Source organism: Janthinobacterium sp. SUN176 (assembly GCF_030587335.1).
Classification (GTDB): Bacteria; Pseudomonadota; Gammaproteobacteria; order Burkholderiales; family Burkholderiaceae_D; genus Janthinobacterium; species Janthinobacterium kumbetense.
This window is the reverse complement of record NZ_JAPWIA010000001.1, coordinates 1649870-1707540: the sequence shown is the minus strand read 5'-3', so window position 1 is coordinate 1707540 and position 57671 is coordinate 1649870. Positions and strand designations below refer to the sequence as shown.

Genomic DNA, 57671 nt, shown 5'->3' with positions numbered 1-57671 from the left:
TTCCTGCGCCGTGCGCAAACCCAGCTTGGCGCGCAGCAAGGCATTCATCTTGTCCGCAAACGCGGGTTGGTAGCCGTCCAGCGCCGCCTGCGCCAGTTCCACTTCGCCGATCAGCGGCAGCAGGGCCTGGCCCAGCGCATAGCAGTTCCAGTGGCCTACTTGCGGCTGGTTGGCGTAGGAATAGCGGCCCTGCTGGTCCGTATGGTTGCAGATGTGCTCGGCGTCAAACGCTTCCATGAAGCCGAAGGGGCCGTAATCGAGCGTCAGGCCCAGGATGGACATATTGTCCGTGTTCATGACGCCATGCATGAAGCCCACGGCTTGCCAGTGAGCAATCATGTGCGCCGTGCGCACGCACACTTCGGCCAGCAAGGCTTGATATGGATTTGATGCGGCGCGCAAATGGGGATAAAAACCGTCGATGACGTAATCGGCAAGGATTTTCAGCTCGTCCGGCTTCTTGCGGTAAAACCAGTGTTCGAACGAGCCGAAGCGCACGAAAGTGGGCGCCATGCGCGTCACGACGGCGGCCGTTTCCACCGTTTCGCGCATGATGCCTTGCTGCGAACCCATGATGGACAGCGCGCGCGAGGTAGGAATGCCCAGCGCCGCCATGGCTTCCGAGCACAGGAATTCGCGGATGGACGAGCGCAGCACGGCGCGCCCGTCGCCCATGCGCGAATACGGCGTGGCGCCAGCGCCTTTCAGCTGCAGCTCCATCGGGCCGTGTTCGGTGGCGATATCGCCCAGCAAGATGGCGCGGCCGTCGCCCAGCTGGCCGGCCCAGACGCCGAACTGGTGGCCCGAATACACGGCCGACAGGGGAATCGAGCGCTCGGCAACCGTGTTGCCGCTCAGCAGCTCCACGTAATCGGGCCCGGCCAGGCGCGCGGCATCGAGGCCGACCAGGCTGGCGGCCGGCGCGCTGGCGGCCACGAAATACGGGGCGGGCAGGGGCGTGGGCATCAAGCGCGTATAGAACGCGGGCGGCAAGGCCGCAAAGGCGTTATCCAGTGGTAAGGTATGAGCGGTGATGGCAATTCCAGTCAGATAAGAGGGACCGGCAAGGTGCGCCAGCCTGGAAGGCGATTTTACCGCACGGCGCCAAGCTGCGTGGCGGGCGCGGAAATGGGGGCCAAGGCGGCAAAAAACGGAATCAAAAATTCCATGCTGCAATGCAATATCGAAATGCGTTGACGATTTCCGCACGACCGTACGAAACTAAGGAAAATCTTTAAATTCCAACAATAACCGAGTATCCAACCCAGGAGACACGATGTCGGCATTTCCCTTGAGTCCAGTGATGGGCCAGATGATGAATCAGCCCCTGCTGATTTCCAGCATTATCGAGTTTGCAGCGCGTCATTATGGAGGCAGCGAAATCATTTCGCGGCGGGTGGAGGGCGATATGCACCGCTACACCTACCGCGATTGCCACCAGCGCGCGCGTCGGCTGGCGAACGCCTTGCATGGCCTCGGCGTCGGCATGGGCGACCGGGTCGCCACCCTGGCCTGGAACGGCTACCGCCACCTGGAAGCCTATTATGCCGTGTCCGGATCGGGCGCCGTGCTGCACACCATCAATCCGCGCCTGTTCCCCGACCAGATCGCCTACATCTCGAACCATGCCGAAGACCAGGTCTTGCTGTTCGATTTGACCTTCTTGCCCGTGGTGGAGAAAATCGCCGCCGACTGCACGTTTGTCCGTCACTTCGTGCTGATGTGCGACCGCGAGCGCATGCCGGCCAGCAGCACGATCCCCGACCTGCTGTGCTATGAAGACTTGATCGCCACGCATTCCGACGATTACGCCTGGCCCCTGTTCGACGAAAATGCAGCCGCCACCCTGTGCTACACGTCGGGTACGACGGGCAACCCCAAGGGCGCCCTGTATTCGCACCGCTCGACCGTGCTGCACGCGTACGCGTCGGCCATGCCCAGCGCCCTGAACGTGCGCGCCTCGGACACCGTGTTGCCCGTCGTGCCCATGTTCCACGTGAATGCGTGGGGCTTGCCGTATTCCGTGCCCCTGTCCGGCGCGCGCATGGTGTTTCCCGGCGCGGCGCTCGATGGCAAGTCGCTGTATGAACTGTTCGAGGCGGAAAAGGTGACGTTCTCGGCCGGCGTGCCCACCGTCTGGCTGGGTTTGCTCAATCACGCCTTGCAGAATAACTTGCAGTTTTCCACCTTCCGCCGCACGGTGATCGGGGGGGCCGCGTGCCCGCCCGCCATGATGGATACCCTGATCGACAAGTTCGACATCGAGGTCATCCACGCCTGGGGCATGACGGAAATGTCGCCGCTGGGCACGGCCGGCGGCTTGCAGACCAAGCACCTGGACTTGCCGAAGGAGGAACAGCGCAAGATCCTGCAAAAGCAGGGCCATGCGATTTATGGCGTGGACATGAAGATCGTCGACGACGATGGCAAGGAATTGCCGTGGGATGGCGTGGCCTACGGGCATTTGCTGGTGAAAGGGCCGTGGATCATTTCCTCGTACTACAAGAACGAGGGCGGCGAGGTGTTGCAGGATGGCTGGTTCCCCACGGGCGACGTGGCTACCATCGATGCGGACGGCTACATGCAGATCACGGACCGCAGCAAGGACGTGATCAAGTCGGGCGGCGAGTGGATCGGCACCATCGACCTGGAAAACCTGGCCATGGCGCACCCGGCCGTGCTGCAGGCGGCCTGCATCGGCGTGTTCCACCCGAAATGGGACGAGCGCCCCGTGCTCGTGGTGGTGTTGCGTCCCGGCATGACGGTCACGCGCGATGCCTTGCTGCAATTTTTCGAAGGCAAGATCGCCAAGTGGTGGACGCCCGACGACGTGCTGTTCATCGACGCCTTGCCCATGGGCGCCACGGGCAAGATCCAGAAAAACAAGCTGCGCGAGCAGTTCAAGGGGCACAAGCTGCCGGGCATGTAAAGCAGCCTAGGCTGCCTGCGGCAGCGCCGACCCCAGCTTTTCCAGCAAATGATCGCACTGGAAGACGGACAGGGTCTGGCGCTGCTTATCCGTGCCGATATCGATCATTTCATCCATTTCGCTGCGCAAGTCGTCATGCTCTCCCGTGCGGATGATTTGCGGCGCCGCAAAGCGCTGGCTGTCGGAAATCGTCATGATGTTATCGACATGGTCGACGAGAAAACCGTAGCGCTCGGCGCCCCGTTCCACGATCAGGATCTTGCCCGCGCTGGCGTCCGGCAAGGCCGGCATCGCATACAGCTGGCGCAAGTCGATGATGCTGATCATTTGCTGGCGTAAATTCAGCATGCCGCGCATGCAGGCCGGCATGCCCGGCGGGGTGGTGATGGCGCCGCTGAAATCGATGATTTCGCGTACTTGTCCGATTTCCACGGCGAAGCGGGTTTCCACCGTAAACGTGATGTAGACGCGGCGCTGCGCCTTGCGCGTGGCGGCGGTGGCCGTTTCCGGGTCGCTGGGGTACAGGCGCGCGTGGCCGTCGCGCATTTCGACGATCTCCGCCTGCGACAAGATGCCCTTGTGGTCGAGGAAAATGATGTCGCCCAGGCCTTCTTTCGTGATGCAGCCGGCAAACATGGCGGCGCGCGCCTTGCTCAGCAGGGGAATCGGCAGCACCTCGTCGCCAAAGAAATGCACGATGCTGTCGACGGAGTCGACGAGGAAGCCCACGGTCGTATCATCGAGGCGCACGACGATGATGCGCTGGTCGCTGGTCGCCGCCGTGCCGGACCCGGCCGCCTGCAGCAGGGCGCCGAAGTCGACGACGGCCACCTGGCTGCCGCGAAAATGCATGCGCCCGAGGCACAGTTCGCTGTTCAGCAGGGAGCTGTGCAGTTCCGGCACGCGGATGATTTCCTGGATGGCCAGCATTTCGAAGGCAAACGTGGCGCCGGCCGCATGGAAGCTGACGCACTGCCGGCGTTCGCTTTGCGCATGGTAGCGGGCCGAACTCAGCTTGGCGCCCGTGGCCTGCAGGGCCAGCACATGGGGTACGTTTTCGATGCGCAGCAGGGCGTGCGGGTCGAGTACCTGCAGCAGGCGCGCGCCGCCGTCCTGCAGGATCGTGCCGGCGATGACGGCGTGGCTGTCGCCGGCCGCATACTGCAGGGCGCTGCGGGCGCTGGCGGGCACGCGCAGGATTTCGCCCGTATCCTGGAAGACGATGCCGATCAGCACCTGCTGGAAGTCGAGGATGGCGATCTTGTCCGTGGCCACGGCGCGCGGCGCGTCGGCGCGGAACAAGCGGCCCAGGTTGACCACCGGAATGACGCTGCCGCGCAAGGTGAACATGCCTTCCAGGTACGCGGGCGACAGGGGCAGGGCGGTGACTTTGGCGGGGTAGTTCACCACTTCGCGGATGCAGCTGGCGGGCAGGGCGAATTCATCGTCGCCCAGGTGGAAGGAGCCGAACAGTTCGGTGGCCGTGTCGCTGGCGCCCTGCGCTTGCAAGCCCGTTGCTTCATGCATATCCATATGCGCCTTCCTTGCGTGGAATCAATTCGGGTTGTGCCACCACATCGGTGACGGCATAGCTGTGCCGGGCGCAATCGATCAGCAACTGGCGCCCATGGCGGCCGCCCAGCGCGCAAAAACTGACGTGCAAGCCGCACTGGTCCAGGTATTTTTGCGCCGCTTCCGCGTTTTGCCGGCCCACTTGCAAGCGCCCGTTGCGCGGGCCAAACATGCTGGCGCCGCCCGCCAGCACCACTTCGATATCGGCGTAATCGGCCTGGCGCACGCCCATCAGGCGCAGCAGCGAGGGCACGGCCTGGCTCACATAGCGTGCATTCGGAGCGCCAGGGGCGCCGGCGGTACCGGGCGCTTCCGGCAGCAGGCAGTGGGCCAGGCCGCAGCACGGGCCATTCTTCCAGATGAAACCGATGCCGATGCAGGAGCCGAGCAAGGCTTGCAGCTGCTCGCCCTGCGTGCCCACGCTGAGTTGCCCCATGCCAACATGGTGCAGCGGCAAGCTAGGGTCGATGATGATGTTCATGCGCTACCCGCCTTATAAATCATGGGAAACTCGAATTGATAGCCGGTGCCGAGGCGGGCGATGGTTTCCGACTCGCCCAGGATCAGCCGGCCCTCGTCCTTCAGGCTCAGGCGCGCCTGGCGCAGCACGGTTTCCTGGTGCTCGGCGTCGAAATAGATCAGCACGTTGCGCAGGAAGACCAGGTCGAAGCGCTGGGCCGGGCGCAGCGCTTCCAGCAGATTATGCTGGGCAAAGCTGACGTGCTGGCGCAACTCCTCGTTCACCTTGACGCCGTACGGCGCGGGCGTGAAATATTTGCGCAGCAAGTCCGGATGCGACAGGCGGATGCGCTCGACGGAGCGGCCGCTGTACTGGCCGGCCCGCGCCGCGCCCAGGATCTGCTGCGAAATGTCGCTGGCCAGGATCTGGTAGCGGAAGGCGGGCGCCTGCTGCTTGAATTGCTCGCACAGCATGGCGATCGAATACAGTTCTTCGCCGCTGGCGGCGGCCGCCGACCAGATGGCGAGGCAGCCGTCCGGATGCGCGCGGGCCCAGGCGGGCAGGTAGCGGTCGCGGAAGTAATCCCAGATGGATGGCGTGCGGAAGAACAGGGTGTCGTTGGTGGTCACCAGGTCGATGAAATGGGCCACCTCGTCGCGGTCGCTGGCCACGCGGTCCAGGTAGGCCTGGTAGCTGTGCAGGGACAGCGCCTGCAGCCGTGGCTGCAAGCGCCGTTCCAGCAAGACGCTCTTGCGCGCCGTCATGGCGATGCCCGTATGCTGGCGCACCAGCGCGATCAGGGTCGTCAGCACCTCGGGCGTCAAGGTGGCCGCGTGGCTCATGGCCTACACCACGAAGCCGGAGACAGTCTGGTTCAGGCTGCCCGCGCGCTCGTTCAAGCCATCCGTCGAGCGGGCGATGCTGTCGCAGTTGGCGGCCGACTTTTCCGTTTCCTCGGCAATGTACTGGATCGCCGTGGAGACTTCGCGCGCCGTCAGCAGCTGCTCGTTGGCCGCCTTCGAGATGTCCGAGATGGCCAGGGTGGTCTTCGCCACGCCCGAGACGATCTTGTCGAAGGCGTCGCTGGCCTGGCGGGAGATTTCGCTGCCCGTCGAGACGCGCTTGACGGATTCGTTGATCAGCTTGGAAATTTCCTTGGTCGCCTGCGAAGAGCGCTCGGCCAGCTTGCGCACCTCGTCGGCGACGACGGAAAAGCCCAGGCCGTGCTCGCCCGCGCGGGCCGCCTCGATGGCCGCATTGAAGGCCAGCATGTTCGTCTGGTTGGCGATTTCGCTGATCACCTTGACGATTTCGCCGATGTCTTCCGACGAGCGGTTGATCAAGTCCATCGCTTCGATCGACTTGGCGACGGCGCGCGCGCCCGCTTCCGCTTCCTGCTGCGTGGCTTTCGCCAGGTAATCGGCGTTCGAAGTGTTTTCCGCGATGGAATTGATGGAAAAGGTCAGGCCGTCGATGGAGGCGTTCATTTCTTCCACCGTGGCGCCCAGCGCCTGCGTGCCCACGGCCACGCCCGTGGCCCGTTCCGCGATCGCGTGCGAGGCGTCGGCAAAGCCGTTCGCCGCCGACACCACGTTGCCGATCACGCCGCGCAAGTCGATGATCATCTTGCTGATGCCGCCGGCCAGCAGGTCGATCGGCTCGTCGCCCTCGGGCACGATATTGCAGGTCAGGTCGCCTTGCGCCGCGCGCGCCACCGATTCGAGCAGGGCATTGACCTTGCGGCTGTCGTTGGCGGCCTTGGACTGGATGCTGTTTTCCAGGTTCACCTGTTCGCTGATGTCGATGGCGAACTTGACCACCTTATACGGCTTGCCGTTGAGGTCCAGGATGGGGTTGTAGGTGGCTTGTATCCACACCACCTTGCCATGGTTGCCCAGGCGCTTGTAGCGGCCCGCGTCGAATTCGCCGCGGTTGAGCTTTTGCCAGAATTTCTTGTACTCGGCGCTGCTCGCATACTCGGGTTCGCAAAACATGCGGTGGTGCTCGCCCTTGATATCGCTCAAGTCATAGTCCATGACGGCGAGGAAATTGTCGTTCGCGTCCAGCACATTGCCCTGCATGTCGAATTCGATTACGGCCTGCGCCTTGCCGATGGCGCTGACCTTGCCTTCGTACTCGGCGTTGCGCTTTTTCAGGGCCGTGACGTCGCTGGCGAACTTGACCACCTTGAAGGGCCGGCCTTCCGTATCGAAAATGGGGTTGTACGAGGCGTTGAGCCAGATTTCGCGGCCGTCCTTGGTGACGCGCTTGTATTCGCCCGCGTCGAACTGGCCTTGCCCCAGCTTGTGCCAGAACTGCGCATAGTCGTCGCTGTTGGCGTAGTCGGGCAGGCAAAACATGCGGTGGTGCTTGCCCTTGATCTCGTCGAGCGTGTAGCCGACGGACTTGAGGAAATTGTCGTTGGCGTCGAGGATGGTGCCGTCGAGCCGGAATTCGATCACGGCCTGGGCCTTGCTGATGGCGTCGATCTTGCCTTCGTAATCGGCGTTGCGGCGCTTGGTGGCCGTGATGTCGGTGGCAAACTTGATGACTTTATATGGTTTGCCGTCCGCGTCGAGGATGGGGTTGTAGGATGCGTTGATCCACACTTCGCGCCCATCCTTGGCGCGGCGCTTGTATTCGCCATGGTCGAACTCGCCGCGTCCCAGCTTGGCCCAGAAGTTGCTGTATTCATCCGTCTTGACATATTCGGGGTCGCAGAAGATGGCATGGTGCTTGCCTTGCACTTCCGCCAGGGTATAGCCGACGACGCGCAGGAAATTGTCGTTCGCATGCAGGATGGTGCCGTCGAGTTCGAATTCGATCACGGCCTGGACACGGTTCAATGCAGTATTTATCGCTTGTAAGTCCAGATCCTGGGAGTGGCTGACATGGCTGGCTGCGTCCATAGTATTTCCTTCGGGGTGAGAAGAGGAATGGGAACGATAATGCCGCTGCTATTACTTTTACTGCTATCCATAAAAGGCAGCAATGTTATTGCCGCGGTCGACATCTGGTGATAATCGGTGAGAATGTGCGCGCAGAGCGGCCGCCAGTGTTTTTCCTGCGGTATGCCTTATTGTAGATAAATTGTAGAGTATTGATTTGTATCAACAATTTTATTATTCCTCAGCATCTGGCGAAAAACAAGGGGCGGGAATAAATAATGTAAAAACTGTCGTAATTGGCCCATGCCGGCATATAACAAACGCATTTCCTTGCATAATAAAACGGCGTTATTATTATTGTGCTTTTATTATTTAAATGAATATTCAAGTGATAGCTTCTACTGGACCTTGCTGCATGCAGCAGAATCTTTCCGCAAATGATGTTGTACCATGGCGTACCATGCTGGCGCCGGCGCGCGCACGACAAAAATAATACGAGCGTTCTTTTATGCGGTATAGTGCAGCTTCATCCCTTGCAACCACCTCATCGCCAAGCAAAAACCTATAGACCAACAAGGAAGAGACATGAGTGCTGAATATCAAGTGAACGGCGCCGTTGCCGTCATTACCCTGGCCAACCCGCCCGTCAACGGCCTGGGCCTGGCGACGCGCACGGCCGCCGTGGCCGGCATCCGCCAGGCGCTGGCGGACGAGTCCGTCAAAGCCATCGTCATCACGGGCGCCGGCAAGGCCTTTTCGGGCGGCGCCGATATCAAGGAATTCAATTCGCCCAAGGCGCTCACGGAACCAACGCTGCACACCTTGATCAATGTCGTCGAGCAATCGACCAAGCCCGTGGTGGCAGCCATCCACAGCGTCTGCATGGGTGGCGGCCTGGAGCTGGCGCTGGGCTGCAACTACCGCGTGGCCGCGCCTGGCGCGCAGATGGCCTTGCCGGAAGTCAAACTCGGCATCTTGCCGGGCGCGGGCGGCACGCAGCGCCTGCCGCGCGTGCTGGGCCTGGAAATGGCCTTGAACATGATCGTCTCGGGCACGCCCGTGGCGTCCGAAAAACTGGCCGGCACGGCCCTGTTCGATGAAGTCATCGCGCCCGGCGCGGACTTGCTGGCCGCCGCCGTGGCCTTCGCCACGAAAGTGGGCGACGTGCGTCCGCTGCCGAAAGTGCGCGAGCGCAAGGTTGACTACCCGAACCACGAAGCGTTCCTGCAATTTTCGCGCAATACCGTGAAAGCCATGTCCGGCCCGTTCCCCGCACCGCTGAAATGCGTCGATGCCGTGGCGGCCGCAGTGACGATGAAATTCGACGAGGGCTTGAAGTACGAGCGCGAACTGTTCATGCAGCTGGTGCAGTCGCCGGAATCGAAAGCCCTGCGCCACGCCTTCTTTGCCGAGCGCGTCGCCAGCAAGGTGCCCGACGTGCCGGCCGACACGCCCGTGCGCACCATCGCCAGCGCGGCCATCGTCGGCGCCGGCACCATGGGCGGCGGCATCGCCATGAATTTCGCCAACGCGGGCATCCCCGTGACCTTGCTGGAAACGAAGCAGGAAGCGCTGGACAAGGGCCTGGCCACCATCCGCAAGAATTATGAAAACACGGTCAAGAAGGGCAAATTGACGCAGGAGAAGGCCGAGCAGCGCATCTCGCTCGTTTCCGGCACGTTGGCGTATGCGGACATCGCGCAGGCGGACATCGTCATCGAAGCCGTCTTCGAAGAGCTGGGCGTGAAGGAAACTGTCTTCAAGCAGCTGGACGCCGTCATGAAGCCGGGCGCCATCCTCGCCTCGAACACCTCGACCCTGGACCTGGACAAGATCGCCGCGTTCACCCAGCGCCCGCAGGACGTGGTCGGCACGCATTTCTTCAGCCCGGCGAACGTCATGAAACTGCTGGAAATCGTCCGCGGCAAGGAAACGGGCAAGGATGTGCTGGCCACGGCGCTGGCGCTGTCGAAAAAGCTGAAAAAGACGGGCGTCGTTTCCGGCGTGTGCGACGGTTTCATCGGCAACCGCATGATCGAGCAATACAGCCGCCAAGCCGGTTTCCTGCTGGAAGAAGGCTGCCTGCCCGAGCAGGTCGACAAGGCCGTCGAGAAATTCGGTTTTGCCATGGGCCCGTTCCGCATGGGCGACCTGGCCGGCAACGACATCGGCTGGGCCATCCGCAAGCGCCGCTACGTGGAAAAACCGGAAGTGACGTATTCGAAGACGGCCGACCTGCTGTGCGAACTGGGGCGCTATGGCCAGAAGACGGGCGCCGGCTGGTACGACTACAAGCCGGGCGACCGCAAGGCTTACGCCTCGGAACAGGTCAACGCCATGATAGTCCAGCATTCCGCCGACATCGGCGTGGCGCGGCGCAAGATCAGCGACCAGGAAATCGTCGAGCGGCTCGTGTATGCGCTGGTCAACGAAGGCGCGCGCATCCTGGAGGAGGGCATCGCCCTGCGCGCCTCGGACATCGACATGGTGTATCTGACGGGCTACGGCTTCCCGCTGTTCCGCGGTGGCCCCATGTTCTACGCGGACACGGTCGGCTTGCCGAACGTGCAGGGCGCGATCGCTGGCTACGCGAAAGGCCGCCACGGCGAAGCGTGGACGCCGGCGCCCCTGCTGGTGAAGCTGGCGGGCGAAGGCAAGGGTTTCAATAGCTGATGTTGGGCTGTTGACTGACAAAGGGCAGATTTCTCTGCCCTTTTTTTATTTCTTCTTCGCTACCATCTTGACCGCTTCGTTGACGATGACGGGGTTGTCCTTCTGGATGTAGTAGCCGGCGCCCGTGATGCGCTCGATGGCCGGCGCGCCGGACAGGCGCTGCCAATCCTTTTCCTGGGCCCGTACCACGTTTTCAAACGAGCCCATTTCCTCGATGCCGAACTTGTCGCGCACCAGCAGCATGGCGGGCACGCGCAGCGGGCTGCCCATGTCGACGTGCTGCAGACATTGCGTCTGGGCATCAAATTCGGCCGATTCCGTACTGTTGAACATCAGCTTGCGCCGCGTCTTGACGAGCATGGCGTAGGTGGATGCGTCCGTCTGCAGGCGGTTCCATTGCTGCGGGTGCGTGGGATCGAGCAAGACCAGGCCGGCCACGTCCTGCGGGTACAGCCTCGCATACACATACTGGTACAGCCCGCCCAAGCCATGGCCGACCAGCACATACGGCGGTTTCAAGCCCGCTTGCGCCAGCAGGGCGCGCTGCTGGGCAGCGATGGTGCACGGGTCGCGCGGCGTGGTGGTTTTCTTGCTGTCGCCGTAGCCGGGGCGGTCGTACACGAGCACGCGGTGCTGCTTGGACACTTCGGGCGCCACCTTGGCCCACACATCCTTGCCGTCGCCCATGCCAGACTGGAACACGACGGGCACGCCGCCCTGGCCGCTCACGGTGTAGGCGATGCTGGCGTCGGGCAGGGCGGCGGTAGCCGGCACGCCGGGCATGACCGGGGGCGATGGCAACAGAGAGCAGCCGGAAAAACAGCCTGCCAGCAGCAAGCCGGCGCTGGAGAGGAGCATGGTGCGCGCGGGGCGGCCGACGAATAGATGATGCATGAATCTCCTTCTTGGTGCAGGGACCGGGGACCGGTATGGCGTGCCAGCCATTATAGGCAAATCGTCACGAAGTGGAAATGCCGAACAGAGGCGGATTTCCCGTCCTGTCAGCCGGCGTCGGCGCGGTGGCAGACGGCTTCGATGCGGTTGCCGTCCGGATCGAACAAAAAGGCCGCGTAATAGCTGGCGTGATAGTGGCGCAAGCCGGGCGCGCCCAGGTCGATGCCGCCCTGCGCCAGTCCCGCGTGCCAGAACGCTTCCACTGCCGCGCGCGAGGGGGCCTTGAAGCAGCAATGGCGGCGCGGCGCGTCGTCGGGCGCGGGGCCCAGGCGCACGGAAAAATAGCTGCGTTCGGGGTGTTCGGCATCGCTGCGTTCGCCATAGCCTATCCACGCATTGGCATGGTCGCTGCCCACCTTGGGCACGCCGAGCGCGGCGAAGATGGCGTCGTAGAAGCGCTCGGCGCGTTCCAGGTCGCTGACGGTGAGGGAAACGTGGTCGAGCATGGTCACTCCGCAGTAAAAACAAGGACGGCCATAGCATAGCCCGGATCAGGGCGGCCGTGGGCGGGAGTGACCGAGTGATACTGCCGGTGGCCGACTGCCGGTTAAGGGCGGCGGACGCACGCACATGGCGCATCGGCCGGGCAGGCGGGGCAGCGTGGCGCCGGACGCGCCAGGCGGGCCACAATCGTGCGGCTGAACAGCTGCACGCGGGGCGCGAACAGCATCACGGCGCAGAAGGCCACGGGCCAGGCGGCAAAGAACGCGTGGCGCCAGCGGGGCAGGAAGTCGGCCTGCAGGCCGATATTCAGCCAGGTGACCCAGGCGCTCATCAGCAGGGTCATGACCAGCGACATCAGGAAGGCAAATACACAACGCAAACGCAGGGCTTCGGACATGGGACACTTTCAAAATGGTAAGGAAAGGGCAGCGTAACAACTTGCAGCAATCTATACTAGAGCCATATTTTTAATTTCAAATTCCGAAAATGCAATCATGCTCGATGATTTAGCCCTGTTTGTTTCCATTGTCGAGGCGGGCAGCCTGCATGCGGCGGCTGTCAAGGAAGACTTGCCCGCCGCGACCGTCACGCGCCGGCTGCAAAAGCTGGAAAGCCAGCTCGGTTACCGCTTGCTCAACCGCAGCGCGCGCCGCTTGCAGCCGACGGCGGAAGGCTGGCAATACTACGAGCAGTGCCGTCCTTTGGTCCATGCCCTGCGGCAAGCCACGCAGCAGCTCGACGCCAGCCTGTCGGCCGTCTCGGGCAGCATCCGCGTGCTGGCGCCCGTCAACTTCGCCAGCGGCTTGCTGACGCCGGCCTGGGTCAGCTTCATGCAGAAGTATCCTGACATCCGCCTGGAGCTGGAACTGTCGAACCTGCTGCAAGACCTGGTGGGCAGCGGCGCCGACCTGGCCATCCGCGTGGGCGCGCTCGACGATTCTTCGCTGATGCAGCGCCGGCTGGGCAGCGCCGCGCTGGTGATGGTGGCCGCGCCCGGCTACCTGGCGCGCGCCGGCGTGCCGCGCGACTTGCAGGAGCTGGAAAAGCACGAGCTGATCGTGGCCGAACCGCTGCGCACCTGGCGCTTGCGGCGGCCCGGCGACGGCGCCGAAATGGTGATCGAACCGCAGGCGCGCCTGCGCGTGAACGAGATGCGCCTGGCCGTGGAGATGGCCGACGCGGGCATCGGCATCCTGCTGTGTCCGCTTCTGCAATGCCGCGACGAAGTGGCCAGCGGCAGCCTGGTGCGCGTGCTGCCCGACTGGATGCCGCAGCCGCGCCACGTGTACGCCGTGTGGACACAGCGGCGCTACCTGCCGGCCCGCGTGCGCGTGCTGCTCGAGCACCTGGCGGCGTTTGCGGCCGGCAATCCGCTGTTGAACGAGGAGCCGGGCGTTTAGCTTGTCTGTTGCTGCGCCAGCCACAGCGTGAACTGGCGCAGCGCTGGCGTAAAACCGCTGGCTGGCGCGGCACCGGGCCTGGCCTGGGCCAGGAAATACGCGATGGGCGCCTGCATGGCGGGATAGCGGCGCAGCAACAGCGCGACATGCTCGTCCAGGCTGGCGGGCCAGCCGGGATCGCCATCCTGGCGCAGCAGGTTGCAGGAACGGATCAGCTTGCGCGACGCTTCGCGCTGCAGGCGGGCGATGGCGGCAGGGTCGCGCTCGTCATCGAGGCGCCGCGCATAATCGTCCAGCACGCGGGCAAAGTCGCCATTCACGGCCAGGGCGATGGCGCGCGAGGGTGCGAACGGCGCAAAGTGCGGCGCCAGGTCCTCGCCCCACAGGCAGCGGCACTGGTGCTTGAGCCAGTAGCCCCAGCTGTACAGGTGCTCCGGCGCCAGCACCTGGGCCCGGTGGCCGATATCGAAATCGATTTTCAGTACTTCCCGGTGGCGTGCCTGCAGGGCCAGGCGCAGCGCTTCCAGCGTTTCCAGTTGCGGCGGCGTGGGCGGCTGGCGCAGCACCAGGGTCAGGTCGAGGTCGGACACCCCCGGCGTGGCATCGCCGCGGGCGATGCTGCCGTACAGGTAGATGCCGTCCAGCAAGTGACCGGCGTGCGCAGCCAGGCTGGCGCAGACGTCTTGCAGCAAGGCGTCGAATTGGTGCTGCAGCGGGCCGCAGGGGGCGGGGGCGATGGTCGGCATGCCTGGAGATGGGTCCGGTAAGAGAAACTTCCACCATAGCATGCAGTGGCGCGCGCGCAGGTAATCCTTTCTAATAAGTAATACCGAGCGCTTGTACTTTTCGTCAAGATCGCGTTAAGATAAAGCTGCCCGCTTATCCAGTGGGCAATCTGGTGTTTTTCGCGCAATCCCGTCCCTATCCATGAGAGTAGCAATGAAATATCTGATCATTCCCTTCTTGCTGGCCATTACTGGCTGTGAAGTACTGTATGACGCAAACCGGGACAAGATCGGCGAGTATTGCAACAGCCTCAATAATTTTGACGACCGCAACGCCTGCCGCAAGCGCAACCAGACCAGCTACCAGGAATACGTGCAGCAGCGCGACCAGCTGAAAAAGAAAAACGACAAGTAAGCCTGCCGCCATAGACGCCACATAAAAAAACGCCGCTGACCAGTCAGCGGCGTTTTGCTTTGCGGACCCCGGTCTTGCGGCCGGGGCTGGCATCCATTTAATCGTCGGCGTAGATATTGTTGTCCTTGGTTTCCTTGACGAACAGGGTGCCGATCACGACAGTCGCCAGGGCGACGACGATCGGATACCACAGGCCATAATAAATGTCGCCCTTGAAGGCCACCAGCGCGAAGGCCGTGGTCGGCAGCAAGCCGCCGAACCAGCCGTTACCGATATGGTAGGGCAGGGACATCGAGGTGTAGCGGATACGCGTCGGGAACATTTCCACCAGCATGGCGGCGATCGGGCCATACACCATGGTCACGTACAGCACCAGGATGAAGAGCAGCAAGACGACCATCGGCTTGTTGATCTGGTCCGGATCGGCTTTCGCAGGGTAGCCCGCTTCCTTGATGCCGGCGCCCAGTTCTTTCTTCAGCGCCGCTTCGTGGGCCTTGCTGTCCGCATCGAAGTTCAGGCCGTCCGGCGTCATGACGGCGTTGAACGAGCTAAATTCCTTCGTACCGATGCGCACCTTGGCGATGCTGCCGGCCGGCGCGTCTTCCTTCGTGTAGTTCACCGAGCTGTTCGACAGGAAGCCCGTGGCGATGTCGCACGACGATGGGAACTTCTTGGTACCCGTCATGTTGAACTGGAAGTGGCAGGAAGCCGGATCGGCCACGACCACCACTGGCGAGTTCTTCAGTGCCGCTTCCAGCTGCGGGTTGGCGAAGTGGGTCAGGCCGTTGAAGATCGGGAAGTAGGTGGCCGCGGCGATCAGGCAGCCGCCGAGGATGATGTACTTGCGGCCGATGCGGTCGGACAGGCTGCCGAAGAACAGGAAGAACGGCGTGGCCAGCAGCAGGGCGACGGCGACGAGCACGTTGGCCGTTGCCAGGTCCACCTTCAGGGTCTGGATCATGAAGAACAGGGCGTAGAACTGGCCCGTGTACCACACGACTGCCTGGCCGGCGGTCAGGCCGATCAGGGCCAGGATGACGATCTTCAGGTTTTTCCACTTGCCGAACGCTTCCGTCAGCGGGGCTTTCGAGGTCTTGCCCTCGGCCTTCATCTTGGCAAACGCCGGCGATTCATTCATGGCCAGGCGGATCCACACGGAAATACCCAGCAGGATGACGGAGACGAGGAAGGGAATGCGCCAGCCCCACGCCTCGAAATCCTTCTCGCCGGTGGCCAGGCGGGTGCCCAGGATGACCATCAGCGACAGGAAGAAGCCCAGGGTTGCCGTCGTCTGTATCCACGCCGTGAACGCGCCGCGCTTGCCTTCAGGCGCATGCTCGGCCACATACGTGGCTGCGCCGCCGTATTCGCCGCCCAGCGCCAGGCCTTGCAGGATGCGCAGGATGACGAGGATGATCGGTGCGGCGATGCCGATGGACGCATGGCCCGGCAGCAAGCCGACGATGAAGGTGGAGCCGCCCATGATCAGAATGGTGATCAGGAAAGTGTACTTGCGGCCGATCATGTCGCCCAGGCGGCCGAAGACCAGCGCGCCGAACGGACGCACGATGAAGCCGGCGGCAAAGGCCAGCAGCGCGAAGATGAAGGTGGTGGTGGGGTCGCCGATGAAGAATTGCTTGGCGATGATCGATGCCAGCGAACCGTACAGGTAAAAATCGTACCATTCAAAGACGGTGCCCAAGGAGGATGCAAAGATGACCTTGCGTTCCTCTGGCGTAATCGGCGTTCCTTTGGTGGAAATTTTCCGTACGTCGGCAGAGCCGGATGGTGATGCCATGGTTTGTCTCCCTATGTTTTATAGTGAACCGTTGCCGCGGTCTTTTTGACCATTCTTGCAACAGCTGGAGGCGAGTGTGTTCTCCGAACCTTACGTCATGCTTGCTTGAAACTTACACCAAGCTTACAGTGCGCGTCATTTGCGCGGGGTAAAAAGACGGCGCAACTTTGCGAACGACCGTACTTAAATGTGCTATTCTGATTCCGTAGATATACCACCCGACCATATAACATTCCCACAAGGAGACACAGCATGAATGAAGCCGTCATCGTATCGACCGCCCGCACGGGCCTGGCCAAGTCCTGGAAGGGCGCGTTCAACATGACGCATGGCGCCACCCTGGGCGGCCATGTGCTGGCGGCCGCCGTCGAGCGCGCGCGCATCGAGGCGGAGGAAGTGGAAGACGTGCTGGTCGGCTGCGCCTTTCCCGAAGGCGCCACGGGCGGCAACATCGCGCGCCAGGTGGCCTTGCGCGGCGGCTGCCCCGTCACGACGGCCGGCATGACCGTCAACCGGTTTTGTTCCTCGGGCTTGCAAGCCATCGCCCTGGCGGCGCAGCGCATCATCGCCGGCGAAGGCGACATCTATGCGGCGGGCGGCGTGGAATCGATTTCCTGTGTGCAAAACGAGATGAATACGCATATGTACCGCGACGTCTGGCTGCAGCAGCACAAGCCGGAAGTGTATTGGCCCATGCTGCAGACGGCTGAAACCGTGGCCAAGCGCTACCAGATCTCGCGCGAACGCCAGGATGCCTACGGCGCGCAAAGTCAGCAGCGCGCCGCCGCGGCCCTGGCTGCCGGCCTGTTCGATGCGGAAATCGTGCCGATGACCACCGTCATGGGCGTGGCCGACAAGTCCAGCGGCATGCTGGTGTCGCGCGAAGTGACGATCTCGGCAGACGAAGGCATCCGCGCGGACACGACGTATGACGGCGTGGCGAAGATCCGCCCGGCCATTCCGGGCGGCGTCATCAGCGCCGGCAACGCCAGCCAGTTTTCCGATGGCGCTTCGATGGCCATCGTCATGAATGCGAAAGTGGCCGAAGCGAAAGGTCTGCAGCCGCTGGGCATCTTCCGCGGCTTCGCCGTGGCCGGTTGCGAACCCGATGAAATGGGCATCGGCCCCGTGTTTGCCATCCCGAAACTGCTGAAAAAGGCGGGCTTGACTGTAGCCGACATCGGTTTGTGGGAACTCAATGAAGCGTTCGCCGTGCAAGTGCTGTACTGCGCCGACACCCTGGGCATCCCCATGGACCGCCTGAACGTCAACGGCGGCGCGATCGCCGTCGGCCACCCGTACGGCGTGTCGGGCGCCCGCCTGACGGGCCACGCCTTGATCGAAGGCAAGCGCCGCGGCGTCAAATACGTGGTGGTGACCATGTGCATAGGCGGCGGGCAGGGCGCGGCCGGGCTGTTCGAAGTGCTGTGATATAGGTAAACCTAGTCTGTGGGCGGCTTCCAGGGCCGCCCGTTTGCATTTCGCACCCTGTTCCTGCAAGACGCGCCGATAGCGGTTACAGTAATGCTTCATTAATAAACAAGCAGCCTGCCGCCATGATCAAGCACATCGTTTTCTGGAAACTCAAAGACCACGCCGAAGGCGCCGACCGCGCCACCAATGCATTGAAACTGAAAGCCCTGCTCGATTCCTGCTCGGACCTGGTGCCGGGCATATTGAAATTCGAGGCAGCCGTGGCCCAGCCTGGCCTGGAAGCGACCTACGACATCGTGCTGTACAGCGAATTTGCCAGCCGCGAGGCGCTCGACGCTTACCAGAACCACCCCGAGCACGTGAAAATCAAGCCATTCTTTGGCGCCGTGCGGGAAGCCAGACAGTGTATGGACTACGAAGTGTAAATCCGGGGTCAGTCGCTTCGCGATCGGAATGCGTCCCATTGGGACGTATTCCCCCGCGGGGTCTGACCCCAGCTCTTGCGTTACGGGCTAAATTCTGAACTTCCCCCCACAAACAGGATCCCATATGACCACATACCAACGCATCGTCCTCGCCTCGCGCCCCGCCTCCAACGAGGAAGTGCAGCCGGCACATTTCCGCCTGGAAACCAAAGAGATTCCCGCCATCCAGGATGGCGAATTGCTGGTGCGCAACCAGTACCTGTCGCTCGACCCCTATATGCGCGGGCGCATGAGCGCCAATAAAAGCTATGCGGCGCCGCAGGCGCTCGATGAAACCATGATAGGCGGCACGGTGGGTGTGGTGCTGGAATCGAAGCATCCGAAGTTTGCCGTGGGCGATACCGTCGTGGGCACTTTGGGCTGGACGGAAGTGGCCATATCGGACGGCACCATGCTGCGCAAGGTCGACACGACGCACATTCCCGCTTCCGCCTACCTGGGTTCCGTCGGCATGCCGGGCATGACGGCGTGGTATGGCTTGAACCAGATCATGGCGCCGAAAGCGGGCGAAACGGTGGTCGTGTCGGCCGCCAGCGGCGCCGTGGGCAGCGTCGTGGGTCAGTTGGCGAAATTGAAAGGTTGCAGAGTCGTCGGTATCGCCGGCGGCGCGGACAAGTGCGCGTATGTGGTGAATGAACTGGGTTTCGACGCCTGCGTCGATTACAAGGCGGGCAACTTGGCGTCCGACCTGGCGGCGGCCACGCCGGACGGCATCGACGCCATCTTTGAAAACGTGGGCGGCGCCATCTTCGATGCGGCCCTGGCGCGCACCAACGCGTTTGGCCGGATCGCCGTGTGCGGCTGGATCGCCGGCTACAACGGCGAACCGACGCCGCTCGACAATGCGCGCCTGATCCTCACCAACCGCCTCACCGTGCGCGGCTTCATCGTTTCCGAACAGCCGGAATTCTGGCCGCAAGGCTTGAGTGAGCTGGGCGCGCTGGTGGCGACGGGCAAGCTGACATTCCGCGAATCCGTCGCTGACGGCCTGGCCAGCGCGCCGGAAGCGTTCATCGGCCTCTTAAAAGGGCGCAACTTCGGCAAGCAACTGGTCAAGCTCAGCTGATCTCTCTGTGGAAAGGCAGGTCATGCGACAATTGCGGCCTGTCTCTTTCTACATTACACCATGACCAAGCACACCATCCGCCTCGGCGACTGGGCCACCCTGGGCCCTGACGCCACCGCCATCCGTTTTGAAGTTTTCGTCGATGAACAAAAAGTGCCGGCCGAGATCGAACTCGACGACATGGACGCCGTCTGCCTGCACGCCGTGGCCTATGACGATGCCAGCAACGCCATCGGCACGGGCCGGCTATTGCCTGACGGCCACATCGGCCGCATGGCCGTGCGCCAGCCGGGCCGGGGCACGGGCGTGGGCGGCGCCATTTTGACCTTGCTGATGGACAAAGCCCGCGAACGGGGCGATGCCGCCGTGGTGCTGAACGCGCAAACCGTGGCCGCGCCGTTCTATGCGCGCCACGGTTTTGTGCAGCAGGGGGAAGTATTCGAAGAGGCGGGGATTGCGCATGTGGAAATGCGCCTGCAGTTTGCTTGATTAATCAAGCAGGCGTGGTTCGCACGGCGTCCGCGAATACGGACGCCGCGCGGCTACGCTTAATTTTGCGCGTGGCTCTGGCGCCATTTGTCCAGAATCACGGCCAGCACGATCACGACGCCCTTGGCTACATACTGCCAGAACGACGACAGGCCCAGGATCGTCAAGCCATTGTTCATCACGCCGATGATCAGCGCGCCGATGACGGTGCCCCAGACGGAACCCACGCCGCCCATCAGGCTGGTGCCGCCCAGCACGACGGCCGCAATCGCATCGAGTTCATAACCGGTACCCCAGTTGCCGTTGGCCGCATACAGACGGCTGGCCGACATGGCGCCGCCCAGGCCCGCGAACAGGCCGCTGATCGTGTAGACAAACATCAAGACGAGACCGACCTTGATCCCCGTCAAACGGGCCGCCTGGATATTGCCGCCGACGGCATAGATATGCAGGCCCAGGGTGGTCTTGCGCAAGATGAACCACGTCAGCACGACGACGGCGGCCGCCAGCCAGATCAGCCAGGGCACGGCCAGGAAGCTGCCGTTGCCCATCCATTCGAAGCTTGGGATTTCCGTGTTCAGCACGCTGGTGCCGTCCGCCAGCAGGTAAGCGGCGCCGCGCAGGGCCGTCATGGTGCCGAGGGTCACGACGAAGGGGTTCAGGCCGACGAGGGCGACCAGCACGCCGTTCAGCGCGCCCAGCAGCAGGCCGACGATGAGGAAGGCGGGAATCGAGAAGCCGGCGAACTGGGCCGACAGCGACATCAGCATGCCTGCCACGGCAGAGACGGCCAGCACGGAGCCGACGGACAGGTCGATGCCGCTGGTCAAAATGACGAAGGTCATGCCGGACGCCAGCACGATGTTGATCGACACCTGGCGGAAGATGTTCATGGTGTTATTGCTGGTCATGAACGTGGACGTGCCGTCGGCCGAGAAATACACGGTCAAGCCATACATGGCCAGATAGAGCACCACCAGCACGGGCAGCATGCCCAGGCGGCGCATCAGGTTCGAGGCATTGAAGGGTTCGCCGGCGCGCGCCGCGCCGCGGGTGGTGCTAGTTGTCATCATGAGTCTCCTGAATGATTATTTAAGACGTATTCTTAAAACGCCTGACAAAACCGTAGCGAGCGGATGTGGGTTGTGGTTGAGACGCGGACCTGTGCGAATGCACAGTGAGCATCGGAAACCGCAACCCGCGACGCGCAGTAGGTTTTGACAGGTGTTTTTATGCCGCTTCCAGCTGGGTGGCATAGGCGAGGATGTTTTCCTGCGTAATGTCGTCGCCCGTCACTTCGCCCGTCAGGCGTCCTTCGCACATCACCATCACGCGGTCGCAGATGCCGACCAGCTCGGCCAGTTCGCTGGAAATGCATAGCACGGCCGTGCCCGCATCGGCCAGCTGGTGGATGATCTTGTAGATTTCGCTCTTCGCGCCCACGTCCACGCCCCGCGTCGGTTCGTCGAGGATCAGCACTTTCGGCGCGATGGCCAGCCAGCGCGCCAGCAAGACTTTCTGCTGGTTGCCGCCAGACAATCCGCCGACGATGCCGTCCGGCCCCGACACCTTGACGTTGAGGTTGCTGATCGCCTCGCGCGTGAGCTGCATCAGGGCGCCACGGTTGACCACGCCCGCCGTCGCATGCTGGGACAGGATATTCATCGACATGTTTTCCATGGCCGACAATTGCATGAACAAGCCCAGGCTCTTGCGGTCCTCGGGCAGGTAGCCGATGCCGTGGCGGATGGCCGCCAGAGGCCGCTGGATGTGCACTTCCTGGCCATCGAGCCACACTTGTCCCGTTTGTTTCTTGTCCGCGCCAAAGATCAGGCGCGCCAATTCCGTGCGGCCTGCGCCGACGAGGCCGGCCAGGCCCGTGACTTCGCCCGCATGCAGGGAAAACGAGGCGGGCTTGACCTTGCCGCCGCCCACGTTTTCCACGCGCAAGCGCTCGGCGCCCCGCGTGGTGCGCCGCTGGTGCGAATAAAAGTCGTCGGCGGGGCGGCCCACCATCATTTGCACGACTTTCTTTTGATCCAGCTCATCCTTGCCCAGCTCGCCCACATAGGCGCCATCGCGCAGTACCGTGATGCGGCGCGCCAGGCGTTCCACCTCGGCCATGCGGTGGCTGATGTACAGCACGGCCAGGCCCTTGTCGCGCTGTTCTTCGATGATGCGGAATAATTGTTCTGTTTCCCGGTCGGACAGGGCGGCAGTGGGCTCGTCCATGATCAGGATGCGGCTTTCGTGCACGAGGGCGCGGGCGATTTCCACCTGCTGCTGCTCGGCGATCGACAGGGTCGAGACCATGGTATCGGCGTCGAAGCGGGAACCGAGGTCGGCCAGGATGGCATTCGTGCGCGCGCGCATTTCGCCGCCCTTGACGGTCCAGAACGGTCCTTGCGGCTCGCTGCCCATGAAGACGTTCTGCGCCACCGTCATGTTCCTGGCTACGCTGAGTTCCTGGTAGATCAGGTTGATGCCCAGCGCGCGCGCCTCGCCCGGGTTGCGGATACGAATCGGCTTGCCGTCGAGGATGATCTCGCCCGCGTCCGGCGTGTACACGCCGGATAAAATCTTCATCAGGGTGCTCTTGCCGGCGCCGTTCTCGCCCATCACGGCATGGATTTCGCCGCTGCGCACCGTCAGGTGCACGCCGCGCAGCGCGCGCGTGGCGCCAAAGCGCTTCTCGATGCCGCGCATTTCAAAAATAATATCGTCGCTCATGACTGTCCTTCCTTGCTGGTGAAACTGGCGCCGCCTGATCGCAGGCGGCGCCACGTGGTTCAGGTCAGGCAGATCAGTTCTTTACCCAGCCCGTGTAGGTGGCGACGTTTTCCTTGGTGATGGCCGGGGTCGGCAACAGCACCATGGTCTGTTTCGGCGTGCGGCCGTTCATGATGTCGTAGCCCATCTGCACGGCGTCCGTGGCCATGCGGTACGGGTTTTGCGCCGAGGTGGCGGCAAACAGGCCGGCCTTGTTTTTCAGGGCGTTCTGGCCATCGGGCGCGCCGTCGACGGCCGTGATCAGTTTCACGTCCGTGCGTTTCGATTGCTTGATCGCCAGTTCGGCGCCGATGCCCGTCGGGTCGTTGATGGCGAACACGCCGTCGATCTTCGGATGGGCCGTCAGCAAGTTCGACATCACGGTCATTCCGCCGTCGCGGCTGCCGCCCGCATTCTGGTTGTCGGACAGGATCTTGATATCCTTGAACGCGGCCAGGGTCTTCTTGCAGCCATTCACGCGGTCGATCACGGACGTCACGGGCGGGCCGTTCAGGATCACCACATTGCCCTTGCCGCCGATCTGCTTGGCCAGGTAGGCGCACGACACGTCGCCCGCCATGGTGTTGTCGGACATCACGGTGGCCGAAGCGCCCACGGCGCCCACGTCGACGGCGATCACGACCACGCCCGCATTGCGCGCTTTCTTGATGGCTGGCGCGATGCCCTTGGAATCGACGGCGTTCAGGATGATGATGTCGGTCTTGTTGGCGATGAAGTTCTCGATCTGGTCCACCTGGGTGTTCAGGTCATACTTGCTGGAAACAGTCGTGACTTTCACGCCAGGGCCGCCCAGCTTTTTCGCGCTTTCTTCCGCACCGCGGCCGATGGCGACAAAAAACGGGTTGGCCAGGTCGCCCACGCTCACGCCGATGGATTTCAGCGGTTTGTCGGCGGCGAAGGCGCCGCAGGCGGCGGACAGCAGCAGGGAGGCGGTAATGACTTTTTTCATGAGGATCTCCAAGGGTTTTTATTGTAAAAAACAAACGGTGCTACGGTAAAAACTGGGTAAAAACTTAGCGAGTGCGCAATTTCTCGATCATGGCGTCCAGCTTGCCCGCATCGACGGCGAAGCCGCGGATGCCTTCGGCCAGCTTTTCGGTCGCCATCGCGTCGTCGTTCAAGGCATAGCGGAAAGCCGCTTCGTCGTAGGTGACGGCCGGCTGCGGCGCGCCCAGGTCGCCGCCCAGCGCGCGCTCGAACGGCGCATCCGCCGCTTCGAGCTTGGCCAGCAAGTCCGGGCTGATGGTCAGCAAGTCGCAGCCGGACAGGGCCGTAATCTGGCCAACGTTGCGGAAGCTGGCGCCCATCACTTGGGTGGCGATGCCATGTTGCTTGTAGTAATTGAAGATGCGCGTGACCGATTGCACGCCCGGATCGTTGGACAGGCTGCGCGCCGCTTCGTCCCATGCCGCGCCCTGCGACTTCTTGTGCCAGTCGTAGATGCGGCCCACGAACGGCGAAATCAGGCGCACTTTCGCATCGGCGCAGGCGACGGCCTGGCAAAACGCGAACAGCAGGGTAAGGTTGCAAAAAATGCCATCTTTTTCCAGCTCGCGCGCGGCCTGGATGCCTTCCCAGGTGGCGGCGACCTTGATCAGCACGCGTTCGCGGGCGACGCCGGCTTGCTCGTACAGGGCGATCAGGCGGCGCCCACGGGCGACGGTGGCGTCGCGGTCAAAGCTCAGGCGGGCGTCGACTTCCGTCGAGACGCGGCCCGGCACGACTTTCAGGATTTCCAGGCCGAAACGCACCAGCACCTGGTCGACGATATCGTCGAGCGAGGCGCCTGGATGGGCGGCGACCGTGCTTTCCAGCAAGGGCGCGTAATCGGGCTGCAGCACGGCCTTCAAGATCAGCGACGGATTGGTGGTCGCGTCTTGCGGCGCGAAGCGCGCCAGTTGCAGGAAGTCGCCCGTGTCGGCGACGACGGTGCTGTGTTGCTTCAATTGTTGCAGCTGATTCATTACTATTCCTTATCACTGAGTTGGTGCAAGGCTTGCACGGCGGGAAACAGGCTACGGTAGCGGCCGTAGCGGATGCTCAAGGCTGCGCTGTGCGCGGCATCGGGCAGGAAAGTGTTTTTGATGGGCAAGCCGGTGGACAGCAGCTGGCGCTGGCCGATGGCGGCAAAGCCCAGCTTGGCCGCGCCCAGGCTGGCTGACAGTTCGCTGTTGTGCAGGGTGCGTATTTCGCGTCCCAGCACATTGGCCAGCAATTGCGCCCAGTACTGGCTGCGCGCGCCGCCGCCCACCAGCATGCAGTGGGGCACGACGGCGCCCGTCGACGTGACGGCCGCCATGGCGTCGCGCAAGGCGAAGGCCACGCCCTCGAGCACGGCGTAACCGAGCTGCGCCGGCGTGCTGTCGTGGCCCAGTTGCAAAAAGGCGCCGCGCACTTGCGGGTCGTTATGCGGCGTGCGCTCGCCCGACAGATACGGCAGGAACAGGGGCGCGGACGGGGCGATGGTGGCGTCCAGCGGCAAACCCGCTTCCACCAGCGCCAGCAGGGCCGCTTCGTCGGGCTGGCCCAGTACACCCGTCGCCCAGCGCAAACAGCTGGCGCCGGACAAGATCGCGCCCATCGCATACCAGCGGCCGGGCAAGGCGTGGCAAAAGCTGTGCACGCCGCCGGCCGGGTTGCCCAGGGGCGTTTCGGTCACGGACACGATGGCGGCGCTGGTGCCCAGCGAGATAAAACTGTCGCCGCCGTTGACGGCGCCGATGCCCACGGCCGAGACAGGATTGTCGCCGCCGCCGCCCGCCACCACCACATCCGCCGGCAAGCCCAGCTGGTCGGCGACGGCGTCCGGCACGGTACCGGTGGCGGCGTCGCCTTCCGCCAGGGCCGGCATTTGATCCAGGCGCAAACCGCAGGCCGTGACCATGGGCGCGAACCAGGCGCGTTGGGCCTCGTCCAGCCACAGGGTGCCGGCCGCGTCGGACATGTCCGTGAGTTTGATTCCCGTCAATTGCAGGCGCAGATAGTCCTTTGGCGACAGCAGGCAGGCGATGGCGGCAAAGGCGTCAGGCTCGTGCGTTTGCAGCCACAGCAGTTTCGGTGCCGTCAGGCCGGCCATGGGCAGGCTGCCCGTCACATCCGCATACGCGGGATAGTCGCGCGCTAGGCTAGCCGCTTCGGCCTCGGCGCGCGCATCGTTCCACAGGATGGCGGGACGGATCACGGTATCGTTGGCATCGAGCAGCACGGCACCGTGCATCTGGCCCGACAGGCCGATGCAGGCGATGCGGGCATAGTCCTGCGGCCAGCCGGCGCGCAGCTGGGCCAGCGCCTGAACGCAGGCGGCCCACCAGTCCTGCGGCGCTTGTTCGGACCAGCCTGCTTGCGGGCGGCTGGTATCGATGCGCACGGACGCCTGGCCGCGCACGCTGCCTGCGCTGTCCATCAGCACGGTTTTCAGTTCGGAGGTACCGAGGTCGATACCGAGGGAAATCGCTGGATGCATGGTGTGTCTATATGTAAAGGTCAGGGGCAGCCGCAGGAGTTGCGTACGCGCAAGGTTGGCGACAGGCGCTGCACGTGCTGCGCGCGGCCTGGATTGGCGATGCGGTCGATCAACAGGTCGACGGCCATGGCGCCCAGCTCTTCGAGCGGCTGCGCCATCACGGTCAGGCGGGGGCTGAAATAATCGGCCCAGTCGAAATCATCGAAGCCGGCCAGCGCGACGTCTTGAGGTACCGCAATGTGCGCGTCGCGCAAGGCATGCATGGTGCCGATGGTCATCAGGTTATTGCCGGCGACGATGGCCGTGGGACGCTGTGCGGCGGGCAGGGCCAGCAATTCGCGCGTGGCCGCGCCGCTGCGCTCCAGGTTGGAGTCGCCCGAGCGCAGCAAGTCCCCATCGAAGGCGATATCGGCACGCTGCAAGGCCAGGCGGTAGCCGGCGATGCGCTCGTCCGTCGTGGACAGGCCCGGTGCGCCCGCGATGAAGCCGATGCGGCGGTGGCCGTGGACCGTGATCAGGTGGCTGACCAGCTCGGCCGTGGCGTGCGTGTTTTCCACGCCCACCTGGTCGAAGGGCTGGGGCGACATGCGGTCGACCAGCACGGAAGCGATCTTGTTGCTGGTCAAATAGTCGAGGGCGCGGTTGTGCGGATCGCCGGACGGCGCCAGCACGATGCCGTCGACGCGGCGTTGGTGCAAGTTCTGCACCACCTTCAACTCCTGTTCGGGGTCGTCATGCGTATCGGAAAACAGCATCATCAAGCCATGGCGCGTGCAAGCCGCCTCGATGGCGCGCACGGTTTCGCTGAAATAATGATTGGTGAAGGCGGAAATGGCCACGCCGATGGTGCCCGACGAGGAGCCTGCCAGTGCGCGCGCCAGCATGTTCGGCACATAGCCGATCTGCTGCATGGCCGCGTTGACGGCGGCGACGGTTTTCGGGCTGACCTTGCGGGTGCCGTTGACTACGTGAGAGACGGTCGACAGCGATACGTCCGCCGCCCGCGCTACATCTTCCATGGTGGCCATGGTGTCTCCTGAGGTTTTTTTTATTATTGTGTACTGCGATTGGGTACGGCTGTGTCGCCGCGATTGAAGCTATCGTAAACAAAAGAAAGCGCTTGCGCAAGCGCTTTCTTTTTTTGCGCGAACGATATTTTGCCAAGGCAAGCAAGCCGCGCGGGAGGGAATGGATGAGGGAAACGGGGCGGAGCCGGACGGTGCCGGCCCCGCTGCAATTACTGAATCACCAGCTCGTGCAATTCGCCGGGAGAGTCCGGGAACAGTTTCACGACGGTGGACGTGCGCGTGCCGTAGCCCGGCGTTTCGATGCAGACGGCGGACAGCACGCGCTCGAGGTCGAGCGGCACGCCCGTGTCCGGCAAACGGAAGTCGGGCGCGCGCGTGGTGTCGGCCAGCATGTCGAAATACGCTTCGTCGGGTGCGCCCTGGCACAGCAGGCTGGCGAACTGGGCCTTGGTTTTCAGCACCTTCGGCCACGGCGCGTCGAGCAGGGCGTTCGACAGGCCGTAGATGCCCGGTTCCAAGGGCTGGCCATTGCGCGCATCGCCGTCGCCCCGGTTGGAAAACCAGATCAGGGTATCCGCGTCGCCCAGCACCAGGTTGAAACCGTTGTAGGCTTTGCAGCCGGGACGGATCTGCGCGATGTAGTCCTGTGGCGACATGTCGCCGGCCAGATAGTCTGCCACCAGGGCGCCGCGCGAGGGGGCGTCCGGGTTGCGGTCTTGCGGGCTGCGGATATTCGTGATGGCGGCAAAGCGCGAGCTGCCGCTGCCGGCCTGCGTGATGCCCATCCAGCTGCCGCCCGCCTGCAGGTCGCGGCCCGCATACACTTGCGGGTGCTCGGGCCAGGCGCCGGCGGGGGCGCTGGCGCGTTCATAGAATTCGTCGCGGTTGGCGGCGGCAATCAGCGGGATGTGCGGATTGACTTTCCAGGCAAAAACGATCAGGCACATGGGGGCAAATCCATGAACACTTCCGTATGCCGCGCGCCAGCCGTCAGGGACAGCAAGCCCGCTTCTTCGGCCACGCTGGCCAGCAGTTCCGTAAAGCCTTCGCCGACGACGGGGTAGATTTCCATCCACGTCTGCAAGCCGTCCTTGGCTTCCGGACGGCGCTTCAGTTGCGGCGCCACGCCGGAAGCGGCCGCCAGCTTGCCTTGCAGGGCGCGGACCCGCGCTTCCAGCGCCTGGGCGTGCTCTTCTTTTACCTGATAGTAAACGTACAGATCTTTCATGGCATTCTCACAAGTCGAGTGCGTCGAGCACGTAAGGCATGGACAGGAACTGCACGGCGGCGCCCTGGGCCGAGCCGTAGCGTACGGCGCCGGCGGCGCTTGAACCTTCTTCGATCGCCCCCAGTTTCATTTCGACGAGGGCGTCGATGCCGCCGTCGCCGTTGGGCGCCGCGTTGACGACCATGCCGCAAGGCTGCTCGGGGTCGCTGACGGCAAACAGTTCGCCACCGGCGGCGACGCCTGCGTCAGCGATGCTGACGAGGGTGGTGCGGCGCTTGAGCTTGCCCAGATACTGGCTGCGCGCGACGATTTCCTGGCCCGGGTAGCAGCCTTTCTTGAAATTGACGCCGCCCAGCAGCTCGAAATTGACCATTTGCGGCACGAATTGCTCTTGCGTGGCGGCCGTGATTTGCGGGATGCCCGCGTGGATGTCCGACAAATGCCAGGCGTCATTGCCGCCCTTGGCCAGCTGCGTCGTCAATGGCGTCCACGCGTCGCGCGCCGTGGCGGCCGACGTCAGCCATTCATAGCGGGGGCTGCCGAAAGCGTCGGCCACGCGCAGCAGGGTGCCGGACGCGTGTTCGACCTTGCTGAACGGCGTGGCGGGCAGGACGGGGAACCAGGCGGACAGGGCCGCGTTGGCGTGCTTGCCGCCCAGGCCCAGCACGACCTGGTTCGCTTCGTCGCCGGAGGCATCGTGCAGCTTGGCCTTGGCGCGCAGCACGAACATCTGCAGCCGCTTCTGGATGGCTGGCTGTATGGCGCGCGGCAATTGCAGATAAATGGTGGTGGCGTTGCGCCACATCAGGAAACTGGCCAGCATCCGGCCTTTCGGCGTGCAGTAGCCGGCCAGGCGCACTTGCTCCGGGCTCAGGTGTTCCACGTCGTTGGTCAGCTGGCCGTGCAGGAAACTGGCTGCCTCGTCGCCGTTCAAGCCGATCAAGCCCTGGTCCGTGATGGCCGCGACAAAACCTTCTTGCAGTTGGGACACTGTCAGGGACTGGCCGAAGTCGGCGATAGGGGTGGCGGCGATGGGGGCGGTGCTGTCAGGCGCGCCGTCGGTGGCAACGGGGCGGGCGCCTTGTGCGGTTAAAAATTGATTCCAGTTATTCATAATTTCCATTAGATCAGCGATTAAGCATTATCATTACGGGTTCATTATAGTGATGTCGGGCAGATTGCGTCGGCAGCGGCAAGATTGCCAGTGTTGGCGCCGCTTTGCGCGCACTTGCTTCACAAATGAACGATCATAACAAGCGGACGTTGGCCATCAGCGCCCGCATCACAAGAATCGGAACAATGGCTTTCTTTAAAAAACTTGTAGTCAGCTCGGTCATCGCCGCCATCGGCGTCGGTGGTACTTTTGTGTACTGGGCGCAGCAGCCCATCACCACGGACGGCGAAGCGATTCCGTTTACGATCAGCCCGGGCAGCGGCGCGCATGCGGCCGGCCAGCAGATCGCGGACGCGGGCGTGCCCATCGTGCCCATCCTGTTCAACATGCTGGCGCGCATCGAAGGCAAGACGTCGAAGATCAAGGCCGGTTCCTACGAATTGAAACCGGGCACCACGCCGCAGCGTTTGATCACGCAACTGGCGCGCGGCGAGTTCGCGCAAGAGTCGCTGACCATCATCGAAGGCTGGACTTTCAAGCAGATGCGCATGGCCATGGCCAACCATGCCGGTCTCAAGCACGATACCGTGGGCCTGTCCGACAAGGAACTGATGGCGAAGATCAGCCCGGAATATGTGTTGCCGGAAGGCTTGTTCTTCCCGGACACGTATCTGTTCGCCAAGGGCGCCAGCGAAATGCAGATTTTCAGGCAGGCGCACGCGGCCATGATCGGCCGCCTGTCCGAAGCGTGGGACAAGCGCGATCCGGCCTTGCCGTATAAAAACCCGTACGAGGCGCTGATCATGGCCTCCATCGTGGAAAAGGAAACGGGACAAAAGTCCGAGCGCGCCATGATCGCCGGCGTGTTCGTCAACCGCCTGAAGACAGGCATGCTGCTGCAGACGGACCCGACCGTGATCTATGGCATGGGCGACAACTACCAGGGCAAGATCCGCAAACGCGACCTGGAAGCGGACACCCCGTACAATACCTATACGCGCGGCGGCTTGCCGCCCACGCCGATCGCCCTGGCTGGCGCGCAATCGCTGACTGCGGCGCTGGCGCCGGCCCGCACGCAGGCGCTGTATTTCGTCGCGCGCGGCGACGGCACCAGCCAGTTCTCGGCCAACTTGCCCGACCATAACCGCGCCGTGAATCAATACCAGCGTTAATTATTTCAAACTAGAAGCTTCATGACACCACACTATCAACCCCGCTTCATCACCTTCGAAGGCATCGATGGCGCGGGCAAGTCGACGCATATCGGCTTTGTCACCGACTACCTGCAGCAACGGGGCGTGACCCTCGTCTCGTCGCGCGAACCGGGCGGTACCAGCCTGGGTGAAAAGCTGCGCGAACTGCTGCTGCATGAAAAGATGCACCTGGAAACGGAAGCCTTGCTGATGTTCGCCAGCCGCCGCGAACACATCGCGCAAGTCATCGCGCCCGCGCTGGAGCGCGGCGAATGGGTCATTTCCGATCGCTTCAGCGATGCCAGCTTTGCCTACCAGGGCGGCGGGCGTGGCATGGATTTGCGCAAGATGGAGCAACTGGAAGCGTGGGTGCACCCGCATCTGCAGCCGGACCTGACGTTCCTGTTCGACGTGCCGCTGGCCGTCGCCCGTGCCCGCCTGGACGCCACGCGTGCGCTCGACAAGTTCGAGCAGGAGCAGGCCGATTTCTTCGCCGCCACGCGCAACGAGTATCTGCGCCGCGCGGCCCAGTTCCCGCAGCGTTTCCGCATCATCGATTCCACGCAAAGCATTGCCGATATTCAAGTGCAACTGGCGCAACTGCTTGACGTGTTACTTGAGAAAAGCATCGCAACGTGTTGATTTGCAAAGAATAAAATGACGACTTCTCTCTATCCGTGGCAACAGGACGCCTGGCAGCAATTGCAAGCCTTGCGCCCACGCATGCCGCACGCCATCCTGTTCCATGGCGCGCAGGGCATCGGCAAGGCCGACTTCATCGAGCATTTCGCGCAAGCATTGCTGTGCGAAGACGTGCGCGCCGACGGCCATGCCTGCGGCGCCTGCGCCTCGTGCGGCTGGTTTAGCCAGGGCAACCATCCCGATTACCGCCGGGTCCGTCCGGAAGCGCTGGAAGACGACGTGGCCGACGACGGCGAAGAGGGCGAAGGCGCGAAGAAAAGCGCCAAGACCAAGACGCCGTCGAAAGACATCAAGATCGAGCAGATCCGCAACCTGGCCGACTTCATGAACATTTCCACGCACCGCCAAGGCTTGCGCGTGGTGGTGCTGTACCCGGCCGAGGCGCTCAACACGCCCGCCTCGAATGCCTTGCTGAAGACGCTGGAAGAGCCGCCGCCGGGCACCTTGTTCCTGTTGGCATCGAACAGCCTGGACCGCCTGCTGCCGACGATATTGTCGCGCTGCAGGAAATTTGCCTTGCCGATGCCCAGCCACGAGCAAGCTTTGACGTGGCTCAAGCAACAAGGCTTGAACGATGCGGACAGCTGGCTGCGCGAGCAGGGCGGCGCGCCGCTGGCCGCGCTGGCCCAGTCCGAATCGGGTGGCCGCGAAGAGACGGAACAATTGTTGCAAGTCTTGGCCAATCCTGGCGTGGAAGGGGCCCTGAAAGCGGCCGATAAATTGCAGAAAGCGCCGCTGGCGCCGCTGGTCGCTTCCTTGCAGCGCTGGCTGTACGACGTGTTTTCAGTCAAGCTGTCCGGCACCATCCGCTATTACCCGCGCCACCGGCGCGAGCTGGAAGCCCTGGCGGGACGCATCAACGTGAGCCGTTTGATGGCCGCCATCAAGGCTGCCAACGAACGCCGGGCGATTGCCGAGCATCCGCTGTCGCCCAAGCTGTTTCTGGAAGACATGCTGCTCGACTACGCATCCAGTTGTCAATAAAATCAAGTGCTTGCGTAGTCAAGTTAAAGTAAATTATATATTTCTTGGCCCGGCGGCAGGCTCGCCGCATCGTTTGCCACGCCTGGCCCCCGGTGTTACAGTCAAGGCACTGGACAGCAACGGAGGCGTGCATGAAGCGAGTCACTGGCATCGGCGGCATCTTTTTCCACGCGCAAGACCCGGCCGCGCTGCGCGCCTGGTACCAGCGCCACCTGGGCCTGGACGTGCAGCCTTGGGGCGGCGCCGCCTTCACCTGGACGGACGCCGACGGCAAACCCAGTGCCGGCACCACCATCTGGTCCGTCGCGGCCAAGGATAGCGAGCAATTCGCCCCCGGCAAGGCCTCCTTCATGATCAACTACCGCGTCGACGACCTCGACGCGCTGCTGCAAGCCTTGCGCGACGAGGGTTGCAAGGTGCTGGAAAAGGCGCTCGATTCCGAATATGGCCAGTTCGGCTGGGTCATCGATCCCGAAGGCAACAAGGTGGAGCTGTGGCAGCCGCCGCAGGGGCAGTAGGCGAACCACGCGGGAGCAGTCGGCGGCAGTACGGATTTGCACCTTCCCCCTGCCAGTTTTCCCGTGCTCCGGTACAATCCCGCCTTATGTATATCGATTCCCATTGCCATATCAATTTCCCCGAGCTGGCTGCTCGCATGCCCGAGATCCTGGCCAAGATGGCCGAGAACAAGGTGACGCACGCGCTGTGCGTGTCCGTCGACTTGCCGGACTTTCCACAGGTGCTGGCCCTGGCCGAGCAGTATCCGCATATCTTTGCTTCCGTCGGCGTGCATCCCGATTACGAGGACACGCCTGAACCGTCCGTGGAAGACCTGGTCCGTTTGTCCGACCATCCGAAGATCATCGCCATCGGCGAGACGGGTCTCGACTATTTCCGTTTGACGGGCGACCTGGAGTGGCAGCGCGAGCGTTTCCGCACTCACATCAAAGCTTCAAGAATCACGCGCAAGCCCTTGATTATTCACACAAGGGCGGCCAGTGTAGACACCATACGCATCATGCGCGAAGAGGGCGCCGGCGTGTCCGACGGCGGCGTGGCCGGCGTCATGCATTGCTTTACGGAATCCCTGGAAGTGGCGCGCGCCGCCATCGACATGGGCTTCTATATTTCCTTCTCCGGCATCGTCACGTTCAAGAGCGCGAAAGACTTGCAGGCCGTGGCCCTGGAAGTGCCGCTCGAGCGCATCTTGATCGAGACGGATTCGCCGTATCTGGCGCCCGTGCCGTTCCGCGGCCGCATGAACGAACCCAGCTATGTGGCCCACGTGGCGGAATACCTGTCGACCTTGAAAGGCATCCCGCTGGACCAGGTGGCGCGCCAGACGACGGATAATTTCTTCAAGTTATTCAATCAGTTGCCATAACTTCTTAAGGTCAGACATGATGAAAAAACTCGCGCTGGCGATGCTGCTGTGCTGCGCGGCGGCCAGCCACGCGGCGCCAGAGCCGGACGCTTTCTTCCGCGCCGTGTCCGTCAACAATGTCAGCGGCGTGCGCAGCATGCTGCTTGACGGCATGAATCCGAACCAGCCTGACGCGCAGCGGGGCGACGTTCCCCTCGTGCTGGCCCTGCGCGACGATGCGGACCGGGTGTTCCAGGTGCTGCTCGACGCGCCCGGCATCGACATCGAAGCCCGTTCGGCCAACGGCAACACGGCGCTGATGATGGCCGCCTACAAGCACAAGCAGGACGCCGTGAACGCCTTGCTGGCCAAGGGCGCGAAGGTCAACCAGAGCGGCTGGACGGCGCTGCACTATGCGGCCTCGGCTGGCGACTTGCCCATCATGAAGATATTGCTGGACCGCGACGCCATGGTCGATGCGCGCGCGCCAGCGAATATCACGCCGCTGATGTTTGCCGCCCGCGAAGGCCAGGAGGGCGCCGTCAAGCTGCTGCTGTCCTGGGGCGCGGACGCCAGCCTGAAAAGCGATCATGGCTGGACGGCCGTGCAGTTCGCCCAGGCGGGCGACAAGCCCGGCGTGGTCGCCATCATCGAAGCGGCACAGAAGGCGCGCGCAGCCCGCAAGTAATGTTTTAATTTCAATGCTTTCCATGCCAGCGCTGAAACTGGCATGGAATTGCCTCTCACCTCAGCCCTTTGTTCTCCGTACCGATTAACGATAATGATTGTGTCGCATTAATCAGGAGATACGTCGCATGGGTCATCACATCATCGTCAGGCGCCGGCTGTATTGTCGCCGCCCCTCGCGCAGCCCGTGCGATATCACTGCTTTCTGGAATGACAAAACCGATCGGCCATCGGAGCCAGACTCCAAGAGGACAGACATGCTGAATGAACGAGAAATCGAGAGTTGTTACCTGGGGCAATTTATCCCCGTCCATTACCACCACAATATGTTGATGGACCAGAACCGCATGCACGGGTTCAAGTCGGCGATCGATTACGCGGTAAAACCCGGAATGAAGGTGCTGGAACTGGGCGGCGGCACGGGCGTGCTGTCGTGGTTTGCGGCCGCGCGCGCCGACAAGGTGTGGTGCGTGGAATTCAATCCGGACATGGTCAAGGAAGCGCGCAAGATGCTGGCGCTCAACCCCAACGGTGAAAAAGTCGAGGTCGTCCACGCGGACGCCTTCGAGTACCTGCCGCCGGAGCCCGTCGATGTGGTCATTTGCGAAATGATCCATGTCGGCATGCTGCGCGAAAAACAGGTGGAAGTGATCGAATCGTTCAAGCGCCGCTACCTGGCCCGTTTCGGCGGTCCGCTGCCCATCTTCCTGCCCGAAGCCGTCATCATGGCCGTGCAGCCGATGCAGCAGGAATACGATTTCGAGGGTTTTTATGCGCCCATCGTGCAATTCCAGGAAACCACGGCCATCCACCCTGGCGTGCAGGAACTGGCGCCGCCTTCCGTGTACAGCATCATCGACTTCAGCCAGCCGACGGACAGCGTGTTCGGCTTCGACGGCAAGTTTGTCGTCGAGCGCAGCGGCACCCTGAACGCCTTGCGTTTCGTCACCAAGAACATCCTGGCCGTCGTGCCCGAGCGTTCGACCACCATTGACTGGCTGAACCACTACATGTGCTTGCCGCTGGCCATGCCGGTCGCCGTGAAGGCGGGCGACGTGCTGCAAGTGAGTTTCCAGTACCGCGCGGGCGGTTCGATTCCCTCGCTGGAAGCGTCGATCCGCGCGCAGGTGATCTATGACGTCAACTTGCAGCCGGTGACGCAGAGCGCCGTCTACGCCTGACCAGCCGACCAAACCTGCTGCGCGTCGCGATTTGCGGCCTGCGATGCTCACCGTACTGGAGTACGGTTGCGCTTCTTAGCCACAACTCACTGCCGCTCGCTACGGTTTTGTCAGCCGTTCGAAACCGAATCAAGGCAACGCCGCAGCGATTTCATCCTGCGGCGTTTGTCCATTCAGGGTATATTTCGTCTTTTACCCACTGGACAGCTTTACTATCATGGAACAGATCGATCAGCGTTACCTCGTGCAACAGAACAAAATCAGCGATGGCGAGACCAGGCCGCCCGTGTTTGCCAAGGTAATGCGCAGCAAGGAAGGCGTGTTTGAAGGCGTGTCCTTCATCAAGTCGAAGGACAAGGCCACCGTCATGACCATCGAAGATGCCAACCAGGCCATCAAATGGGCCACCAGCAAGAAGCCGAATGCGCATGAATACGTCACGAAAGTGATTTGCGTCGGTCAATAAGCCCCGTTCATTCCCGTTTTCGTACCGTTCATCCCCGCAGCACGCAGTTCATCGCATGGCCGTTGCCGCCGTCGCGGCGCTTTACTATAGTGCTGTCACGGTAGCGGGGCAAGCACGGCTTGCTCCGCACATTTCATTCTAGGGGGAACGCAATGCTGGGATTCGTGCTGTGGCTGCTGCTCTTGCTGGTGTGCTGGCCCCTGGCCTTGCTGGCCCTCGTGCTGTATCCGCTGGCCTGGCTGCTGTTGCTGCCATTCCGCTTGATCGGCATCGGCGTGGAAGGCGTGTTCGAATTGCTGCGCGCCATCGTCATGCTGCCGGCCCGCGTGCTGGGCGGCGGGCGGCGCTAAACTGGTTTTTCCCATAAAAAATGGCGCCCTCGGCGCCATTTGTCGTTTATGTGCCGCTTACAGGTCAACCATGAAGCCGGCGCCGATCGATTTCTGCGAATAGTTGTAGTCGATCAAGCTCTGGCCATAGCCGGAGAACAGTTGCAGATAGCCTTTCAGGTTGGCCTTCAAGGGGAAAGCCCAGCTTGCCTGCATGGAGCCATGCTTCTTGCTGAAATTGCGGCGCGCCGTCACCGCGTACTCGTGCCCCTTGTTGCGATAGCTCACGCGCAAGTCGCCATGTCCCAGGTAATCGGTGATGTCGATATTGTCATTGTCGACCGCGCTATTGTCGAGGCGGTGCCAGACGCGCGCGGCGACGGCCAGGTTATCCTTCTCCATGCCCAGCTCGGCATACACGCGGTTCCAGCTGCGCGACAGGGTCGACGTCTGGCCGTTGGACTGGTGCACGAGGCCGAAGTTCAGGTAATTGAATTCGATGCCCGCGAAATTCTTGTTGATCGGCATGACCAGCATCAGTTCCGGCTGGTAATTGGTCTCGCGGAAGGGGCTCGACGCCTTGCGGTTATACGCCTGCCAGAAACTTTGCTGCGTGTAGCCGAACCACATGTCGATGGGCGTGCCGGCGATGTCTTCCAGCAACTTCATCTTGAAGCTCAGCTGGAACGTCAATTCCACGTGCTGGCTCTTGATGCCGGCCGGCGTGAAATCCTGGAACGGTTCGTCATTCGATGCGTCGCTGTAATTGGCCAGCAACAGATAGGTGTCGCGGTGCGGCCGGAAGTTGAACAGTCCCCGCTTCGAGGCGTCGTTCAGCTCCCAGGACTGTTGCGTGCGCGAAATTGGCGCTTCCGGCGGCGCCGCGCCAGCCTGCGCGATGGCGGGAATGGCGGCGTTGACGGCGTCCGGCGTGGCCACGCCAGGCGGGCTGACAAACGTGAGGGGGGCGACTTCGGCGGCTGCCGCCAGGGTGACCGCCGCCGTGGCGGGATCGCCGCCGGCGGCGATGGTGGCCTTTTCCGCCGCCTTGGCCAGGGTGTCGAAGCAACCGAGGCGGGCGCTGGCGTCACCGAGCACGGCGCAACGCTGCATTTGCTGTTCCAGTTCGCCGGCCATGGCCAGCGCCGGCGACGCCAGCAGGGAAGAGAGAATTATTTTTCTTAGTCGGATAGTCATAGGCTGAGTGGGGCATGTCGTTCGGTGCGCACCTGGGCTGCATGCCGGCGGCGTCGCCTTACACGATAAATTACCGTGCGTCTTGATCCTGATTAATCTTTATTAGATTAATACTTATATGAAAGTATAGCGGATTACCTTGTTTACCCCGTGCGGCTACCGTGCGCGCGGCCGACAGTGTTGTGCGCTTGGTAAACGGTTTGCTGCCGTGCCGCCCAAATCGATGTCTGCTACACTGGAAAACCGGTGCTGACACTGGCGCGCCGGGCTAGCCATGGAGATTGTGATGACCCGCAAAACACCTATCGAGCGCTACCGCAACATCGGCATCAGCGCCCATATCGACGCCGGCAAGACCACCACCACCGAGCGCATCCTGTTTTACACCGGGGTGAATCACAAGATCGGCGAAGTGCATAATGGCGCCGCCACCATGGACTGGATGGAGCAGGAACAGGAACGGGGCATCACCATCACCTCGGCCGCCACCACGGCCTTCTGGAAGGGCATGGCCGGCAACTTCCCCGAACACCGCATCAACATCATCGATACGCCGGGCCACGTGGATTTCACGATCGAGGTCGAACGCTCGATGCGCGTGCTCGACGGCGCCGTGATGGTCTACGACGCCGTCGGCGGCGTACAGCCGCAGTCGGAAACCGTCTGGCGGCAAGCCAATAAATACCATGTGCCGCGCATCGCCTTCATCAACAAGATGGACCGGGTGGGGGCGGATTTCTTGCGCGTGCGCAAGCAGATCGCCGAGCGCCTGAAGGGCGTGGCCGTGCCCATCCAGCTGCCCATCGGCGCGGAAGAGCATTTCACGGGCGTCATCGACTTGCTGAAAATGCGCGCCATCACCTGGGACGACGCCAGCCAGGGCGTGCAGTTCAGCTATGGCGAGATTCCCGCCGAGCTGCTGGCGCAGGCGCAGGAATGGCACGAGCACCTGGTCGAACAGGCGGCCGAAGCCACGCTGGAGATGACGGAACGCTATCTGAACGGCGACACGTTCACGGAAGCGGAGCTGAAGCAGGCCTTGCGCGCGCGCACCATCCGCAATGAAATCGTGCCCATGCTGTGCGGCAGCGCCTTCAAGAACAAGGGCGTGCAGGCGATGCTGGACGCCGTCATCGAATATCTGCCGTCGCCGATGGAAGTGCCGCCCATCATGGGCCATGACGAGCACGACAACGAGGTGGAGCGCCACCCGACGGATGACGAGCATTTCTCGGCCCTGGCCTTCAAGATCATGACGGACCCGTTCGTGGGGCAGCTGACCTTCTTCCGCGTGTATTCGGGCGTGGTGAATTCGGGCGACATGGTCTACAACCCCACCAAGAGCGCGCGCGAGCGGCTGGGGCGCATCCTGCAGATGCATGCGAACGAACGCAAGGAAATCAAGGAAGTGTATGCGGGCGACATCGCCGCCGCCGTGGGCTTGAAAGCCGTGACCACGGGCGACACCCTGTGCGCCATCGACCACATCATCGTGCTGGAAAAGATGATTTTCCCGGAACCCGTGATTTCCCAGGCGGTCGAACCCAAGACCAAGCCGGACCAGGAAAAGATGGGCATCGCCCTGAACCGCCTGGCGCAGGAAGACCCGTCGTTCCGGGTGCATACGGACGAGGAATCGGGCCAGACCATCATGTCGGGCATGGGCGAGTTGCACCTGGAAATTTTAGTAGACCGCATGCGCCGCGAATTCGGCGTGGAAGCCAATGTCGGCAAGCCGCAAGTGGCGTACCGGGAAACCATCACGCGCGCGGTGGACGATATCGAAGGCAAGTTCGTCAAGCAATCGGGCGGACGGGGCCAGTACGGCCACGTGGTGCTCAAGCTGGAACCCTTGCCGCCAGGCACCGGTTATCAATTCGTCGACGCCATCAAGGGCGGCGTGGTGCCGCGCGAATTCATCCCGGCCGTCGACAAGGGCATCGTCGAAACCTTGAAGTCGGGCGTGCTGGCCGGCTATCCGGTCGTCGACGTCAAGGCGACGCTGACCTTCGGTTCCTACCACGACGTCGATTCGAACGAAAACGCGTTCCGCATGGCCGGCTCCATCGCCTTCAAGGATGGCATGCGCAAGGCCCATCCTGTGCTGCTGGAACCGATGATGCAGGTGGAGGCGGAAACACCGGAAGAGTTCATGGGCAACGTCATGGGCGACTTGACGGCGCGGCGCGGCATGGTGCAGGGCGTCGACGATATTCCCGGCGGCGCGGGACGCATCGTCAAGGCCCTGGTGCCGCTGGCCGAAATGTTCGGTTACTCGACAACCTTGCGTTCGCTGACCCAGGGCCGCGCCACCTACACGATGGAATTCAAGCACTATGCGGCCGTGCCAAAGCATATACTGGACCAGGTGGCGGCGGCGGGGAAGGCGAAGTAGGCGTCAGTGACTTGAGTTCTGCGCAATGATGGCGTCCGCCATCTTCTCCGCTTCATCCACTGGCTGGCTCAGCGCGTGGGTCGTGTAGACCGTGCTGGCCACCATCGGCTGGTCCAGGGTCGCTCCTTCGCCATGGCTGGTGTCGACCGTCACCGTGGTCGACAGGCCGATGCGCAGCGGGTGGGCGGCCAATTCCTTCGGATCGAGCGTGATGCGCACGGGCACGCGCTGCACCACCTTGATCCAGTTGCCCGTGGCGTTTTGCGCCGGCAGCAGGGAAAACGCGCTGCCCGTGCCGGCCGACATGCCCAGCACCTTGCCGTGGTAAACCACCTTGCTGCCATACAAGTCCGTTTCAATGGTGGCCGCCTGGCCCACACGGATATTGCGCAATTCGGACTCCTTGAAGTTCGCATCGACCCATAATTGGTCCAGCGGCACGATGGACATCAAGGGCGTGCCCGGTGTCACGTGCGTGCCCAGCTGCACGCTGCGCTTGGCCACATAGCCCGAAACGGGCGCGACCACGGCGTTGCGGCGCACGGCCAGCCACGCCTGCAGCACGTCGCCCTTGGCCGACAGTACTGCCGGATGGCTGGCCAGGTTCACGCCGGCCACGCCCGATTTGGCCGATTCGGCCTGGCGCTGCGCCACCGTCAAGGCTGCTTTCGCATCGTCGACGGCCTGTTTCGCATGGGCCAGGTCTTCGCCCGAGATGGTCTGGTCCGCCGCCAGAGGCGCGCGGCGCGCCAGGTTGCCCTGGGCCGTGGCCAGGGCCAGGCGGCGCTGCTCGATGACGGCGTCGTACTGCGCCACGTTCGCATAGCGTTCGCGCTCCTGGCGCACGACGTTGCCCAATCGTGCCTCGGCCTGGCTCAGGGCCAGCTCCGCATCGATGGCATTGAGGGTGATCAGCGGGGCGCCCGCTTTCACCATTTGCGTCTCGTCGGCGCGGATGGCGTCGACATTGCCCGTCACTTGCGCGGACAGGGTGACCAGGTTGCCGCCCACGTAGGCATTGTCCGTGACTTCTTCCTTGGCCAGCACCAGCTGGTAATACGCGGCCCAGGCCGCGCCAGCCACGAGGAAGGCGGCCGTGATGGCGATGAGGACGGTCTTGCGCTTGCCCGGGTTGTCGGTGGGTGCGGAGGTGGAGGTGGTATCGCTGCTCATGATGTGTTCCGTAATCGTTGGTTATTGTTTGGTGGTGACGGTGTCGGCGCCGGCGGCGAAATCGCTGCTGCCACGGTAGCCGCCGCCCAGGGCCACGGTCAGGTTGATTTCCGCGTCCTGGCGCTGGTTTTGCAGCTGCATGCCCAGGTCCACCTGGCCGCGCACGGTCATTTCCGCATTCAGTTGCGTGGCGCGGTCGGCCAGACCTTGCTTGAGTCGGGCATTGGCATTGCGCAACTGCGCTTCGCTGGCGCGCAGGTTTTCCTGCTGCAGGCGCAGCTGGTTTTCCACGCCCTGCACCCTGGCGCCCGCCTGCGCCACGTCGCGCACGACATTGAAGACGTTCTGGTTGTAGTCGGCGATCAGTTCATTGCGTTCGCTGCGCGCGCCAGCCAGCTGCGCCTGCAGGCGGCCGCTGTCGAACAGGGGCAGCGACATGGCCGGGCCGATGAACAGGGTGCGGCTGCCGGACTGCAGCAGCTTGCCCAGTGTTATCGCATCGAGGCCGAACGAGGCACCCAGGTCGATATCGGGGTAGAACGATGCCTGCGCCGCCTCGATCGTGCTCATGGCTGCCTGGACTCGCCAGCGGGCCGCCTGCAAGTCGGGCCGGCGCGCCAGCAATTCCATGCCCAGCTTGCCGGGCAGGGCGTGCGGCAGCGTCTGGGCCTGCCTCGGCTGCAGACTGGCCAGGGCCGATGCATCCGCACCCAACAGCGCGCGCAAGGCTTCCCGCTCCGTGACGACCTGCGTTTCCAGCAAGGCGATCTGCTGCTGCAGCAAGCTCAAACGCGTTTGCGCGGACAAATGGTCGTCGCTGACGCCCAGGCCGTTGGCGATGCGCTTTTCCTTGTCCACCACCAGTTGCTGTTGCAGCTTGACGAGCGCATGCAGGTTATCCATGCGTGCCCAGCCATTCTGCATGCTGAAGTAGTGGCGGGCGATCTCGGCGGCCAGCATCTGCTCCGCCATCGCGTATTCGGCGCGGCGCGCGTTGACTTCGCCCAGGCTGGCCGCGATCTGCGCCTTGTGCTTGCCCCACCAGTCGAGGTCGTAATGGGCTTGCACGCCCACGGTGGTTTCATTGTAGTAATTGCCGCCGATGGGGGCGGGCATCAAGCCATTGCCCGAATAGCGCTGGCGGCTGGCATTCGCGCCCAGGTCGATCCTGGGGCCGCGCTGCGCATGCTGTGCGTCAAACGCGGACAGGGCCGAGCCGATGCGGGCATTTGCCACGTCCAGGCCGGGGCTGCTGGCCAGGGCGTGTTCAATCAGCTGGTCCAGCTGGGCGTCCTGGAACTGGCGCCACCACAGCGCGGCGGGCCAGCCTTCGCTGGCCAGGTGGATGTCGGCCGCCAGCTGTATCGTGGCCAGGTCTTGCTGCGGCAACTGCTGCGTGTCGGGCGGGATGCTGGCGCAGCCGGCCAGGGCCAAACTTAGCGCCAGGACGCTCAGGGAGAGTTTCATAGGTGTATGCATGAGGGTTATTCCATGGCCGCGTGGTCGACCACGACGGGCGCATTCTTCTTCGGTGGTTTGATCAGGAGCAAGAGCGGCAGCACGAGGATGGTCAGCCACATCATCAGCCAGAAGTCGTCGAGGTAGGCGATCATCGATGCCTGCCGCGTGATTTCGCCATTCAGGGCCGCCATGCCCGTGCTCGTGCCCAGGTCGAACACCTGGGCAATACCGGGGTCATGCAGGGCCGGGTTGGCGATAGTGATGTGTTCCGTCAGGGACGCATGGGCGATCTGCGTATTGCGCACCAACAAGGTTTGCACGAGGGCGATGCCGATGCTGCTGCCGATATTGCGCACCAGGCTGTAGATGGCCGTGCCTTCCGCCCGCATCTGCGGCGACAGGGTAGCAAACGTGGCCGCGCTCAGGGGCACGAAGACGAGGCCCAGGCCGATGCCCTGGATGATGCCGTTCCACACGACGGTCTTCGGCACCAGGTCCAGGGTGAAATTGGCCATCTGCCACAGCGAGAACGCGGTAATCGAAAAGCCCACGCCCAGCAGGATGCGCGTATCGATCTTGCCCGTCAGCTTGCCGACGATCAGCATGGCCAGCATCGTTCCCAGGCCGCTGGGCGCCGTCACGAGGCCGGCGATGGCCGCCGGATAGTTCATCAAGCCTTGCAGCATCGACGGCGTCAGCGCGCGGGTGGCGAACAGCACCATGCCGACGATGAAGATGAACAGCAAGCCGCTCACATAGTTCGAGTTTTTCAGCAAGCGGTAGTCGAGGAAGGACTTGCCGGCCGGACGCAGGGCCGTATGGGCGATGAAGTAGCACAAGCTCATGGCCAGCACGATGGCTTCGATCCACGTTTCCGTGGAAGAAAACCAATCGTTCTGCTCGCCCCGGTCCAGCAGCATCTGCAGCGCTCCAATGGACAGGCTCAGGGTGGCAAAGCCGAACATGTCAAAGTTCATGCGGCGGTTCGGCGGGTCCTTGCGGATGTAGCGCCAGATGCCATAGAAAGCCATGGCGCCGATGGGGATGTTGATGAAGAAGACCCAGCGCCAGCTGTAGCTGTCCGTCAGCCAGCCGCCCAAGGTCGGTCCCAGGATGGGGCCGATCATCACGCCCATGCCCCAGATGGCCATGGCCGAGCCGTGCTTTTCGCGCGGATTGATGTCGAGCAAGACCGCCTGCGACAGGGGCACGAGGGCCGCGCCGAACACGCCCTGCAGCAGACGGGCGGCGACGATCTCGGAAAGGGTGCCGGACAGGCCACACAGCACGGAAGCGAGCGTAAAACCGGCCACGGAAACGAGAAAGGTGTTTTTCTGGCCGAAGCGGTCGCACAGCCAGCCCGTCAGGGGCGTGGCGATGGCGGCGGCAACGATGAAGGAGGTGAGTACCCAGGTGATCTGGTCTTGCGAGGCGGACAGGCTGCCTTGCATGTGGGGCAGGGCGACGTTGGCGATGGTGCCGTCGAGCGCCTGGATGATGGTGGCGAGCATGATCGAAATCGTGATCATGCGCCGGTTCAGGCTGGGGTCCTGTGAAGCGGGCAGCGCCGGTGTGGCGCCGGCTGTGGCCGAACTCATGCGGATTTCTCCGTGGCCGCCTGTAACGCTTCCAACAGTTCGGTGGCGGCCCGCAATTGATCAGGATCAATGCCCTGCAGCAGTTCCTTGCGGAAACCGTCCGCTTCCTTGCGCACGGTGTCATACACCTGCATGCCCGCCTCGGTCAGCACCACCAGCTTGACGCGGCGGTCCGTTTCCGATGGCTGGCGCTGCACGAAGCCCGATTTCACGAGCCGATCCAGCATCGACACCATGGTGGGGTTTTCCACGCCCAATTGATGGGCCAGTTCGCTTTGCGAAGGCGGCTGGGGCGACTTGGCGATCATGGCGATGCACATCCAGCTTGCTTGCCCCAGGTCCAGGTCTTTCAGGCGCCGGTCAATGGCATGGCGCCAGCCGCGCGCCGTCTTGTGGAGGGCGGCGGAAAAGCGCTCTTCGATAGAAGTCATAAGGTGAGTCGTCTAATGGTTAGGTATCTAACTAATATTTTAGCATGCTGGTTTGACAGGCGTACAGGCCTTCCCGTTTATCTGCGCCGCTGGTACATTAGTGCCAGACCATCACCCTGAGGAGACCGCCATGACCACCGCAGAGCAGAAGCAGGACGGACAGCACCGCGACAGCAGCGACTTTGTCATCACGCAAACTTTCGACGCGCCACGCGAACTGGTATTCCAGTCGTGGGTGGAGCCGGAGCGCCTGGCCCAATGGTGGGGCCCCGTCGGCTTCGAATTGAGCGTGCTGGCGCTGGACTTGCAGCCGGGCGGCATTTTCCACTACGGCATGCGTGCCGACAATGGCTATGAGATGTGGGGCAAGTTCACCTACCAGGCGATCGAAGCGCCGGAAAAGATCGTGTCGATTTTGTCATTCGCCGACAAGCAGGGCAATGCGGTGCAGCATCCGGTCAGCGCGACATGGCCTTTGGAGTCGTTCAATACCATGACCCTCACCGAAGAGAATGGCAAGACGACGATGACCTTGCGGTCCACGCCGCACAAGGCGACGGATGAGCAGCATGAGACTTTCAAGCAGGGGTTTGAGTCGATGAAGGAGGGGTTCAAGGCTACCTTCGGCCAGCTGGCACAGTACCTGGCGCGTGTTCAATAGGTTTTTATTGCTTATTGAAGAGCGGGCCAGAGCCGCGGGCCTGAGAAAATGCCCATGGCTGCGTTGCTTGGGCTCGCCGTACATGCGTACTGTCTTCGCCCGCGCGCCTTGCCCTGGTCATTTTTCAGGCTCGCTGGGCCCGGGGAGCCTTGGTTTGAGGCGCGGGCCTAATCTTGTGAGCGGGTGCTTTACGTTGAGGTATGACAGCTATCAGTCCGCAGCGTAGCGAAGGGAAGAGAGCAGATGCGACTGGGTTATGCAACCTATTCACCCATCTCCAGACAATTAGTACAGTTCGTTTTTAGGTGCACGTTGTGATTGGCACTTGAGCTGCGTCGACGCGCTATTGGCACATTCAGCAGTTGAGCAATCAACAGGCATATTGTTATTGTCGGTTGCGCATTCGCTGGCGGCAGGTGGCGTTTCTGTCTTTTCATCAGCTTTCTCGGAATCAGAATAGACAGGAACGTTACTAGCGCTTTCTGATGCCACCGCCTGTTCTGAAGCCGGCTCTAACTGGACAGTTTGGCGCTCAAGCGGCGCCAGCACTTCCGTAGAGGCTGGCGGCGTTGGAGGCTCTTGTGTGGTTGTTTCTTTTTTGTTTCCGCTGAAAATTGCAGCCCCAACAACGATTAACGCGATTATACCTATTCCGCCGCCAGTAAATCCCACCTCGGAACTTCCGCATGACGGACATTTCAGTGAAATACTTTTCCCTCGTGGGTACCATGTATACCCGCATTTTTTGCACTTGTTTTGTGAACGTTTGGTAGTTGCCATATTTTTATATTATTTCAGTGAGCATGGCGGAAAATGGGCTGTTACGAACCGTTATATCAAGGTGTGGCCAACTCCTATGTATCAGCTGTTAATTCGAGGTGACTTAATGCCTGAGGATAAATGGAATATGATCCTCGATTCTGAGGCCGCCCGGATAGCATATTCTATTCCATTCTATTCTATTTTTGCTGGAGGGAAAGATATATACATATTGTTTTTATTTAAATAATTGTAAGGCATTTTCCAATACATTCAAACAAAAAAATTTGGTGACTGTTCAAGCGCTATGCGACTGGCCGGATAGGATTGCCGGCGATGGCGCGCTTCATTTCGCCTCCATTGCCAGCATCTGTTTAATCACCGGCAAAATCATCCCCCAAGCATTCGACGTCGCCGCAATCTCGTCATAATGACTGGCGCCAGGCAAAATCAGCACTTCCGCATGGTCGCCGGCCAGCTTGGTCCTGGCTGCATAGTCGTGCGCGACTCTGGGTGGGGAGATGGTGTCGAGCTCGCCTGTGATCAGGACGGTGCGGCTGCCGTTGGGCATCAGGTCGGCTGCGTTGGTGTCGCTGTAGATGTCGGGGCGCTCAGTGCTGGCGCTGCCTGCCAGCTGGGCGATGTCGCGCTCGCAGCTGGTCTTGATCAATTCCTTTTCATGGCGCAGGTCGGCCAGGCCGCCCAGGCTGACGATATTTTTCACTGGCAGGAACTGGTCGCGGTACAGGGGGCTGGTCTTGGGCAGCTTTTCCCTGCCTGCGATCCACTGCACCAGCTGGCCGCCGGCCGAGTGGCCCATGGCGACGATGCGGCTCGTGTCGATCTGGTACTGGGGCGCGTGCTGCTGCAGGCTGTCGAGCGCCGCGTGCATGTCTTCATACGTGCCTGGGTAGCCGCCGCCCGGCTCGTCGACCCGGCGGTACTCGACGTTCCACACGGCGATGCCTTGCGCGACGAGGGCGCCGGCCACGTTGCGCATCTGTTTGATGCCGCCGAAGGCCACCGTCCAGCAGCCGCCATGGACGAGCACGACGACGGGGAACGGTCCCGTGCCTTCGGGCCGGAACAGCTGCGCGTATTGCGACGGCGCGGAGCCATACGCGATCTGCGCCGTAGGCGGGGGGCCGTTCAGGGCCAGGTAGTCGTCCAGGCTCATGGGGGCGGCGACGGCGCCGTGGGCGGAGGCGAGCAGGGCGGTGGCGATCAGGGAGGAGGGCAAGGAGGTAGGCATGCTGGAATTCGCTTGAGAAGAGAGCAACACTTTAGCATAGGCCCGCGTGGGCGCAGAGATCAAGCGCTGAGCTGTTTTCCTCCTGCAAGAGGGGTGCCCCATGGTATATTTCGGGCATCAGTTTTCCCCTTATCGACACGGTGCACGCAAACAACATTCTTTCCTTGCTGGACGCCGAGCATACTGCGCTGGGCAGCATCGCGGCCGGCGCCGACCTGGCTCATGCATTGGAGCATTTGTTGCTGGCGCTGCAAGACCTGGCCGAGGGTGGCGCGCATGCCTGCCTCGTGCTCATCGACGAAGCCGACCGCTTTTGCGGCTTGTCCGCGCCCAGCCTGCCGCAAGACCTGTGCCTGGCCCTGCGCCACGGCGGCGACCAGCCATCCCCGTTCGGCACGGCGGCCTTTTCCGGGGCGCCCGTGTATTGCGGCGACATCACGCGTGACGTGAACTGGAGCGCCGGACGCAAGGAAGCCATGCTGCACGGCTACCGCGCCTGCTGGGTCGCCCCCGTCTTTGGCGCCAAGGGACATATCCTGGGCGTGCTGGGCCTGTTTTTCCAGGCGCCATGCCATCCCACGCAACCCGAGACCGAATTGCTGGCGCTGGCCGCGCGCGTGGCCGCGCATGTCATTGAGCGGGGCCAGCTGGAACAATCGCTGCACGACAGCCGCGAACATTTTCATTACGCCATAGAATTGAACACGCAAGTGCTGTGGACGGCCGACGTCGACGGCAAGCTCGATTATGTGGCGCAGCGCTGGCGCGAATGGACGGGTGGCAGCGGCCTGGGTACCAGCTGGCTGGACGCCATCCACCCCGAGGACGTGCCCCATTCCCTGGCGGCCTGGAGCGAAGCCGTGGGCAGCGGCCAGCCTTTCGACCAGGAAATGCGCGTGCGCCGGCAAGACGGCCGCTACCGCTGGATGCACTCGCGCGCCTACTGCCGGCAAGACGAGCGCGGCCAGCCCGCGAAATGGTATGGCTCGTGCGAGGATATCGACGAACACTGGCAGGCGCGCAACGCCTTGCTCGACAGCGAAGCGCAGTTCCGTTCGCTCGCTTCCACCATGCCCAACCAGGCCTGGCTGGCGCATGGCAGCGGCGCCACCTACTGGGTCAACGAGCAGGTCTGCGAATACACGGGACAATCGCTGAAGTCGCTCGTCACCAGCGGTTTTCGCCACTGCGTGCATCCGGACGACGTGCAGGCCACGCAAAAAAGCTGGGAGCGGGCCGTCGCCACCGCCAGCGCCTACGAACACGAATTCCGCATGCGCCGCGCCAGCGACGGCGCCTACCGCTGGTTCCTGGCGCGCGCCTTGCCCCTGTTCGACGAGGCGGGCACGGTGCTGCGCTGGGTGGGCACGAATACGGACGTGCAGGAACAGAAGAACGTGCTGGAAAAGATGGCTTACCTGAATTCCTCGCTGGAAGTGGAAATGGCCAACCGCACGGCCGACCGCGACCGCATGTGGCGGCTGTCGACCGATATCATGCTGGTGGCGGACCTGGCCGGCATGATCATCGCCGTCAATCCCGCCTGGAGCAAGATCCTCGACCGGCCGGAAATCGAGTCGCTGGGCATGGATTTCATCAGCCTCGTGCATCCCGACGACCGCATGGCGGCCTTGAAGGACTTGTCGCGCCTGGCCCACGGCGCGCCCACCTTGCGCATGGAAAACCGCTACCGGCGCCGCGATGGCGGCTACCGCTGGATTTCCTGGACGGCCGTGCCGGCGCAAAAGCTGATCCACGCCATCGGCCGCGACGTCACGGACGAGAAGGAGGCGCGGCTGGCACTGGTGCGCAGCGAGCAAGCTTTATTGCAGGCACAGAAGCTGGAATCGATCGGCAAGCTGACGGGCGGCGTGGCCCACGATTTCAATAACGTGCTGCAGATTATCTCGGGCAATCTGCAGTTGCTGAAGCTGACGGTGGCCGACAATCCGCAGGCGGCCAGGCGCCTCGCTTCGGCAGCCTCGGCCGTGGAGCGGGGCGCCAAGCTGTCGTCGCAACTGCTGGCCTTTGCGCGGCGTCAACCTTTGCGGCCGCTGGTGACGGACCTGGGGCGCTTGCTGCGCCGCATGCATGAGCTGATCCGGCGCGCCCTGGGCGAAGCGATTGCCGAGGAAACCTTCATCAGCGAAGGCTTGTGGCATACCCTGGTCGACCCGAACCAGATGGAAAACGTGCTGCTGAACATGGCCATCAACGCGCGCGACGCGATGGACAAGGGCGGGCGCCTCACTTTTACCTTGAGCAATGTCACGCTCGATGCGGACTACGCCAGCCGGCATGCCGACGTGCTGGAAGGGCAATACGTGCTGCTGACCATCACCGACACGGGCCACGGCATGACGCGCGACGTGATCGACCAGATTTTCGAGCCCTTCTTCACCACCAAGCGCGAAGGCGAGGGCACGGGCCTGGGCCTGTCCATGGCCTACGGCTTCATCCGCCAGAGCGCGGGCCACATCAAGGTGCACAGCGCGCCGGGCGCCGGCACGACGTTCAAGATTTATCTGCCCCGTTCGCTGGAAACACTGGCCGAGCCGCCGCCGGGCCTGACGGGCCCCGTGCTGGGCGGCAGCGAGACCATCCTCGTGGTGGAGGATGATGCCCCGGTGCAACATACGGTGGTCGACATGCTGCGCGGCCTCGGCTACGACGTGCTGCATGCGGATGACGGCGCCTCGGCCCTGGCCCTGCTGGGCACGGGCGTGGCCATCGACCTGCTGTTTACGGACGTCGTCATGCCGGGGCCCGTCAGCAGCAAGGAACTGGCGCAGCAGGCGAGGCTGCTGCTGCCGGAACTGGCCGTCTTGTTTACTTCGGGCTATACGCACAATGCCATCATGCAGGGCGGGCGGCTCGATCCGGGTGTTGAATTGTTGAGCAAACCGTATCAGCGCGAAGACCTGGCGCGGCGCATCCGCCACGTGCTGGCCGACCGCCGCCTGGTGGGCGCACCGGACCCGTCCGGGCGACGCATCCTGCTGGTGGAAGACAATGACGATGCGCGCGAAATGACGACGGAAATGCTCAATATGCTGGGCCACACCGTGCACGGCGTGTCCAGCGCCGAGGAAGCCTTGCCCCTGCTGGCCTTGCCTGGCCTGGACGTGCTGGTGACGGACATCAGCCTGCCCACCATGTCCGGCCTGGAACTGGCGCGCCATGCGCGCGCGCACTGGCCGCAGCTGGACGTGGTATTTGCTTCCGGGCATGATTGGGGCGCCAGCCTGATGCAGGACGCCAGCGCGCGTTTCCTGCGCAAGCCGTTTGGCCTGGAAGAGCTGGCCGGCGCACTGAAGGCGCGCCGGCTCGACGTTTACTAGCCTGTCGGCAGCAAGGCTTGCTGCAATTGCTCGACGGTAAATGGTTTCACCAGGAAGCGCGCTTGCGGGTCCAGCACGCCGGAATTGGCCGGCGCGTGGCCCGTGGAAAACACCACTTCCAGCCGCGGATGGTCGCGCGCCGCCAGTTCGGCCAGCTCGGCGCCCGACATCCGGGGCAAACTGATATCGGTTAGCAGCAGGTCCAGCCCCGGCGTGTCCAGCAGGGGCAAGGCTTCCTCGGCCGTGCCCACGGCCAGCACCGTGTGTCCCAGCATGGACAGCAGGTCGCCCGTCATGGCGCGCGCATCCGCATTGTCTTCCACCAGGAGGATGTGGCGGCCTGCCGGCGGCGCTGTTGCCGGCTGCGGCGGCAGCTGCGCGCGGTACTGGTGCAGGGCTGTCACGTGGCGGCCATTCGCCAGCAAGTGGCGGATGCGCCGCGCCAGGTCTTCGCGCCGGTATGGCTTGCTCAACAATTCCACGCCCGGTTCCAGCCGCCCGCCCTGCATGATGGCGTCCTGCGTGTAGCCCGAGGTAAACAGCACGGCCAGCTGCGGCAGCAGCACGCGGGCCTGGCGCGCCAGCGCCGTGCTGGCCACCTTGCCTGGCATCACCACGTCCGTAAACAGCAGGTCGATGGGCACGCCGCTGCCGATGATGGCCAGCGCGCTTTCGCCGTCGCTGGCGCGCAGCACGGCATAGCCGAGGCCGCGCAGCATGTCCACCACCGTCGTCTGCACCTGCACGTCGTCTTCCACCACGAGGATGGTTTCCTTGCCGCCCAGCACGGGGCCGCCCAGTTGCAGCGGCAGTTCCGTTTCCGCTTCGAGCGAGCGCGGCAGATAGATGCGGAAGGTGCTGCCATGGCCAGGCAGGCTGTCCACCGTCAGGTGGCCGCCGCTCTGGCGCAGGAAGCCGTACGCCATGCTCAAACCCAGGCCCGTGCCTTCGCCTTCTTTCTTGGTCGTGAAGAACGGCTCGAAAATCTTGTCCAGCAGTTCTGCGGGAATGCCCGTGCCCGTGTCCGACACGGCCAGCTGCACGTAGTCGCCGGGCGCCACGTCCGCATGGCGCGCCGCGTAGTCGCTGCCCAGCACGCTGTTGCTGAGTTCGATGGTCAGCTGGCCCTGGCCCTCCATGGCGTCGCGCGCGTTGATGGCCAGGTTGAGGATGACGTTTTCCAGCTGGTGCGGATCGACCAGGGCGCGCCAGCAGTCGTCGGCCAGCAGCAAACGCGTCTCGATGGTTTCGCCGGTGGCGCGCCGCAGCAGCTCTTCCGTCGCGCGCAGCAGCTGCGCCAGGTCCGTCACCAGCGGTTTTAGCGGTTGACGCCGCGCAAAGGCCAGCAACTGGGCCGACAGCTTGGCGCCCCGTTCCACGGCGGCCGAGGCGCTGGCGATGCGCTTGGCGGCCAGCGGGTCGTTATCCAGGCCCAGCTGCAGCAATTGCAAATTGCCCGAGATAATCTGCAGCACGTTATTGAAGTCGTGGGCCACGCCGCCCGTCAGCTTGCCCAGCGCTTCGAGCTTTTGCGATTGCAGCAGGGCCATCTCGCTGTGGCGCAACGATTCCTGCATGCGGCGCAAGGTGTTTTGCGCTTCCTTTTCCAGGGTGACGTGGCGTCCGGTGGCAAACACCAGGTCGCCTTCGATTGCGGCCACCCACGACAGCCAGCGGTGGCCGCCATCGCGGTGCCGGTAGCGGTTTTCAAAGCTGGGCATGGATTCCTTGCCCACTTGCAGCAAGGCCTGGCGCGTGGCGGCGGCATCTTCGGGCAGCACGAAGTCGAAGATGCTGCGGCCCAGCATTTCCTCGGGCAGCCAGCCCAGGATGGCGCCGGCGGCCGGGTTGACGGCGGCAAAGCAGCCTTCGGCATCGATGGCCACCATCAAGTCTTGCGCGCTGCGCCATAGCCGCTCGCGCTCGCTGTTGCGCGCGGCCAGGTCCGCTTCCAGCTTCTTTTCCACGGTGATGTCGCGCGCGCTGCAATACACCTTGTCGCCTTCGGGCACGGCCACCCACGACAGCCAGTGCCAGCCGCCCAGCTTGTGGCGGTAGCGGTTTTCGAAGCGCAAGGCGGGCTGGCCCTGGTTGGCTGCATCCCAGGCCGCATGGGTGCGCGGCAAGTCTTCGGGATGGATCAGTTCGAGGAATTTCGTCGTGCGGATTTCCTCTGTCGACCAGCCCAGCGTGGCTTGCCAGGCGGGGTTCGAGTGTTCGAAATAGCCGTCGAGGTTGAGCACGCCCAGCAAGTCGGGGCTCACGTTCCAGGTGCGGCCGAATTCGCGCGTGCGCTCGGCCACCTGTGTTTCCATGCTGGCACTGAGGGCGCGCAGGCGCGCTTCCGCCTGGGCTCGCAAAATGGTCGACCAGACCCGCTCCGACACTTGCACGGCCAGTTCAATCTCGTCCGCATGCCACAGGCGGGCCGCGCGGCTGTGCACGACGAACAGGGCAGCCAGCCGGCCATCCTTGGCAATGGGAATGTTCAGGAAGGCGCGGATGCCCAGGCGCGCAAACGTGGCTTGCGCGGCGGGCTGGGCCGTGCGCGGGTCATTCATCACGTCGCTGACGGCCAGCGCCTGGCCTGCGGCAAGCGCCTCGGACAGGCCTGCCGCGCAATCGCCGAGGAAATATTCGCCGGCGGCGCCCGGCGCCAGGCCGTCGCTCCACGCATGCTGCAGGGGGGGGCACTGCAGGACCTGGTCAATATCGAAACACGCCACTTGCTGGGCGCCCAGGCGCTGGCCCAGCAGCTGGGCCGACAGGGCGAGGATCTCGCCCGTGTCGTGCAGCAGGCGCAGCCGGCGTTCCAGTTGCAGCAGGAAGGCCACGCCGCTGGCGCCGGCCTGGCTGCTGGTGGCAGGAGTGCTGGTCATGGGGGCCTCAGCTGCCGGCCAGCGGCAGGGTGACGCTGAACAGGGCGCCATTGCCGGGCTGGCTTTGCAGGGTGATGGCGCCGCCGTGCGCGTCGACCAGCTGCTTGGTGATGAACAGGCCCAGGCCCAGGCCGCCCGTGCGGTCCTGGTGGATGACGCGCTCGAAGGCGTCGAAGATGCGTTCCTGGTCGCGCGCGTTGATGCCGATGCCATGGTCGCGCACTTCGATGACGGCGCTGTTCTGCGTGTGCGCCAGGCTGATTTCCACGGGCTGGCCCTGGCCGTAGCGCACGGCATTGCTGATCAGGTTGACAACGATCTGCTCGACGCGGAAGGCGTCCCAGTAACCCTGGATGGGTTCGAAGGCCAGCACTTCGAGCACGCTGCCGGCGGCCGCCGCATACGGGCCCAGGTCGTCCGCCACGCGGCGCACCAGGCTGGTCAGGTCGACGGCTTCGCGGCGGATCGACAGCTTGCCGCTGGTGATGCGCGACACGTCGAGCATGTCGTCGATCAGGCGCACCATGCTGCGGATTTGCCGCCCGTCGCGCGCCACCATCTTGCCCAGCTTTTCCGGTTCGAAGGCGGCCAGGTTGCCCCGTTCCAGGTTGACGGTGCGCATCTGCGTTTCCAGGAACAGCGTGTTCAGCGGCGTGCGCAGCTCGTGCGCCACCATGGACATGAATTCGTCGCGCAGCCGTAGCGAACGCTGCAGTTCCGCCTGGGTGGCGCGCAATTCCTTCAGCAGCGCTTCCTGCTGCTGGCGGCTGTGCTCGAGCGCCTGCACCTGGCGCCGCGTTTCGCTGCGCTGCTGGTGCAGGGCAACGAAGACGTTGACCTTGCTTTGCACGGCATTGATGTCGAGCGGCTTGTGCAGGAAATCGACGGCGCCGCTTTCATAGCCCTGGAAGGCGAAATTCATTTCCTTGCCGGCCGCCGTGACGAAGACGATGGGGATGTGGCGCGTTTTTTCCGTGCCGCGCATCAATTGCGCCAGCTCAAAGCCATCCATTTCCGGCATTTGCACGTCGAGGATGGCCAGCGCGAAATCGTGTTCCAGCAGCAGGGCCAGCGCTTCTTCGCCCGAGGATGCCTGGTAGACGCTGCGGTCGCTCTCGCGTATCAACGCATTGAGCGCGCGCAAGTTTTCCGGCAAGTCGTCGACGATCAGCAGTTTGGTGCTTGTTTCATTCATCATGTTTCATTCCTGGCATGGCTTTGCCGTCCAGCGTAGTGGGAAGCGGCGTGCGACGGCGCACGCTTGCGGTAGAGCTTTTCGGGACCCGGCAATGGCTCGAATTCGGCGGCAAAGCGGGTGAAATGCGTGCTTTCCTTGCTGCCCAGGCCCAGGAAACCCCGGTGGCACAGCGAGTCGTGGAACAGGCCCAGGGCCCGTTCCTGCAAGGTTTTGTTGAAGTAAATCAGTACGTTACGGCAGCAAATCAATTGCGTTTCAATAAAAACACTGTCCGTGGACAGGCTGTGGTCGGCAAAGTTGATCCTGTCGAGCAATCGCTGCTGGAAGCGCGCCGTGGCGTGCTCGGCCGTGTAGTAGTCGGCCAGCTGGCCCAGGCCGCCCGCGGCCAGGTAGTTGGCGCCGTACTCATCGAGCCGGTGCAGCGGATACACGCCGCGCGCGGCCGTGGCCAGCGCTTGCGGATTGATGTCCGTAGCGTAAATCGTGCTGCGTTCGAGCAAGCCTTCCTCGTGCAGCAGGATGGCCAGCGACAGCGCTTCTTCGCCCGTGCAGCAGCCGGCCACCCAGATGGTCGGCGACGGGTAGGTTTTCAGCACGGGCACCACCTGTTCGCGCAAGGCGCGGAAAAACGCCGGGTCGCGGAACATTTGCGTGACGGGCACGGTCAAAATCTGCAGCAGCTTGCCGAAGGCGGCGGCATCGTCCAGCACCATCTGCTGCAAGGCGGGCAGGTCGGCGCAATGCAGGCGTTCGAGCGCCTGATGCAGGCGCCGCCGCTGCGATGGTAAAGAGTAGTCGCGGAAGTCATAGCTGTAGCGCTGATAGATTGCCTCCATCAGCGCCTGCAGTTGCGCGTCCGTGGTGCGCTGGGACATCAGCGCCGCTCCCGGGCATGGCGCGTCATCACATGCGTTCCATCTTCGGCATCCACACGCGCAGCAGCGAATACAAACGGTCCAGGTCGATCGGCTTGGCCAGGTAATCGGATGCGCCCGCCTGCAGGCATTCTTCCTGGTCATTCTTCATGGCCTTGGCCGTGATGGCGATGATGGGCAGCTTGTTGTAGCGACCATCGGCGCGGATCAGCCGCGTCGCTTCCAGGCCATCCATGCCCGGCATCATGACATCCATCAACACGAGGTCGATATCGTCCACACTGTTGAGCTTGCTGATGGCTTCGAAGCCGTTGCGGCCGATTTCCACCACCACGCCTTTCTGTTCCAGCGCATTCGTCAGGGCAAAGATATTGCGCACGTCGTCGTCCACCAGCAAGATCTTGCGCCCTTCAAACACGCGCTCGCGGCTGCGCACCTGCTGCAGCATGCCCTGGCGCTCGCTCGACAGTTCCGACTCCACCTTGTGCAGGAAGAGGGTGACTTCGTCGAGCAGGCGTTCGGGCGAACGGGCCCCCTTGATGATGATGGAGCGCGAATACTTCATCAGGTCCGCTTCTTCTTCGCGGCTCAGGTTGCGGCCCGTGTAGACGATGACGGGCGGGAACGAGCACAGCTCTTCATGTTCCATGCGTTCGAGCAATTCGTTGCCCTGGATATCGGGCAGCTTGAGGTCGATGATCATGCAGTCGAAAATCTGTGTTTTTAGCAATTCCAGCGCCTGCTCGCCCAGCGCCACGGCCGTGATTTCCACGTCGTCGTCGCTGATCAGGTGCACCACGCTTTCGCGCTGGCGTTCGTCGTCCTCGACCAGCAGGATGCGCTTCATCTTTTGCGTGAACTTCGATTCGAGCTTGCGGAACACTTCCTTCAGCTGCTCGCGCGTGCGCGGCTTGGTGGCGTAGCCGATGGCGCCCAGTTGCATGGCTTCCTGCATCTGGTCGTTGCCGGAGACGATGTGCACGGGAATGTGGCGCGTCAGCGGGTTTTCCTTGAGCTGCTGCAAGACCAGCAAGCCCGGACGGTCCGGCAAGCCCATGTCGAGCAGGATGGCGTCGGGCAGGAATTCTTGCGCCAGGCGCAAGCCTTCGTCGGCACCGTGCGCCACCAGGCAGCGGTATTGCATTTCATGCGCGAGGTCGAACAGGATGCCGGCAAACGACGGCTCATCCTCGATCACCAGCACGGAACGCTGGCCCGTCTTGGCTGCGGGCACGCTATTCCTGTCATCCTCGAAGGTGGGCAGCGGCACGGGCTTGGCGGCAGGCGCCGCCTTGGGGGCGGCGGCCGCGATTCTGGCGGGGGGCTGCGGCGCGGCGGCGGGCACGGTGACCGCTTCCGCCGCGCGTTCCGGCATGACGGCCGGCAGCACGAGGGTGAACGTGCTACCCTGGCCGGGCGTGCTGGCCAGCTCGATGCTGCCACCGAGCAAGGCTGCCAGGTCGCGCGAAATCGACAGGCCCAGGCCCGTGCCGCCGTAGCGGCGGCTGGTGGTGCCGTCGGCCTGGTGGAAGGCGTCGAAAATCTTGTGCTGCTGGTCGCCGGCGATGCCGATGCCCGTATCCTGCACCTGGAAGCGCACCTGGCCGGCCGCAGCGGTGCTCACGTGCAGGGACACGCTGCCCGTGTCGGTAAACTTGATGGCGTTCGACAGCAGGTTTTTCAGGATTTGCTCGAGGCGCTGGCGGTCGCTGACAAACGATGGCGGGGCGTCCGGCGCCACCTTGACGTCCAAGGCGAGTTTCTTTTGCTGCGCCTGGGCGCCGAACAGCATCTTCATGCTGCTGAGCAGCTCGTCGAAGGGCACGGCTTCCGGCGTCAATTCCAGCTTGCCCGCCTCGACCTTGGAAATGTCGAGGATATCGTTGATGAGGGTCAACAAATCGTTGCCGGCCGAATAAATGGTTTGCGCAAACGTCACTTGCTCCGGCGTCAGGTTGCCGCTGGTATTGTCCGACAGCAGCTTCGACAGGATGAGCGAGCTATTCAGTGGCGTGCGCAGTTCGTGCGACATGTTCGCCAGGAATTCGGATTTATAGCGGCTGGCCCGCTGCAGCTCTTCGGCGCGCGCTTCCAGCTGTGCATGGGCTTCGCCGATGGCCATGTTTTTCTGGTCCAGCGACAGCGCCTGCACGGCCAGCTGCTCGTTCGACTGTTCCAGTGCCGCCTTTTG

At 63.0% G+C, this 57671-nt stretch carries 50 protein-coding genes (2 of these 50 running past the window's edge); 20 read left to right on the top strand and 30 right to left on the bottom strand.

The window, feature by feature from the left end; genetic code table 11:
• A protein-coding gene (locus O3299_RS07695; RefSeq protein ID WP_370385299.1) for a YdiU family protein crosses the window boundary here: on the bottom strand, positions 1-1050 show its 5' portion. Its footprint begins 429 nt before the window's first position; 1050 of the gene's 1479 nt are visible here — the first part of the coding sequence; it begins with the start codon at positions 1048-1050; its stop codon lies beyond the left edge, outside the window.
• A gap of 226 nt (positions 1051-1276) precedes the next feature.
• Here O3299_RS07695 and O3299_RS07690 point away from each other — a divergent pair, with 226 nt between their 5' ends.
• The gene (locus O3299_RS07690) at positions 1277-2929 is read left to right on the top strand and encodes a 3-(methylthio)propionyl-CoA ligase (RefSeq protein WP_305061970.1); all 1653 of its coding nucleotides are present in this window, start codon (positions 1277-1279) and stop codon (positions 2927-2929) included.
• 6 nt (positions 2930-2935) lie between these two features.
• On the opposite strand, the gene O3299_RS07685 is transcribed toward O3299_RS07690, so the two are convergent.
• The 4 genes from O3299_RS07685 to O3299_RS07670 are packed head-to-tail and all read right to left on the bottom strand — an operon-like array spanning position 2936 to position 7807.
• The gene (locus tag O3299_RS07685) at positions 2936-4462 is read right to left on the bottom strand and encodes a chemotaxis protein CheW (protein ID WP_305061969.1); all 1527 of its coding nucleotides are present in this window, start codon (positions 4460-4462) and stop codon (positions 2936-2938) included.
• Positions 4449-4982, bottom strand: a complete 534-nt coding sequence (locus tag O3299_RS07680; RefSeq protein WP_305061968.1) for a chemotaxis protein CheD — start codon at positions 4980-4982, stop codon at positions 4449-4451. The genes O3299_RS07685 and O3299_RS07680 overlap by 14 nt, the downstream gene beginning before the upstream one ends.
• Positions 4979-5803 carry a protein-glutamate O-methyltransferase CheR gene (locus O3299_RS07675; protein ID WP_305061967.1) on the bottom strand — a complete coding sequence of 275 codons (825 nt, stop codon included), beginning with the start codon at positions 5801-5803 and terminating at the stop codon, positions 4979-4981. The genes O3299_RS07680 and O3299_RS07675 overlap by 4 nt, the downstream gene beginning before the upstream one ends.
• Before the next feature lie 3 nt (positions 5804-5806).
• Positions 5807-7807: a PAS domain-containing methyl-accepting chemotaxis protein gene (locus tag O3299_RS07670; RefSeq protein WP_251348618.1), complete on the bottom strand. Its 2001-nt coding sequence runs from the start codon at positions 7805-7807 to the stop codon at positions 5807-5809.
• Positions 7808-8434: 627 nt separating this feature from the next.
• On the opposite strand from O3299_RS07670, the gene O3299_RS07665 reads away from it, so the two are divergent.
• A complete protein-coding gene (locus O3299_RS07665) occupies positions 8435-10522 on the top strand; it encodes a 3-hydroxyacyl-CoA dehydrogenase NAD-binding domain-containing protein (RefSeq protein ID WP_305061966.1) in 2088 nt (695 codons plus the stop codon).
• A 45-nt stretch (positions 10523-10567) separates the two neighbouring features.
• Here O3299_RS07665 and O3299_RS07660 read toward each other — a convergent pair whose 3' ends face one another.
• The 3 genes from O3299_RS07660 to O3299_RS07650 form a co-directional block, all read right to left on the bottom strand.
• The gene (locus O3299_RS07660; protein ID WP_305052053.1) at positions 10568-11416 is read right to left on the bottom strand and encodes an alpha/beta fold hydrolase; all 849 of its coding nucleotides are present in this window, start codon (positions 11414-11416) and stop codon (positions 10568-10570) included.
• 107 nt (positions 11417-11523) lie between these two features.
• Entirely contained in the window at positions 11524-11922 is a 399-nt protein-coding gene (locus tag O3299_RS07655) for a VOC family protein (RefSeq protein ID WP_289904888.1), read from the bottom strand.
• Positions 11923-12023: 101 nt separating this feature from the next.
• Positions 12024-12317, bottom strand: a complete 294-nt coding sequence (locus O3299_RS07650) for a DUF2798 domain-containing protein (protein ID WP_305052052.1) — start codon at positions 12315-12317, stop codon at positions 12024-12026.
• A gap of 97 nt (positions 12318-12414) precedes the next feature.
• Here O3299_RS07650 and O3299_RS07645 point away from each other — a divergent pair, with 97 nt between their 5' ends.
• Complete coding sequence (locus O3299_RS07645; RefSeq protein WP_305052051.1) at positions 12415-13320, top strand: LysR family transcriptional regulator; 906 nt, start codon at positions 12415-12417, stop codon at positions 13318-13320.
• On the opposite strand, the gene O3299_RS07640 is transcribed toward O3299_RS07645, so the two are convergent.
• Positions 13317-14066 (bottom strand): nucleotidyltransferase domain-containing protein, encoded by a 750-nt coding sequence (locus tag O3299_RS07640; protein ID WP_305061965.1) that lies wholly within the window; start codon positions 14064-14066, stop codon positions 13317-13319. The genes O3299_RS07645 and O3299_RS07640 overlap by 4 nt on opposite strands.
• 193 nt (positions 14067-14259) lie before the next feature.
• On the opposite strand from O3299_RS07640, the gene O3299_RS07635 reads away from it, so the two are divergent.
• Positions 14260-14460: a hypothetical protein gene (locus O3299_RS07635; RefSeq protein ID WP_077404762.1), complete on the top strand. Its 201-nt coding sequence runs from the start codon at positions 14260-14262 to the stop codon at positions 14458-14460.
• A 97-nt stretch (positions 14461-14557) separates the two neighbouring features.
• Here O3299_RS07635 and O3299_RS07630 read toward each other — a convergent pair whose 3' ends face one another.
• Positions 14558-16258, bottom strand: coding sequence for an MFS transporter (locus O3299_RS07630; protein ID WP_099667890.1), 1701 nt, complete (start codon positions 16256-16258; stop codon positions 14558-14560).
• A 252-nt stretch (positions 16259-16510) separates the two neighbouring features.
• Here O3299_RS07630 and O3299_RS07625 point away from each other — a divergent pair, with 252 nt between their 5' ends.
• From O3299_RS07625 to O3299_RS07610, 4 genes are all read left to right on the top strand, one after another.
• Positions 16511-17689, top strand: a complete 1179-nt coding sequence (locus O3299_RS07625) for an acetyl-CoA C-acyltransferase (RefSeq protein WP_289904892.1) — start codon at positions 16511-16513, stop codon at positions 17687-17689.
• Positions 17690-17814: 125 nt separating this feature from the next.
• Positions 17815-18117 carry a Dabb family protein gene (locus O3299_RS07620; protein WP_070288489.1) on the top strand — a complete coding sequence of 101 codons (303 nt, stop codon included), beginning with the start codon at positions 17815-17817 and terminating at the stop codon, positions 18115-18117.
• A 124-nt stretch (positions 18118-18241) separates the two neighbouring features.
• Positions 18242-19243 (top strand): NADP-dependent oxidoreductase, encoded by a 1002-nt coding sequence (locus tag O3299_RS07615; RefSeq protein ID WP_305061964.1) that lies wholly within the window; start codon positions 18242-18244, stop codon positions 19241-19243.
• 60 nt (positions 19244-19303) lie between these two features.
• Positions 19304-19732, top strand: a complete 429-nt coding sequence (locus tag O3299_RS07610; protein ID WP_305061963.1) for a GNAT family N-acetyltransferase — start codon at positions 19304-19306, stop codon at positions 19730-19732.
• A 59-nt stretch (positions 19733-19791) separates the two neighbouring features.
• Here the strand turns inward: O3299_RS07610 and O3299_RS07605 are convergent, their stop codons facing one another.
• The 9 genes from O3299_RS07605 to O3299_RS07565 form a co-directional block, all read right to left on the bottom strand.
• Positions 19792-20802, bottom strand: coding sequence for a ribose ABC transporter permease (locus O3299_RS07605; protein WP_099408562.1), 1011 nt, complete (start codon positions 20800-20802; stop codon positions 19792-19794).
• 160 nt (positions 20803-20962) lie between these two features.
• The gene (locus O3299_RS07600) at positions 20963-22462 is read right to left on the bottom strand and encodes a sugar ABC transporter ATP-binding protein (RefSeq protein ID WP_305061962.1); all 1500 of its coding nucleotides are present in this window, start codon (positions 22460-22462) and stop codon (positions 20963-20965) included.
• 73 nt (positions 22463-22535) lie between these two features.
• Positions 22536-23471 (bottom strand): ABC transporter substrate-binding protein, encoded by a 936-nt coding sequence (locus O3299_RS07595; RefSeq protein WP_077404737.1) that lies wholly within the window; start codon positions 23469-23471, stop codon positions 22536-22538.
• Between the two features lie 64 nt (positions 23472-23535).
• Positions 23536-24486, bottom strand: coding sequence for a transaldolase (tal, locus tag O3299_RS07590; protein WP_305061961.1), 951 nt, complete (start codon positions 24484-24486; stop codon positions 23536-23538).
• 2 nt (positions 24487-24488) lie between these two features.
• Positions 24489-25973 (bottom strand): xylulokinase, encoded by a 1485-nt coding sequence (xylB, locus tag O3299_RS07585; RefSeq protein ID WP_370385298.1) that lies wholly within the window; start codon positions 25971-25973, stop codon positions 24489-24491.
• Positions 25974-26005: 32 nt separating this feature from the next.
• The gene (locus O3299_RS07580) at positions 26006-27013 is read right to left on the bottom strand and encodes a LacI family DNA-binding transcriptional regulator (protein ID WP_305059481.1); all 1008 of its coding nucleotides are present in this window, start codon (positions 27011-27013) and stop codon (positions 26006-26008) included.
• 209 nt (positions 27014-27222) lie between these two features.
• Positions 27223-27960: an NRDE family protein gene (locus O3299_RS07575; RefSeq protein ID WP_077404719.1), complete on the bottom strand. Its 738-nt coding sequence runs from the start codon at positions 27958-27960 to the stop codon at positions 27223-27225.
• Entirely contained in the window at positions 27951-28241 is a 291-nt protein-coding gene (locus O3299_RS07570; RefSeq protein ID WP_289897836.1) for a DUF4936 family protein, read from the bottom strand. Before O3299_RS07570 ends, O3299_RS07575 begins: the two co-directional genes overlap by 10 nt.
• A 7-nt stretch (positions 28242-28248) precedes the next feature.
• Positions 28249-29364 (bottom strand): folate-binding protein YgfZ, encoded by a 1116-nt coding sequence (locus O3299_RS07565; protein WP_305061959.1) that lies wholly within the window; start codon positions 29362-29364, stop codon positions 28249-28251.
• A 176-nt stretch (positions 29365-29540) separates the two neighbouring features.
• Here O3299_RS07565 and mltG point away from each other — a divergent pair, with 176 nt between their 5' ends.
• The 9 genes from mltG to O3299_RS07520 all read left to right on the top strand — a co-directional run bounded on the left by mltG (position 29541) and on the right by O3299_RS07520 (position 36281).
• The gene (gene mltG / locus O3299_RS07560; protein ID WP_099667901.1) at positions 29541-30527 is read left to right on the top strand and encodes an endolytic transglycosylase MltG; all 987 of its coding nucleotides are present in this window, start codon (positions 29541-29543) and stop codon (positions 30525-30527) included.
• 21 nt (positions 30528-30548) lie between these two features.
• Positions 30549-31190 (top strand): dTMP kinase, encoded by a 642-nt coding sequence (tmk, locus tag O3299_RS07555; RefSeq protein ID WP_251348633.1) that lies wholly within the window; start codon positions 30549-30551, stop codon positions 31188-31190.
• A 15-nt stretch (positions 31191-31205) separates the two neighbouring features.
• Positions 31206-32234: a DNA polymerase III subunit delta' gene (locus O3299_RS07550; RefSeq protein ID WP_305061958.1), complete on the top strand. Its 1029-nt coding sequence runs from the start codon at positions 31206-31208 to the stop codon at positions 32232-32234.
• Positions 32235-32365: 131 nt separating this feature from the next.
• Complete coding sequence (locus O3299_RS07545) at positions 32366-32752, top strand: VOC family protein (RefSeq protein WP_305061957.1); 387 nt, start codon at positions 32366-32368, stop codon at positions 32750-32752.
• An 86-nt stretch (positions 32753-32838) separates the two neighbouring features.
• Positions 32839-33618: a TatD family hydrolase gene (locus O3299_RS07540; protein ID WP_305061956.1), complete on the top strand. Its 780-nt coding sequence runs from the start codon at positions 32839-32841 to the stop codon at positions 33616-33618.
• A gap of 16 nt (positions 33619-33634) precedes the next feature.
• A complete protein-coding gene (locus tag O3299_RS07535; protein ID WP_289897843.1) occupies positions 33635-34285 on the top strand; it encodes an ankyrin repeat domain-containing protein in 651 nt (216 codons plus the stop codon).
• A gap of 256 nt (positions 34286-34541) precedes the next feature.
• Complete coding sequence (locus tag O3299_RS07530; protein ID WP_305061955.1) at positions 34542-35465, top strand: methyltransferase domain-containing protein; 924 nt, start codon at positions 34542-34544, stop codon at positions 35463-35465.
• Between the two features lie 217 nt (positions 35466-35682).
• Positions 35683-35931 carry a hypothetical protein gene (locus O3299_RS07525; protein WP_092708370.1) on the top strand — a complete coding sequence of 83 codons (249 nt, stop codon included), beginning with the start codon at positions 35683-35685 and terminating at the stop codon, positions 35929-35931.
• A gap of 152 nt (positions 35932-36083) precedes the next feature.
• Positions 36084-36281 carry a hypothetical protein gene (locus O3299_RS07520; protein WP_034784591.1) on the top strand — a complete coding sequence of 66 codons (198 nt, stop codon included), beginning with the start codon at positions 36084-36086 and terminating at the stop codon, positions 36279-36281.
• A 57-nt stretch (positions 36282-36338) separates the two neighbouring features.
• Here the strand turns inward: O3299_RS07520 and O3299_RS07515 are convergent, their stop codons facing one another.
• A complete protein-coding gene (locus O3299_RS07515) occupies positions 36339-37457 on the bottom strand; it encodes a phospholipase A (RefSeq protein ID WP_251348638.1) in 1119 nt (372 codons plus the stop codon).
• Between the two features lie 286 nt (positions 37458-37743).
• On the opposite strand from O3299_RS07515, the gene fusA reads away from it, so the two are divergent.
• The gene (fusA, locus tag O3299_RS07510; protein ID WP_289904905.1) at positions 37744-39852 is read left to right on the top strand and encodes an elongation factor G; all 2109 of its coding nucleotides are present in this window, start codon (positions 37744-37746) and stop codon (positions 39850-39852) included.
• Between the two features lie 3 nt (positions 39853-39855).
• On the opposite strand, the gene O3299_RS07505 is transcribed toward fusA, so the two are convergent.
• The 4 genes from O3299_RS07505 to O3299_RS07490 are packed head-to-tail and all read right to left on the bottom strand — an operon-like array spanning position 39856 to position 44515.
• Entirely contained in the window at positions 39856-41025 is a 1170-nt protein-coding gene (locus O3299_RS07505; RefSeq protein WP_305061954.1) for an HlyD family efflux transporter periplasmic adaptor subunit, read from the bottom strand.
• Positions 41026-41046: 21 nt separating this feature from the next.
• Complete coding sequence (locus tag O3299_RS07500; protein WP_305061953.1) at positions 41047-42492, bottom strand: efflux transporter outer membrane subunit; 1446 nt, start codon at positions 42490-42492, stop codon at positions 41047-41049.
• Between the two features lie 17 nt (positions 42493-42509).
• Positions 42510-44084: a DHA2 family efflux MFS transporter permease subunit gene (locus O3299_RS07495; RefSeq protein WP_305061952.1), complete on the bottom strand. Its 1575-nt coding sequence runs from the start codon at positions 44082-44084 to the stop codon at positions 42510-42512.
• Complete coding sequence (locus tag O3299_RS07490) at positions 44081-44515, bottom strand: MarR family winged helix-turn-helix transcriptional regulator (RefSeq protein ID WP_152280889.1); 435 nt, start codon at positions 44513-44515, stop codon at positions 44081-44083. Before O3299_RS07490 ends, O3299_RS07495 begins: the two co-directional genes overlap by 4 nt.
• Positions 44516-44645: 130 nt before the next feature.
• Between O3299_RS07490 and O3299_RS07485 the strand changes: the two genes are divergently transcribed.
• Complete coding sequence (locus O3299_RS07485) at positions 44646-45176, top strand: SRPBCC domain-containing protein (protein WP_305052033.1); 531 nt, start codon at positions 44646-44648, stop codon at positions 45174-45176.
• A gap of 285 nt (positions 45177-45461) precedes the next feature.
• On the opposite strand, the gene O3299_RS07480 is transcribed toward O3299_RS07485, so the two are convergent.
• Both O3299_RS07480 and O3299_RS07475 read right to left on the bottom strand, forming a co-directional pair.
• Positions 45462-45956 (bottom strand): hypothetical protein, encoded by a 495-nt coding sequence (locus tag O3299_RS07480; RefSeq protein WP_305061951.1) that lies wholly within the window; start codon positions 45954-45956, stop codon positions 45462-45464.
• Between the two features lie 325 nt (positions 45957-46281).
• Positions 46282-47187, bottom strand: a complete 906-nt coding sequence (locus O3299_RS07475; protein WP_305061950.1) for an alpha/beta hydrolase — start codon at positions 47185-47187, stop codon at positions 46282-46284.
• Between the two features lie 140 nt (positions 47188-47327).
• Between O3299_RS07475 and O3299_RS07470 the strand changes: the two genes are divergently transcribed.
• A complete protein-coding gene (locus tag O3299_RS07470) occupies positions 47328-50528 on the top strand; it encodes a PAS domain-containing protein (protein WP_257219020.1) in 3201 nt (1066 codons plus the stop codon).
• On the opposite strand, the gene O3299_RS07465 is transcribed toward O3299_RS07470, so the two are convergent.
• The 4 genes in view from O3299_RS07465 to O3299_RS07450 are tightly spaced (at most 28 nt apart) and all read right to left on the bottom strand, a layout consistent with a single transcriptional unit that may run on beyond the window.
• The gene (locus O3299_RS07465; protein WP_305061949.1) at positions 50525-53407 is read right to left on the bottom strand and encodes a PAS domain S-box protein; all 2883 of its coding nucleotides are present in this window, start codon (positions 53405-53407) and stop codon (positions 50525-50527) included. The genes O3299_RS07470 and O3299_RS07465 overlap by 4 nt on opposite strands.
• Positions 53408-53414: 7 nt before the next feature.
• Entirely contained in the window at positions 53415-54605 is a 1191-nt protein-coding gene (locus O3299_RS07460; protein ID WP_305061948.1) for a hybrid sensor histidine kinase/response regulator, read from the bottom strand.
• On the bottom strand, positions 54602-55480 hold the full coding sequence (locus O3299_RS07455) for a protein-glutamate O-methyltransferase CheR (protein WP_305061947.1): 879 nt from the start codon (positions 55478-55480) through the stop codon (positions 54602-54604). The genes O3299_RS07460 and O3299_RS07455 overlap by 4 nt, the downstream gene beginning before the upstream one ends.
• Positions 55481-55508: 28 nt before the next feature.
• Positions 55509-57671 carry the 3' portion of a response regulator gene (locus O3299_RS07450; RefSeq protein WP_305052026.1) on the bottom strand. It continues 1320 nt past the right edge of the window, so the window shows 2163 of its 3483 coding nt (coding positions 1321-3483); its start codon lies beyond the right edge, outside the window — the gene reads right to left on this strand; its stop codon occupies positions 55509-55511.

Coding starts and splice junctions, on each gene's coding strand:
- O3299_RS07690 (WP_305061970.1), top strand. CDS start 1,277: ATGTCGGCATTTCCCTTGAGTCCAGTGATGGGCCAGATGATGAATCAG.
- O3299_RS07530 (WP_305061955.1), top strand. CDS start 34,542: ATGCTGAATGAACGAGAAATCGAGAGTTGTTACCTGGGGCAATTTATC.
- O3299_RS07455 (WP_305061947.1), bottom strand. CDS start 55,480: ATGTCCCAGCGCACCACGGACGCGCAACTGCAGGCGCTGATGGAGGCA.
- O3299_RS07525 (WP_092708370.1), top strand. CDS start 35,683: ATGGAACAGATCGATCAGCGTTACCTCGTGCAACAGAACAAAATCAGC.
- O3299_RS07465 (WP_305061949.1), bottom strand. CDS start 53,407: ATGACCAGCACTCCTGCCACCAGCAGCCAGGCCGGCGCCAGCGGCGTG.
- O3299_RS07520 (WP_034784591.1), top strand. CDS start 36,084: ATGCTGGGATTCGTGCTGTGGCTGCTGCTCTTGCTGGTGTGCTGGCCC.
- O3299_RS07505 (WP_305061954.1), bottom strand. CDS start 41,025: ATGAGCAGCGATACCACCTCCACCTCCGCACCCACCGACAACCCGGGC.
- O3299_RS07550 (WP_305061958.1), top strand. CDS start 31,206: ATGACGACTTCTCTCTATCCGTGGCAACAGGACGCCTGGCAGCAATTG.
- O3299_RS07490 (WP_152280889.1), bottom strand. CDS start 44,515: ATGACTTCTATCGAAGAGCGCTTTTCCGCCGCCCTCCACAAGACGGCG.
- O3299_RS07575 (WP_077404719.1), bottom strand. CDS start 27,960: ATGTGCCTGATCGTTTTTGCCTGGAAAGTCAATCCGCACATCCCGCTG.
- O3299_RS07625 (WP_289904892.1), top strand. CDS start 16,511: ATGAATGAAGCCGTCATCGTATCGACCGCCCGCACGGGCCTGGCCAAG.
- O3299_RS07570 (WP_289897836.1), bottom strand. CDS start 28,241: ATGAAAGATCTGTACGTTTACTATCAGGTAAAAGAAGAGCACGCCCAG.
- O3299_RS07545 (WP_305061957.1), top strand. CDS start 32,366: ATGAAGCGAGTCACTGGCATCGGCGGCATCTTTTTCCACGCGCAAGAC.
- O3299_RS07630 (WP_099667890.1), bottom strand. CDS start 16,258: ATGGCATCACCATCCGGCTCTGCCGACGTACGGAAAATTTCCACCAAA.
- O3299_RS07480 (WP_305061951.1), bottom strand. CDS start 45,956: ATGGCAACTACCAAACGTTCACAAAACAAGTGCAAAAAATGCGGGTAT.
- O3299_RS07685 (WP_305061969.1), bottom strand. CDS start 4,462: ATGGATATGCATGAAGCAACGGGCTTGCAAGCGCAGGGCGCCAGCGAC.
- O3299_RS07620 (WP_070288489.1), top strand. CDS start 17,815: ATGATCAAGCACATCGTTTTCTGGAAACTCAAAGACCACGCCGAAGGC.
- O3299_RS07610 (WP_305061963.1), top strand. CDS start 19,304: ATGACCAAGCACACCATCCGCCTCGGCGACTGGGCCACCCTGGGCCCT.
- O3299_RS07640 (WP_305061965.1), bottom strand. CDS start 14,066: ATGCCGACCATCGCCCCCGCCCCCTGCGGCCCGCTGCAGCACCAATTC.
- mltG (WP_099667901.1), top strand. CDS start 29,541: ATGGCTTTCTTTAAAAAACTTGTAGTCAGCTCGGTCATCGCCGCCATC.
- O3299_RS07460 (WP_305061948.1), bottom strand. CDS start 54,605: ATGATGAATGAAACAAGCACCAAACTGCTGATCGTCGACGACTTGCCG.
- O3299_RS07680 (WP_305061968.1), bottom strand. CDS start 4,982: ATGAACATCATCATCGACCCTAGCTTGCCGCTGCACCATGTTGGCATG.
- O3299_RS07580 (WP_305059481.1), bottom strand. CDS start 27,013: ATGGCCACCATGGAAGATGTAGCGCGGGCGGCGGACGTATCGCTGTCG.
- O3299_RS07535 (WP_289897843.1), top strand. CDS start 33,635: ATGATGAAAAAACTCGCGCTGGCGATGCTGCTGTGCTGCGCGGCGGCC.
- O3299_RS07615 (WP_305061964.1), top strand. CDS start 18,242: ATGACCACATACCAACGCATCGTCCTCGCCTCGCGCCCCGCCTCCAAC.
- O3299_RS07540 (WP_305061956.1), top strand. CDS start 32,839: ATGTATATCGATTCCCATTGCCATATCAATTTCCCCGAGCTGGCTGCT.
- O3299_RS07485 (WP_305052033.1), top strand. CDS start 44,646: ATGACCACCGCAGAGCAGAAGCAGGACGGACAGCACCGCGACAGCAGC.
- O3299_RS07515 (WP_251348638.1), bottom strand. CDS start 37,457: ATGACTATCCGACTAAGAAAAATAATTCTCTCTTCCCTGCTGGCGTCG.
- O3299_RS07605 (WP_099408562.1), bottom strand. CDS start 20,802: ATGACAACTAGCACCACCCGCGGCGCGGCGCGCGCCGGCGAACCCTTC.
- O3299_RS07475 (WP_305061950.1), bottom strand. CDS start 47,187: ATGCCTACCTCCTTGCCCTCCTCCCTGATCGCCACCGCCCTGCTCGCC.
- O3299_RS07665 (WP_305061966.1), top strand. CDS start 8,435: ATGAGTGCTGAATATCAAGTGAACGGCGCCGTTGCCGTCATTACCCTG.
- O3299_RS07500 (WP_305061953.1), bottom strand. CDS start 42,492: ATGAAACTCTCCCTGAGCGTCCTGGCGCTAAGTTTGGCCCTGGCCGGC.
- tmk (WP_251348633.1), top strand. CDS start 30,549: ATGACACCACACTATCAACCCCGCTTCATCACCTTCGAAGGCATCGAT.
- O3299_RS07565 (WP_305061959.1), bottom strand. CDS start 29,364: ATGGAAATTATGAATAACTGGAATCAATTTTTAACCGCACAAGGCGCC.
- O3299_RS07495 (WP_305061952.1), bottom strand. CDS start 44,084: ATGAGTTCGGCCACAGCCGGCGCCACACCGGCGCTGCCCGCTTCACAG.
- O3299_RS07595 (WP_077404737.1), bottom strand. CDS start 23,471: ATGAAAAAAGTCATTACCGCCTCCCTGCTGCTGTCCGCCGCCTGCGGC.
- O3299_RS07635 (WP_077404762.1), top strand. CDS start 14,260: ATGAAATATCTGATCATTCCCTTCTTGCTGGCCATTACTGGCTGTGAA.
- tal (WP_305061961.1), bottom strand. CDS start 24,486: ATGAATCAGCTGCAACAATTGAAGCAACACAGCACCGTCGTCGCCGAC.
- O3299_RS07600 (WP_305061962.1), bottom strand. CDS start 22,462: ATGAGCGACGATATTATTTTTGAAATGCGCGGCATCGAGAAGCGCTTT.
- O3299_RS07655 (WP_289904888.1), bottom strand. CDS start 11,922: ATGCTCGACCACGTTTCCCTCACCGTCAGCGACCTGGAACGCGCCGAG.
- O3299_RS07675 (WP_305061967.1), bottom strand. CDS start 5,803: ATGAGCCACGCGGCCACCTTGACGCCCGAGGTGCTGACGACCCTGATC.
- O3299_RS07650 (WP_305052052.1), bottom strand. CDS start 12,317: ATGTCCGAAGCCCTGCGTTTGCGTTGTGTATTTGCCTTCCTGATGTCG.
- fusA (WP_289904905.1), top strand. CDS start 37,744: ATGACCCGCAAAACACCTATCGAGCGCTACCGCAACATCGGCATCAGC.
- O3299_RS07645 (WP_305052051.1), top strand. CDS start 12,415: ATGCTCGATGATTTAGCCCTGTTTGTTTCCATTGTCGAGGCGGGCAGC.
- O3299_RS07660 (WP_305052053.1), bottom strand. CDS start 11,416: ATGCATCATCTATTCGTCGGCCGCCCCGCGCGCACCATGCTCCTCTCC.